The following is a 50223-nucleotide window of genomic DNA, read 5'->3' on the forward strand; positions in this document are numbered from 1 at the left end:
TCGTCCTGAGCCAGGATCAAACTCTCCGCTAAAGAAGTTAAACTTCTATCCGAGAGCCTGTTGGCTCAAAAGTTCATTCTTGTAAAAGAATTGTTGTTTCGTTGACTGACATCAACGATGTTGCATCTGGCTTGTTAGTTCAATTCTAACATGTTTTGCATTGTGTAGTTTTCAGGGTACATCCTGCGCCGTTTCTAGCTTTGTGGAGGTTCTCACCCCCGCGCAGCTCTCATCGGCGCGACTGTCATAATATAACACAGGGGGGTGGTGCTCGTCAACCCCCTTTTTTCATTTTCCGCATCTTTTTGATAAAATCCCATCCCCATCATGCGTCATACGTAAAGTTGAGCTCCGTCCGCGCTGCGAGCAGCGGCGCTGCGGCATCCTTCTCCGAGAGAACGACGGGGGCAAGCGGCCATTCGACGCCGATCTCGGGGTCGTCCCAGCGGATATTGCCGTCGCAGTCGGGTGCATAGAGATTGTCTGCCTTATACAACACCTCAACATCGTCGGTCAGTGTAATGAAGCCGTGGGCAAACCCGCGCGGAATGAAGAGCTGACGATAGTTCTCCGCCGAGAGTTCAACGCCGACCCATTTCGCATATGTCGGCGAGCCGCGACGAATGTCGACAGCAACGTCGAAGATCGCACCGCGCGCGACGCGCAGCAGTTTCGCCTGTGCCATGGGGTTCAGCTGATAGTGCAGTCCGCGCAGGGTTCCCTTCTGCGCAGAAAACGAGTGATTGTCCTGCACGAAGTCGACGAAGATCCCCGCATCCTCCATCTTTTTCTGCGACCAGCTCTCCATGAACCAGCCGCGCGCATCGCCGAAGACCTTCGGCTCGAGGATACGCACGCCCTCGAGAGCCGTTTCAATTACATTCATATACTCTCCTGTACATCCTTAATCAGTCGTTTCAAATAGATACCATACTCGTTCTTTGCAAGAGGTTCCGCAAGGCGCAGCACCTGCTCAGCGTCGATGTAGCCCATGCGGTAGGCAATCTCTTCAATGCAGGAGATTTTAAGCCCCTGCCGCGCCTGTATGGTCTGGACAAAGGATGCCGCCGAGAGGAGCGACTCATGCGTCCCCGTGTCAAGCCACGCATAGCCGCGCCGCAGGCGCTCGACATGAAGCGTCCCCGCCGCGAGATACGCCTTGTTCACGTCTGTGATCTCAAGCTCGCCGCGCGCCGATGGTCGAATCCCGCGCGCAATCTCGACGATGTCGCTGTCGTAGAAGTAAAGCCCCGTAACGGCATAATTCGACTGCGGCTCTTTCGGCTTCTCCTCGAGCGAGAGAGCTTGCCCATCCTCGTCGAAAGACACAACGCCATATCGCTCGGGATCGGAGACGTAGTAGGCGAATACGGTCGCCCCGTCCTCGCGGCGTACAACACGCTGCAGCACCTGCGCGAAATCGGAGCCATAGAAGATATTGTCGCCGAGAACGAGCGCACAGCCCTCGCCCGCAACAAAATCCGCGCCAATGATAAACGCCTGCGCGAGACCGTCGGGACTCGGCTGCACGGCATACGAGATGGACAGCCCGAGCTGGCTGCCGTCGCCGAGCAGCGCCTGATAGAGTGTGCTGTCATTCGGTGTCGTGATGATGAGAATCTCCCGTATCCCCGCGAGCATCAACGCACTGAGCGGATAGTAGATCATCGGCTTGTCATAGATCGGCATGAGCTGCTTCGATACAACCTTCGTCAGCGGGTAAAGGCGTGTGCCCGAGCCGCCCGCGAGGATAATTCCCTTTTTAATCATCCCGTCACCTCTCTGAACTTTCTTTATAATCCATTGTAAGAGATTTTCGACTGTAAATCAAGAAAAACCTGCCGCATAAAAGCTGCGACAGGTTTGTGCCCCTCAGTTTTTACTGAAGCATTTCCATAATATGAGCGACGAGGATGCCGAACGGCGTGCCAATAACGTAGCCCATCAGCGCCATGAGGATGCCGACGGGGATGAGCGAGCCGGAGTACGTGCCCGCAAGTACGGGTGCGGATGCCGTGCCGCCGATGTTCGCAAGCGAGGCAACGCACGCTGTGAACATATCGAGATGGAAGAGGCGCGCGAGGAAGAACATGAGCGTAAAGTGCACGCCGAGGATGATGAAGCCCGTCAGGATCCAGTACGGCGCATCGCCAAGTTCGAGCAGGGATGCGCGCGAGGCGAGCAGGGCAATGACGGAGTAGAGCAGGACGTTCGACATCTCCGCCGAGCCTGCAACACGCCCAAGCGGCGAGACTGCGCCGATGAGTCCGAGGATGGTGATAAAGAGGATCGTCCACGTTGCCTTGTCGAAGAACGGGACAGCGGCATTGAGCATTTTCCCGACATTTGCACCGACCGCCGAGACAATGAGCGCCGTGCCAAGGAGGAGGATCAGGCTCTGGAAGGTGATCGCGCCCGTGTTCAGCTTTGCATCCTCTTCAAGGCTGCGCGACACGGTATCAAGTTTCGTTGTATCCGCCTTGTTCCAGCGGTTGAAACGCGGCGCGAGCGTGATGAGCCAGAGCAGGAACATGACCCAGATCGAGTAGTCGATGGAGTCGACAACGAGTGCGTAGCCCATATCCGCCTCGGAGACGCCGAGCGCTGCCTGCACAGCGACCATGTTGCCCGAGCCGCCGAGCCACGAACCGCAGAGCGCGCCGAGCGCCATCCACGAATCAGAGCCGATCAGTCCCTTCATCACGAGGAAGGCGACGACGAAGCCGATCATGATGGTGAGGGACGCAGAGAAGAATCCGAGCAGCATCCGGGGGCCGAGCTTCAGCACCTTGCGAATGTCGCAGCGCAGCAGCATGGTGAAGACCATTGCGTACGTCAGCGAATTCTTGAGCGCGCCGTACGTCGGCTTTGTCGCCGCCATATCCCATGTTCCGACGGTGCAGAGCAGCATGGAGATGAGGTAGACGAGCACGACGGCGGGCAGGTAACGGAACAGCGCCCCCCCCGTCCCCTTTTCGAGGGACACGAGCACCCCCGCGAGCATGATGAGCACGGCGACATAGGTAAATCCATCCGTAATCATAAAACCACTCCTTACCATAAAGCATGATAATTCCTTGAAGAATCGCAATGTTGATTATATAATAAAGTCATGATATGGCACAATGGACTTCTTTCCTAGAATGCGCTCATTTGCGAAAGAATTCTGTATACAGAAGAAGGAGGATTCCTATGAAAATCACAAAGATCGAACTCGGCATGCTCTCCGTCCCCCTGCGCGTCCCGTTCAAGACGGCGCGCCGACGTGTGGACAGCGTGGAGGATGTCATCGTCCTCATCCGCACGGATACGGGTGCAACGGGCTACGGCGAGGCGCCGCCGACGGGCGTCGTCACGGGCGACACGACAGGTGGCATCATCGACGCAATCCGCACGCATCTCACGCCGCTCCTCGTCGGGCGCGACGTGAACGAGTTCGAGGATCTCATCCGCGGCGTGCAGTCTGCGCTGATTCACAACACTTCAGCAAAGGCTGCCGTCGACATGGCACTCTACGATCTCTACGGCCAGCTGTGGAACATCCCTGTTCACAAGCTGCTTGGCGGCGCACGCGACAACATTGTCACGGATATCACAATCAGCGTAAATGCCCCCGACGAGATGGCGCGTGATGCGCGCGATGCGATTGCGCGCGGCTACGACACACTCAAGATCAAGGTCGGCATCGATCCCTCACTCGATGTGGCGCGCCTGAGCGCCGTGCGCGAAGCGGTTGGCAGAGACGTGCGCATCCGGATCGATGCAAATCAGGCGTGGAAGCCGCGCGAGGCGGTGCGCATCCTTGCACAGATGGCAGAGAAGGGACTCGATATCGAGCTTGTCGAGCAGCCCGTCGCTGCAGCAGACATCGACGGACTTGCCTATGTCACGCGTGAGAGCGACATCCCCGTGCTCGCGGACGAGTCCGTATTCAGCCCTCCCGATGCCCTGCGCATCATGCAGCTGCACGCCGCCGACATGGTGAACATCAAGCTGATGAAATGCGGCGGTCTCTATCCCGCGCAGCAGATCATCGCAGCGGCGGAGGTCTACGGCGTGGAGTGCATGCTCGGATGCATGCTCGAGGCGAAGATCTCCGTCAATGCAGCTGTCGCGCTCGCCTGTGCGAAGCAGATTGTGACACGCATCGACCTCGACGGTCCCGTGCTTTGCAGCGAAGACCCGATTGAGGGCGGTGCCATATTCGACGAAAGGGACATTACGGCTTCCTCCGCGCCGGGTCTTGGGATTCGCGGCGTGGCGGGGTTGCGTATGCTGTAAGGAGGTTTCATGAGTACATCTGTGAGTTTCGCCGTCGGCGAGCCGTTCCCTCTGCCCGTCCTCGCACAGGCGGACGGCGGCATGTTCCAAGTGGACAAGAACGGCATGATGTTCCTACTTCAGCTCTCGCGCACGGACGCCATTGCTGTCGAGGCGTTCCGCACGGGCGAGATTGAGCTTGCCGTGACGGAGGGGGACGGTGTTCTCTTCCTCCTCTACCGCATTGACGGCATCTTCAAGGACGGCTGGGGCGACGCGCCGCTCTCCCTCTCTCTCGTAAAGGAGGATCTGCTGCCAGATGAGGAGAGTCTGCGCGCCCCGACGATCCACCTCTATCTGATCGACGCAAATCTGAAAATCCTGCTCGCACAGAGGACGGCATCCATGCCCGAGGAATTCGCCGAGATCATCCGCGCATATGTACGTGCGGAGAAAGAATCGCCGATCTCCGCCCTCGCCTTTCAAAAGAAAGTTGCAACAATCTGGGCAGAGAAATCCGCCGCCGACCTGCGGAGGGCAGCAAAGGCTGCGCACACGCTGCCGATGACGCTTGGGACGATACATTAAAAGAAGGCTGCTGCACGCTCATGTTGTGCAGCAACCTTCTTTTTACTATTTCCTCCGCAGTTCCTTGACGATACGCGCAACGAGTGCCGTACGCGCAAACGGCGTGATGATGTAGTAGCCGTCGATATACGGCTCAATGTCCTTTGCAGTCTCGAGCGAAAGCTGCACAGCAAGCTCCTCCGCCGCCTCCCGATCTAGTCCGTGATAGGCGTCGATGATGCGCTGCTCGACGTGAATGCCGGAGATCTCGCTCTCCATGAAGCGCGCGTTGCGCTCACTGACGACGGGCATGATGCCGCCGAGGATGAGTGCCCCGGGCAGGGTGTCGCGCGCCGTGCGGAGGTTTTCCTTCGCCCGGCTGCTCAAGACAGGCTGGGTAAAGAAGCCCGTCATGCCCGCCTCCATCTTCTTTTTCGCAAGGCCAAGCTGCGACGGAAAATGGATCGAGTTCACGTTGAGTGCGCCGAATACATGAAACGGCACAACGTCACCGCGCTCGCCGAGGCTCTTGATAAAGGCGGAGAGCTTGCGCGAGTTGAACTGATAGACGCTCTTTACCTCGTCGCGCTCCGCCGTCGGGATGGGGTCGCCCGTAATCGCGATGAGATTGTGCACGCCCTCGGCGCTGAGTCCGAGGAGGATGGACTTGATCGCATTGAGGTTGCGGTCACGGCAGGTCATGTGCGGAATCGGCTCGAGCCCAAGGCTGCGCTGCACGCGCCCCGCGAGCATTGCCGCATCCATGCGCGCGCGCGCGATGGGATTGTCCGCAATGGTGATTGCATGAACGCCCGCCTCCATCAGCTCCCGTGCACCCGCCATGAATTTGTCCGCATTGCCGACCTCAGGCGGGTCGAGTTCGACGGCGATGGGTGTTCCTCCCGTTTTCAACGCCTCGAAGAACGCGCTGTGCGACGCTTCAAGCGACGTGTGTTCCGCCTGCCCCATGTGCTCTGTCGATACGCGTCCGCTGTCTGCAAGTGCAAGACACAGTGCACGGATATGCTCCGGCGTCGTACCGCAGCAGCCGCCAACGATGGAGACCCCCTCACGCACCAGTGCCGCAAGCCCGTCACCAAAATAGTCCGGCGCGCTCTCATAGAAGGTGCGTCCGTCGATGACGATCGGATGTCCCGCGTTCGGCATAAGGGAGAGTGGAAGGGTGCACGTTCCGAGAAGATGGACGAGCTCCTTCATCGACTGAACGCCGCTCACGCAGTTAAAGCCGACGGCGTCGATATAGCCGCTCTCCGTGACCGTGCGGATCAGTTCCTCGACGAAGAAGCCGTCGCGCGTATAGCCGCCAGGAAATGCCGAGAAGGAGGTCAGGACGAATGCCTCGGGGCATACCTGCTTGATATGTGCCGCCGTCTCGACCAATCCCTCAGTTGAAGAGTTCGTCTCAAATAGAAAGTGCCGCGCCCCCCCCGCGAGGAAGGTATCGACGAGGAAACGATATTCGTCGAGGATGTCAGCGGGCGGCAGTCCCGTGACGGGGCCGATGTCCGCAAATACATAGGCGTCGAACGGCTCTGCCGCGCGTGCGGCGATCTCCCAACCCGAACGGAGGATGCGCTCGACGAGTGCCGTATCGCCCTGATAGACGCTGCAGTTCGCCGCAAATGTATTCGTCTTGATTGCCTGCGCTCCTGCACGCAGGTACTCCGTATGGATTTCCTCAACGACACGCGGGGTCTCGATGTTCGCGAGCTCCACGCCCTTGCCGCGTGTATGCGTCTTTTGAGCATAATAGGTGCCCATGCCGCCGTCAAAGACGAGCGGCTCTTTTTTCAGATGTTCCCGTATTGCCATGCGCTCCTGGCTCATGTCTGTTCAGCCTCCCTGCGTTATCCGAGTACGCGGCGTGCAATCTCAACAATGCTGCGCGCATCGCCCGCATAGTGATCCGCACCGATCTCCTTTGCATAGTCCTCCGTCAACACTGCGCCGCCGACGACCGTCTCGCACGGATGTCCCGCCTCGTGCAGGGCTTCGATGGTCTTTTTCATTGCCGTGACCGTCGTCGTCATCAATGCCGAAAGGCCGATGAGCCCGACCTTCTTTTCGATGGCGACCTCCACAACACGCGTGACAGGAACGTCACGCCCAAGGTCAATGATCTGATAGCCGTAATTCTCGAGGACGACCTTGACAATATTCTTGCCGATATCGTGAATGTCGCCCTCAACAGTCGCGAGGATGATCTTCCCCTTCGACACCCCCTCGCCCGCTTCGGCGAGGCGCACCTTGATGAGCTCAAGCCCCGCCGTCGCAGCATTTGCCGCATTGATGAGCTGTGGGAGGAAGATGATTTCCTTTTCGTAGCGGTCACCCACGATATCAAGCGCAGGGATGACCTTCTCCTGTATGATGTCCATTGGTGCCATCTCCGTGAGGAGTTTCCGCGTGATGCGCTCCGCATCGTCACTGAGCCCGCGTATGATGGCATCCATCAGCGGATCGACTGCGTCTGCGCTCTCCGCAGCGGCAGTCTGTACCATCCCTGCCGCCTCATCCCCCGTAATGCCGAGTTCCTTGCGGCGGCGCATCTCCGCCTGCTCGGGCGCAAAACGCTCGATGTAGGCGGCGCAGTCCACATCCTCCCCCGACACGGCGCGAAAGGACACGACGGCATCCATGACACCTTTCGTATTCGGATTGATGATCGGGAAATCCAAACCAACGTGCATCGCCTGTATGAGGAAATTCTCCGTCATATGTCCACGCGCGGGCAGACCAAACGAAATATTGCTCACACCGAGCGCGCAGTGAAGACCGAGCCGTTCGTGCACCTCGCGCACGGCACGCAGGGTCTCCATCGCCTGCGTCTGCTGCGCCGAGACCGTGAGCGTCAGACAGTCGATGATGATATCCTCTCGGTCAAGACCGTACTTTTCTGCCTCCGCGACAATGCGCTCGGCAATTGCAACGCGCTGTGCCGCCGTCTCGGGGAGTCCGCTCTCGTCCATCGCCAGTCCGAGGACTGCCGCCCCATAGTGCTTCGCGAGTGGGAAGATGGCATCCATGCGCTCACGCTCGCCGCTCACCGAGTTGATGATGACGCGCCCATTCGTGACACGCAGAGCAGCCTCAATCACCCGAGGATTCGCGGAGTCGATCTGCAACGGCAGGTCGACAACGCTTTGCACCGCTTTGACGACATACGGGATGACCTTCTCTTCATCCACGCCCTGCGCACCGACATTGATGTCAAGCACCTGCGCGCCCGCCTCCTGCTGGGAGATCGCAAGTTTTTTGATGTAGCCGTAGTCCTCCTCAAGGAGTGCCTGTTGCAGACGCTTCTTACCCGTCGGATTGATGCGCTCACCGATGACATTGAGCTTGCCGTACTCCGCGACGCGTCCCGGTGATGCAACACCCTTGCGTTTTTTTCGTGCGGGACGCTCCGACGCCCCCTCAGCGACCGCCGCTGTGAGTGCACGAATAAACTCGGGGGTTGTGCCGCAGCAGCCTCCCATGATGAGCGCACCGCGCTGTGCAAACGCCGCCATCTCACGACCGAAGTCCTCCGCCGTCATCTCATACGCACCCGTACGAGGGTCAGGAAGTCCCGCGTTCGGCTTGACGATAATCGGCAGATCCGTCCACTCCATCAGCTCGTCCACAATCGGCAGAAGCTCCACGGGACCGAGCGAACAGTTCACACCGAGCGCATCGACACCGAGCGCATCAAGCGTGACCGCAACGGATGGGACAGCAGCACCGAGAAAGGTGCGTCCATTCTGCTCGAACGTCATCGTCACCCAGATCGGCAGCTTCGTATGTTCCTTCGCCGCGAGCACCGCCGCCTTGACCTCATAGAGGTCAGTCAGCGTCTCGAAGATGACGAGATCCGCCCCCGCCTCCTCGCCCGCGACCACCATCTCACGAAAGAGCTCATACGCTGCCTCAAACGAGAGCGTTCCAAGCGGTTCGACCAACTCTCCAATGGGGCCGATGTCGAGTGCGACCCGTACGCCCGATACGCCCGAGTTCTCTGCCGCACGACGCGCTGTACGGACATTCTCTCCAATGACCTCGGCGACAGTCTTTCCCGTACCGACGAGCTTGTGCCCATTCGCACCGAAGGTATTACTGTAGATGACACGACTGCCCGCCGCGATGTAGTTCCGATGAATCTCCTCGATCACATCGGGGTGCACCAAGCCGAACAGCTCGGGGCGCTCCCCGGGGGCAAGCCCGCGCGCCTGCAGCTGCGTGCCCATGCCCCCATCCAATATAATGATGTCTTTCATGCCCATTCTCCTATATTTTCCGGTTCCAAAAACAAATTTAAGTTTTTGCCCCTTCCCTGCATCTGCGCCCCGCCTTGCGGAAGGGGCAGGTGCGGAACATGAGACAGTGCTCGCAGTCCGGCGGTCGGTGCGGCTGCGGCGTACGCGCAATCCCCATAATCGCCGTCACTGACTTGCGCGGCACCATGATCGTCGTTGGCGTCAGCGAGACACCGATGCGCCGCGTCATATCGAGCAGTGCAAAGAATTTCGGCTGCTCCGCAATTGGCAGATCACCGTAGCCGGGGCTGAAACGATCCGTCAAATAACGCCCCTCGGCCTCCACAGCGCGGCGCATATCACTCTCGAAGTTGTTGCAGATATTCTCAATCGCCGTACTCGCACACGCATCCATGATGACGGAGTCCGCCGCATTCACGACCTCATAGCGCATCATCAGACGCTCGACACCGGGGCCGAGGGTCGCACCAAAAAGCACAACCTCCTCACACGGCTCAAGCATCCGAGGGATGTCATTTCCTGCAAACGTCACGCCGAGCACAGCCCCATCTTCAAGAGGAGCGTGACGATACGTCAGGCGCGGCGTCGCCGCTGCCAGCACCTCATCCGTACAGCGACGAATCTGCGCCGCAATCTCTTCCGTCAGCTCCTGCCCACGAAAGCCGAGATACTTTAGGATCTCATTCATATTCGGCGTTGTAAAACGCGGTTCAAACATAGCCTCTCCTATATAGTATAGTACACAAGATTAAGAGATTATAGCACATTCCTCCTCTCCTCACAAATATACTTTTGTCATGTCATGATATGTGTGCTATAATACTGCCCTGTCTTTTTTCTTTTCAGGGGGGAAATCGAATGATAAAAGAAGCGATCAAAAAGGTCGTAGGCAAGGAGGATCTTACCTACGACGAAGCATATGCAGTCATGAACGAGATCATGTCGGGCGAGACCTCTGCGGTCGAGAACGCCGCCTACCTCGCCGCGCTCTCCACAAAGAGCAGCGGCATGGAGACGATTGACGAAATCTCGGGTTCGGCGGCGGCGATGCGTGAACATGCGGAGCGCGTTGAACACGATATGGAAGTCATCGATATCGTCGGCACGGGCGGCGACCACTCGGGCAGCATCAATGTGTCCACCACCGCATCATTCCTCGCTGCTGCGGCCGGACTCAAGGTCTGCAAGCACGGCAACCGCGCTGCCTCCTCGTGGAGTGGCACGGCAGACTGCCTTGAAGCACTCGGTGTGAACATCGACCAATCGCCCGCAAAGGTACGCGAAGAACTGGACACGGTCGGCATGGCATTTCTCTTTGCCCAGCGCTATCATCAGTCGATGAAACATGTCGGCGCAATCCGCCGTGAGCTCGGCATCCGCACAGTATTCAACATCTTGGGACCGCTTACGAATCCATCGCGCCCTGCCTATATGCTGCTCGGCGTCTACGGCGAGCATCTCATGCGCCCGCTTGCAAGGGTACTGCCGGGGCTCGGCGTAAAGCGCGCCCTCATCGTCCACGGTACGGACGGCATGGACGAGATCTCTGTCGGCGCACCGACTCTCGTACACGAAATATCGGATGGCTGGGAGCGCTCCTATGAGATCCGCCCTGAGGACTTCGGCATCACTCCTGCCTCAAAGGACGCGATCCGCGGCGGAAAGCCCGACGAGAACGCCGCCGTCACACGCGGCATCCTCAGCGGCGAGATCACAGACGCCCGCGCGGATGTCTGCCTGATGAACGCAGGTGTTGCCATCTACATCGGCGGCACAGCATCCTCGATTGCAGACGGCATTGCGGCAGCACGCCGAACGATTGCGGACGGCTCGGCACTCCGAAAGCTCGAAGATTTCATCCGCATCTCTCAATAAATGGAAGGAGTTTGCATCTATGCAGGCACTCGAACAACTCAGCAATTTTGTCTCCCGTTATATGGCATTCTTCGTCATTCTGATCGCGGGCATCTCGCTCTTTCAGCCGTGGACGTTCATCTGGACAGTGCCGTGGATCACAATCCTGCTCGGCATCGTCATGTTCGGCATGGGCATGACCCTGCGCTTTGCGGATTTCAAGCTCGTCCTGCAGCGTCCGCGCGACGTTCTCATCGGAACGGTCGCACAGTTTGGCATCATGCCGCTGCTCGCATGGGCACTGGCACATCTCTTCTCTCTCCCACCGGAGCTTGCAGCGGGCGTCATCCTCGTCGGCACCTGCCCCGGTGGAACCTCCTCCAACGTCATGACCTATCTCGCACGCGGTGATGTGGCGCTCTCCGTCTCGATGACGATGGCATCCACCATCCTCGCGCCGATCATGACGCCGCTCCTCACGCTCTGGCTGGCAGGTCAGTGGATTGACATCCCGGCAGAGAAGATGATGATCTCCATCGCACAGGTCGTCATTGCGCCGATCTTCCTCGGCATCCTCATCAACCATTTCTTCGAGCGCCCCGTGCAGAAGGCGGTCAAGATCCTGCCGCTCATCTCCGTCATCGCCATCGTCCTCATCGTCGGCGGCGTTGTCTCCGCAAATGCGGGACGTATCATCGAGACGGGCGCACTCATCATGGTTGTCGTCATGTGCCACAACCTCCTCGGCTATGCGCTCGGCTTCCTCGTCGCGAAGATGTTGCGTATGGACATGGCAAAGGTCAAGGCGGTTTCCATCGAGGTCGGTATGCAGAACTCGGGACTTGCGACCTCACTTGCGCTCCTGCACTTTGGTGCAGCAGCCGCAATCCCCGGCGCACTCTTCAGTGTTTGGCATAATATCTCAGGATCGCTCGCCGCGAACTACCTTGCAAGTCGCATGAAAAAAAACCTCTAATTTTAAAACTCCTCCAAAAACCTTTTAGGACTTTTGGAGGAGTTTTTTATTTGCGTTGAATTATGCTCCAAAGAAACATCCTCGCTTCCACTATATGGGACGTGACCGGTTGGCGCGCCTCACTGCGCATACTCAAAAGAGGTGAAGGAATGAAATTAAAGTCAAAAATGCTCCTGTGGATTGGAAGCCCGCTCATTGTCATTTTTATCGCGATGGCTGCATTCTCCTACTGGGAAGCGAGTACGATGATCGAGGAGGCCACGAAGCGCGAGATGCGCGCACTCTCGGAGTATCACGCCGAGGAAGTCAACCGCATGGTAGCAGGCCCTATGGGCATTCTCGAGGGCGTTGGACGCGTATGGGCAACGAATATCCCGACCGACGAGAGATTCCTCGAGGTCGCACAGGATTTCACACCACGTCCGGATGTAGACTCGATCTACATGGGCTTCCCAAAGGATACAAACCGTCCCTTCCTCTACAGTGAGGAGGGTGTAGTGCCGCTCGATCAGTTCGATGCGACGAGCCGTCCATGGTATCAGCGTGCCGAATCAAAGGAAGACGTACAAGTCAACGATGTGGACAACCTCAAATGGGCAATGATTGTGGGGCTGCCGCTCTCCCTCGTTGTCCTCAGTGCACTGCTCTACAAGATCGCACAGTCCACTGCAGCGCCGCTGGAGAATATAGCAGGTGCGGCGCAGGAGGTTGCAAAGGGCAATCTCGCCATTCAGCCGCCTCAGCGCGACCGTGACGATGAGATCGGACAGCTGCACAACTCCCTGCTCACAATGGTCAAAAACCTGCGCGAGCTGATTCAAAAGACTGCGCAGACCTCAGAGCATCTTGCTGCCGCATCCGAGCAGCTGACTGCCTCGGCAGATCAGTCGGCGCAGGGTGCACAGAGCGCGGCAGAGGCGATCGTCAAGATCACGGGCAGCACGATCGAGCAGAACGAGGTCGTCGATGAGTCCTTCAAGACGGTTGACGGCATCACACACGCCATCGCAGAAGGAGCACGTCGGCGAAGGCGTCAAGCAGGTCAATCAGGCGAGCGAACAGTTCGACCGCATTGCAGGCGTTGTCAGCGAGCTCACGGAGAAGGTCGATGCCATCCTGAAGAGCACGGAGGGAATCAAGGCAGGCAGCACGCGCATGATGAACTCGGTCGAGGCCGTCCAGAAGGTCTCGAACGCCGTCCACAGCGAGGCAGAAAACGTCTCTGCTGTCTCCGAGCAGCAGGCGGCATCCATGCAGGAGATCGCCGCATCCAGTCAGACACTCGTGCAGCTTGCGCAGGATCTGCAGAGAATTGTCGGAGGCTTCAAGCTCTAAAAAACAGAATATATAACTTTGGGGAGACCGTCGTTTGGTCTCCCCTTTTCTGTCGAAACTCGTATAATTGCATACGAAAGGGGCAGCCCCGTTTGGGGGCTGCCCCTTCTCTGTGGCGATTTCCCGCAGGAAATCGTTTAGTGATTGAACATATTGCGCAGTGCCTGCTTGTTGACCTCACGGTTCAACTGCGCAAGATGCTGCGTGAGCTTGATGCTCTTCGGGCAGACTCGCTCGCAGTTCTGGCTGTTGCCGCAGCTCGTGATGCCGCCCTTCTCCATCAGCGCATTGAGGCGCTTCGGTGCATCGAACTTTCCGAGCGGATGGAGGTTGAAGAGAAGTGTCTGTGCCGTCGGTGCAGGTCCGATGAAGTCTGACTGCGGACCGACGTTCGGGCATGCCTCGAGGCAGCAGCCGCAGGTCATGCAGTGCGACAGCTCGTAGCAGGTCTCTGCCGTGTACGGGTTCTGAATCGGGGCATCCTTGTTGTCCCATGTGCCGTCGACCTCGACCCAGCCATGGATGCGCTTGAGGCTCTCGAACATGACCGAGCGGTCGATGAGAAGGTCACGGATGACGGGGAACGTGCGCGCCGGCTGTACGCGAATCGGCTGCGTGAGGTTGTCGATCAGGGCGCAGCACGCCTGCTGTGCACGGCCGTTGATGACCATCATGCACGCGCCGCAGACCTTCTCGAGGCAGTTGCACTCCCAGACCGGAGGCGGAACGCGCTTGCCATCCACCGTCACGGGGTTCTTCTGAATCTCCATGAGGGACGCAACGACGTTGAGACCGGGACGATAGTCGACTTCGAACTCCTGCGTATAGGGGTTCTCGTTCGGTCCATCCTGACGCTCGATGATAAAACGAACTTTTTTCTGTTCTGCCATGACTTCTATCCTCCCTTACTCCTTCTTGGCAACGGCGTAGTTACGCGCACGCGCCTTGATGAGTGAATGCTCGAATTCCATGTAGCTGACAACTGGCTCCTCGGTCTTCGGATCGTAGTCCACGATGGAGGTCTTCATGAAGCGCTCATCGTCACGGCCGTAGAACATGAGCTCACCGTCCGCGTCCGTCATGCGCTCGCCCTTGTCGTCGAGCAGGATCTTCGCATGTGCGCCGCGGCTCTCATCGCGGCAGCGCGCCGCCTTCGTAACAGCCATCGCATAGAGGATCATGTTGCGCAGCTGACGCACGAACATGGCTTCCTGATTTGCCCATGTGCCGTGGTCGGTGACGCCGATGTCATCCCAGCGCTTCAGGATGCCCTTGAGCTTTTCAAGGCAGATATCGAGACCCTTGTTGTCGCGCTCGATGGAGACGTAGTCGTACATGATCTCGCCCATCTCCTGATGGAGCTTGTGCGCGTTCTCAGAGCCCGTCATATTGCGGATCTTGTCGAACTCCGCAACACATTCCTTACGCGCTGCCTCGAGCTCTTCCTCGGTGAGTGCCGCGCCAAGCTCGCCGCTGCGCGCCCAGCGGAGCGACTCAGGCCCTGCGACATAGCCGGAGTAACTTGCCGAGAGGAGAGAGTTCGCGCCAAGGCGATTCGCGCCGTGGTATTGATGATCGCACTCGCCCGCCGCCATGAGGCCGGGGATGTTCGTGTGGTGGTTACGGTCGACCCAGATGCCGCCCATCGAGTAGTGCACGGACGGGAAGATCTCCATCGGCACCTTGCGCGGATCCTGACCGACGAACTCGGAGTACATTTCGAGGATGCCGCCAAGCTTGTGCTCGAGATAGTCCGCCGGGATGTGCGAGAGGTCGAGGTAGACGCGGCGTTCGTTGTTGACGCCGAGCCCCATGTGGACGCAGACCTTGAAGATCGCACGCGAGGCAACGTCACGCGGAACGAGGTTGCCGTATGCGGGGTACATCTCCTCGAGGAAGTACCAAGGCTTACCGTCCTTGTACGTCCAGACGCGTCCGCCCTCGCCGCGGCATGCTTCGGACATAAGACGGTTCTTATCCGAACCCGGGATTGCCGTCGGATGAATCTGGATGAACTCAGGGTTGCCGATGTGCGCGCCCTGCTGATATGCAGAGGAGACAGCCGATCCGTTGCAGATCGTGGACGCCGTGCAGCGACCAAAGACCTGTCCAGGGCCGCCCGTAGCGAGGATGACGACATCCGCGGGGAACGCCTTGATCTCGTTCGAGTTCATATTCTGTGCGACAAGTCCACGTACAATGCCGTCCTTGTTCTTGATTGCGCGGATGTATTCCCAGAACTCGTACTTCGTGACCTTGCCCTTGACCTCCCAGCGGCGCACCTGCTCATCAAGCGCGTAGAGAAGCTGCTGGCCGGTCGTAGAGCCTGCAAAGACCGTGCGCTTATTCTTCTGGCCACCGAAGTTACGGAGGTCGAGTACACCCTCCGGCGTGCGGTTGAACGGAACGCCCATGCGGTCAAACATCTTGACCAGACGCGGTGCCGCCTCAACCATGCCCTTGACCGCGAGCTGATCGGCGAGGAAGTCGCCGCCGTAGACCGTATCGTCAAAGTGCTCATAGACACTGTCATGTTCGCCCTTTGTATCCATGCAGGCGTTCATGCCGCCCTGTGCGCAGAGCGAGTGAGAGCGCTTCACCGGGCAGTAGGAAAAGAGGTCGACCTTGCCGCCGCCCTCGCAGATCTTCAGCGCAGCGAGAAGCCCCGCCAGACCGCCGCCGATGATCGCAATGTTATTTTCTGGTACTTTAGCCATTCTTACTCTCCTTTGCTGCGCTTCTTACATGAAATAGCTGCCCATGAAGGCGAGCGTAACAAGACTCATCAGCGTGCAGAGACCCATCGACAGCGCGTTGATCACGGACTGTGCGCGCGGGCCCTTTGCGATGCCCCACGTCATGCAGAACGTCGAGATGCCGTTGCAGAAATGGAAGATCGCTGCAAGCATACCGAGTGTATAGAGCACCGTATGGAGGATTGCATAATCGCCGGACACAAAGTAGGTGTAGAGCAGGTCATAGTTGATATGTGTTCCCATGACGCCCTTCTCCCAGACACGCATATAGCCGACGTGCCAGATGAGAAACGGGATGAGCAGCCATGCCGTATAGCGCTGAACGGCAAACTGCCAGTTGCGGACGTAGCCATAATTGCTGGGGTTGTTCTTCGCCTGCGCCGCAATATAGATGCCATAGATCGCATGGAAGAGAATCGGCACGGCGATAGCAAAGATCTCAAGTCCGTAGAATACGGGACGCGGAATGAGATCCATCATGGCCAGCGCATCATTGAACGCCTTCGCACCGTTGAGTACGGTCGAGTTCGTAAAGACGTGCTCGAAGAGGAACACGCCGATAATGACGAGTCCGACCAATGAATGCAGCCGCCGCATGTAAAAGGTTGTGTGGAACATTTCATACCTCCTGAAATATGTAGACCTTTGGAGTCGCTGCCCGACCCCGCGGCCGGAGCAGCGCCCCCGAATGATTTGTCATGCGCCAAACCATCGGCATGAACACTCTGATGAGGATGTGTGATTAGAGTTTGCGATAGGGCTTCTGCCCCATCTCGTAGAAGTTGTTGCCCTCGGAGTCAATCACGACGATGCAGGGGAAATCCTCCACCGTCAGCTTTGCAACCGCCTCGGGACCAAGCTCGGGGTAGCCCACCACTTCATACTTCTTCACGGATTTCGCAATGAGTGCCGCAGCGCCGCCGACAGCAGCGAAGTAGGTGACGCCGTTCTTCTTCATTGACTCCACGACCGCAGTCGAGCGCGAGCCCTTGCCCACCATGCCCTTGATGCCCTGCTCAAGCATCGTCGGCGTGTAGGCATCCATGCGGCCGGAGGTCGTCGGACCCGCCGAGCCGATCGGATCGCCCGGCTTCGCCGGCGTCGGTCCGAGGTAGTAGACAATCTGATCGTGCCAGTCGACCGGCAGCGGTTCTCCCTTTGCAAGTGCCTCTGTCATCGCCTTATGTGCCGCGTCGCGTGCGCTGATGATCGTGCCCGTAATGAGAACGCTGTCGCCCGCCTTGAGCTTGCGCGACATTTCCTCCGTGAACGGGGTCGTAATACGGATGCTTTCCGCCATGAGTATTCCTCCCTAGATAATACACAGAAAAATTTGTTACAGGACGCGGTGCGCATGCCGAAGTGCATGGCAGCAAATCGTCACCGCAACGGGGAGGCCCGCAATGTGCGTTGCGCCCCACTCTACGTTCACGGCAAGCGCAGTTGTCGTACCGCCCAGCTGGGGGCCGATGCCCGTCTTGTTGATCATCTCGAGGAGCTCACCCTCGAGCTTGGCATACTCCGGCATCGGATGGCGCTGATCGATCGAGCGCGTGAGCGCCTTCTTCGAGAGGAGTGCCGCCTGATCCATCGTTCCTCCGATGCCGACACCGACCACCTCGGGCGGGCACGGATTCGGGCCTGCATGCTGAATGATCTCCATGACCGCCTTCTTCACGCCCTCGACCCCGTCCGCAGGAACGAGCATCTTGACGCCGGACTTATTTTCCGAACCAAAGCCCTTCGGCGCAATCGTGATGCTCAGCTTATCGCCGGCAACGACCTTCGTATAGATGACGCCCGGCGTGTTGTTCTGCGTGTTCTTGCGGTTGAAGAGCGGCTCTGCAACGACCGACTTACGCAGATAGCCCTCCGTATACCCCTTCGCGATGCCCTCGTTGATCGCATCCTCGAGGAGACCGTCCGTGATGTGCAGATCCTGCCCGATCTCCACAAACACGATGGTCATGCCCGTATCCTGGCAGTAGGGACGATCTTCCTCGCGTGCGATCTCAGCATTGCGAATGATCTGATCCAATACGACTCTTCCTACGGGTGACTCCTCCGTCTCTCGCCCCTTTTTGAGTCCCTCGTAGACATCATTCGGGAGATAGTACGCCGCTTCTTTGCACATCTCGGCGACGTTCTCCGTGATTGCTTTTGCGCTTAGCTCTCGCAAAATAATCCCTCCTATAAATATAACTTATACACAGGTTGATTAGACTATATCATATTTTTTTCTTGCTTTCAAGTCTTTCAAATTTGGCGTAAAGCCTTGAAAAAAGTGAATCTCATTCAATTTCGGGAAGACGAAAACAAATTAGAATAATATCGTTTTTTTATTATCTATCTTATTGTTTTATATTTCAATCGAATCTTTTCGCTGTAATCAATAAATTTTTTATAGCGTTTTTGTTATTATGTATATAAAATCCATATCATAAGATATGGATTTTATATGATAAATTTTTTTGAAAATTTTTTATATAGAAAGACCCTTGAATTTGCGGGGTTTCGTACATTTTTTCACAATTAAATGCGAATGAGATTCACCTGTGGATCTTCTCCCGCATTCAGCTCCACAAGCATGAACGATCCGCGTTGCTCATCACGCGGTCGTGCAATGCTGCCGGGGTTGAGCACGGTCACGTCCCCATGCTCCACAAGTGCAATATGCGTATGTCCATAGACTGCAATATCCGCGCCCGCCGTACGCGCCGCCTCGGCGAGCATCTCTGTGTCAAAGCGTACGTTAAAGAGATGTCCGTGCGTTAGGAAGATGCGGTGTCCCGCCACCTCGACCACCGTTTCATCATAGACACCATCCACGAAAAGATCACAGTTGCCAAGCACACGCACAACGCGTCTGCCCGAAAGGAGCTCCAAATCATCCGCATCGGGTGCAAAATCCCCCGCGTGCAGCCACAGTTCCGCCTCCGCCGCGCCAGGTACGGCAAGCATATCATTGAACACACGGACATCTCCGTGACTGTCACTGACGATTCCGATTCTCACACGACACCTCTTTCCATCAGCAATTGTTTCATCATGTCGAGTGCCGCACCGCGATGACTGATCTCATGTTTCTCCTCGCGCGAGAGCTCTGCCATCGAACGTCCGTCTGCACGGTAGAAATGCGGATCATAGCCAAAACCACCCGTCCCGCGCGCCTCAGGGCGGATGAATCCCGTACACGTCCCCTCTGCACCGAGCTCCCGCCCATCCTCAAACACAAGCACAAGCGCACAGTGATAGGCAGCGGCGGCATTCTCCGTGCCGCTCGCCCGAATGTCCGCAATCAGCTTTGCATTGTTCGCCGCGTCGTCGCCATGCACGCCCGCATAGCGCGCAGAGAAAACACCCGGTGCACCGTCCAGCACCTCCACCGAGAGTCCCGAGTCATCGGCAAGCGCAGCAAGCCCCGTCCGCTCCCGGTAGTAATGAGCCTTAATCCGTGCGTTTTCCAGAAAAGTCGCTCCATCCTCAACCGGTTCTTCGATCTCCCCCACATTCGGCAAAACTTCACGGATGCGCGAGAGCGGCACGAGACGCACAGGCAAACCTTCGAATGCCTTCTCCATCTCACGCACCTTGCCCTCATTTGATGTGGCAATCAGTATGATCTTTTCTCCCATATTATCCCTCCCGCCCCGGCAGCCATGAGAGCGTCGCGCCGAGTGCTTCTTTCTGATACTCAATCAACGTGCGTATGCCGCGTTCGCCGAGATCAAGGAGGACATTCATCTCTGCACGGGTGAATGCGCGCCCCTCTCCCGTTCCCTGCACTTCGACAAACGAACCCGCGCCCGTCATGACAAGGTTCATGTCGACCATCGCGGTCGAATCCTCCTCATAGCAGATGTCGAGCAGCGGCGTGTTCTCCGCATTGATACCGACGCTGACCGCCGCTACATAGTCGCGCACAGGAAAGATCCCCCGCTTCGTGTAGAAGGTCGCACACGCCTCCACGAGCGCGACGAACGCCCCCGTAATCGATGCGGTGCGCGTCCCCCCATCGGCCTGCAATACATCGCAGTCAATGTGAATCGTGCGCTCCCCGAGTGCCTTCGTGTCAACAACGGCGCGCAGAGCACGTCCGATGAGTCGCTGAATCTCCTGCGTGCGTCCTGTCTGATGCCCGCGCATCGCCTCACGTGCCGTGCGCTCCGTCCCCGCGCCGGGCAGCATGGAATACTCTGCTGTCACCCATCCCGTCCCTGAGCCTTTCAGAAAAAACGGCACACGCTCCTCCACGGTCGCGGCGCACACAACGCGGGTGTGTCCCGTCTCGATGAGCGCAGAGCCTGCGGGGTAACGCTGATAGCCGCGCTCAATCCGCACAGGGCGCAGCTGATCGGCACGCCTCAGATCTCTTCTTGGCATGAATGTTTTTCTCCTTTGTGGAATTCCATAATGCAAAGCCTCCCCCGTCGAAACGGGGGAGGGGGACCATGCGCAGCATGGTGGAAGGGGCGCCATGAACTTACGTCCGATTACTTTCCTGATACTGCCGGTAGTTCTTGATGATACAGATCGGCGTTTTCTGCGAGGCGTTGCCGAACGGATTGTCGAGCAGCAGCTGTGCCGCAAGCGCGCCATTCACACCGTCCGATACACCAACCACGCGAGAGCGCTTGAGGTCGTTCACATCTGCGATCATCCCGCCGAACGCCCCCACACGGTCACGAATGCGTGTGGCGACCTGCTCCGGCTCGGCAGGGCCGTAGACAATCACCTTGTCAAAAGGCGGCATTGTGCCCGTCACGTCGTCGATGAGTGCCGCCTCCTTACCGCCCCACTGATAGAACAGTCCCTTTTTGCCGACGAGTTTCCCGAGGAATCCTGCGAAAAGTGCCGCTGTAACGCGCCACTTCCCCTCCACCTCCATGAGTGACTGCATCCCATGCGGCGTTGCAAGACTGCCATAGTCCGGGATAAAGCGGCACAGAAATTTTGCCATGCCGGAAATATGAAGCTCCTCGGGGCGGACAAAACGCCCCTGCGTCACCGCAACTACACTCTCCGCACAGCAGACGAGATCATCCGCCGTTACCTGCGCACCGGCGTAGTATTCGATGGCATCCACGATGTCGTCCGCATCCGTCAGGATGCGTGTCGGAACGGGGAGAATATTCAGCTCAGCCATTCTTCCTGCCCCCTTCCTGCACGAGTGCAACCCCCGCAAGTGCGGCGATCTCCGCCCCCGTAATTTTCAAAATCAGCTTGGAATAATGTGCCGGGATGCGCCCTGTCTCCTGATAGATGAAATCCATGCGGAAATCCGGCATATGGGCAATCGCCTCTTCGAGCGTATTCCCCTTGCGTCCCTCGATGGAAAGTTTGAGCACCAGATTGATCTGCTCGCCCTTTTGAATGACCATCGCCTCGAAATAGTCGTCCTCGCGCGGCGCACCCGCCAGCTCGACCTTACCGCGCACCAATGCGCCGTCGTACTGCTCATAGGGCAGCTGCACGCGCAGGATCGCATCCATGATGACACCGCATTGTGGCCCCTCATTCTTCACGGACATCGTCGCACCGATCACGAGTCTCTCAGGCGTATGTTCGACCACGGAAAACGGTGTCATCTCCTCCTTTTTCGGCACGATCTTCTCCGTTCCAAAATAGGCAAAAAACGCCTTTTTCCCGAGTTCAAAAAAAACCAGCAGGGCGAACAGCCAATATAACCGTTCTATCAATTCAAAATCCAATGTCCCGTCCCTCTTTCTCCGCGATCATCGCCGCCTCGAGCGGCTCATAGAACTCCTTCGGCAGACGCGTAATGCGCCCCGTCTCGCGCACGGTGAACACGTTTTCCGAAAAGCCCGTCACGAGCACTGTGCCCGCCGCATTCAGGATGCGGTAGGAGAATGCCATCTTTGCCTTGGTCAGTGCCGTTGCCGTCGTCTCGATGACGAGATCATCGTCAAAATGCCCCGGCGCGTGAAACTGTGCACCGACCTTTGTAATCGGAAAGACATAGCCCGCCTCCATCAGCGCGCCGAGCGTGATTCCAATGCGGCGCAGATAATCGACGCGCCCGATCTCGAACCAACGGATGTAATTCGCGTGATGCACGACCTCCATTGCATCCGTATCGTAGAAATTCACCCGATGTGCAGTACAAATCGGCATGAATGCTCCCTTCCTTCAATCTTCAAACAATCTCCTCCATGCGGGCGGCTCGCGCGAGATAGCTCTCAATGCGCGCCAATGGCTCCGCCCCTGCGACCGGTCTGCCAGATTCAAAGAAACGGCATGATGCCATCTGCGTTCCTGCGGGCATCGTGCACAGCCCCGTTCTGCGTGCCAGCTCCTCGACCGTTCCCTCGTTGCCGTCCACAAAGCCGACGACCTTGGGCAGGAGGCGGCGCAACGTGTCCTTGAAGTAGTTAAAATGCGTGCAACCGAGTACGACCGCGGAATAGTGGACGAGATCGTACGGGGCAAGCGCATTCCATAGATATTCCTCGACGCGTGGGGAGACAAACTCCCTGCGCTCAGCAAATTCAACAAGGCGGGGCAGCGCGAGCAGATCGACAAGGTGATGCGTGTCATGCGCCGAGACGAGACGGCGCAGCTTTTCTCCATTGATTGTGATCGGCGTCGCCGTCACGAGCACGCGGCGCTCGCCGTCCTGTGCCAGCGCCTTTTTCACGGCAGGCTCCATGCCGATGATTGGCACCTCGTAGAGCCGACGCATCTCATCCACCGCAACTGAAGTCGCCGTATTGCAGGCGACAACGACGGCATCTGCTCTCTGCTTTTCGATGAGGAAACGGAATGCCTCACGCACATAGCCGCGCACGGCAGGCACGGACTTCGTGCCATACGGCACATGGTCGCGGTCAGCAAAGAACAGGAATTCCTCCGACGGGAGTACCCGCCGCGCGTGACTGAGTACGGTCAGTCCGCCAATTCCTGAGTCAAACAGAGCAATGCGCATAAGCCAATCTCCTCTTCTGCGCCGAATCATTCCCACCTATTATAGCAACTTCTTCCATCTTTGACAAATTCCTTCGATAACTGTTATAATCACTTCATTGAAATTTTATAATATTTTATTATTTTTAGGGAAGTATTTGCAGATGAAACGTCGTCTCAGAAAACAGGAATACATCTTCGTTGCGTCCATGCTCTTCGGACTTGTCTTTGGTGCGGGCAATCTCATCTTCCCTGCCTCGATGGGACAACAGGCGGGCGCAGCGATGCTGCCCGCGCTCATTGGCTTCTGCATCACGGGCGTCGGGTTGCCCCTCCTCGGCATTGCGGCAATCAGCATCACGGCAAGTGAGAGCCTCTTTGACATCGGCAGGAAGGTCGGCGTCCGCTTCGCCTATGCCTTCACCTGCGCGCTCTATCTCTGCATCGGCCCCCTATTTGCAATCCCGCGCACCGCAACGGTATCGTTTCAGGTCGGCGCCGCGCCGTTTGTTTCCCACGATGTGCAGACGCTCGGGCTATTTGTCTTTACCCTTATCTTCTTCGCTGTCGTCCTCTACTTTTCCCTGCGCCCCTCTGGCATCCTCATCTGGGTGGGCAAGGTACTGAACCCACTCTTTCTCCTCTTCCTCGGCATTCTGATTGTAACGGCGGTCATTTCGCCAATGGGCACGGTCTGGGATGCGGAGCCGACCAGCACGTACAGTGAACACGCCTTCTTCACAGGCCTCCTCGAGGGTTACAACACGATGGATGTACTCGCCGCACTTGCGTTCGGGAATATTCTCGTCAATGCGATCAAGCGGCTCAGCCTGTCGGAGCCAAAGGATCTCTCGTACGCCACGATTGTCTCGGGCACATTCAGCACGGCGCTCATGGCACTCATCTACCTTGCACTCACGTATGTCGGCGCACAGAGCCGCACCGTCTACGGGCTGGACGCAAACGGCGGCGACGTGCTCGCTCATATCGCCGCGCATTACTTCGGTGCATTCGGTGGCATCCTGCTCGGCATCACAGTCACCTGCGCCTGCCTCAAGACTGCGATTGGACTTGTCACGGCATGCAGTACGACGTTCGCCGAGCTCTTCCCACGCGCCCTCTCCTATCCGAAGTACAGTGTGCTCTTTGCACTCTTCTCCTTTGCGATCTCAAACGTCGGACTGAGCAAGATCATCACATACTCCCTGCCCGTGCTCTATTTCCTCTATCCCATCGCCATCGTCCTGATTGCGCTCTGCATGATCGAGGGACTCGTCGGCTGTCATCGCCCGCTCTACGTCTGCACGATGATCGGCACATGCGCGGCGGCATCGTTCGACTTCCTGCGCGCACTGCCAAGTGGACTGCAAGAGGCACTGCCTATGATGGATTTTCTCCGTACACTCGGTGACGCTCTCCCCCTCGCGCATATTGGCACGGGCTGGGTCGTTCCATCATGCATTGGACTCCTGGTCGGCACGGCTGTGCTCCTACTGCAAAAAAATCATACCACGCACACACACGGCTCGTTATAATCAGCAAGCAAGCCATCATGTGTAATAAAAAGCATATTTTCACATTTTGCCTGACAGATGAGCAGCCGATCAAACGGATCCTTGTGCGGCTTTACATAGTCGGGACGCACGAGTGTACGCAATGTGAAAATATGCTTTTCGTGTATAGCAAGCTGCCTGAGCCTTGCTTCCTCACAGTATTTACGAACGACTTCGGCATTCACCGTCATTTGCAGGGGATGCAGAAGATGTTTCAGCTCAACCTCCCAAAGTGATATCATGCTGTAGTATATGTCATTTTCATCCTGTTCGATGATCTCCCGTGCCTTCTGCGGCAATTTTGGATCGTCCGTCAGTGCCCACAAGAGCATATGCGTATCCAGTAAAATCTTCATCTGCCATCCTCGAACATATCCATAACATCTTCATCCCAGCGCTGAAAATCCGCTGGAACCGCAAATGCGCCCTTTGCCGCACCAATCCGCTTCTTGTTCGGCATTTTGCGAATCAGCGTCATCTGAACAACAGGGGTACCACTGCGTGCAATGCACACCATATCCTCCTCGCCGCTTTCCAACGCTTTGACAAGCTTCGACAGATAGGTTTTGGCTTCGAGCATATTGACCTGACGCATGGAGATCACCTCTTTCTGACTAATTTAGCTAACTCTATAATACTACACCGAAGAAAATTTTTCAATCCCGTATATCTTTGCGCACGTGTTTCAGCCCCATACAGAATGACTTGACAGCATTCCACCGTTTTTGATAGAATAAGCACGCTGACACGGAGAGGTGTCCGAGTGGTTTAAGGAGCCGGTCTTGAAAACCGGTGATGCGGCAACGCACCGTGGGTTCGAATCCCACCCTCTCCGCCATAATTTGGATTCAAAAAAGGATTGCTGTATCAAGTCTTTTGACTCGTGCAGCAATCCCTTTTTCTTTGTTCAGTGCTTACTTACTTGCGCCGAACCACTTCTGGTAGATCTTGTCGTATTCGCCGTTGTCATGCAGCTTCTTGAGCGCCTCGTTGACCTTCTTCTGAAGCTCGGCATTGTCCTTCGCCATCGCGATGCCATAGTCCTCAGCCGAAAGCTTGTCCTCGAGCGACTTCACGCCGACGGCCTGCGTCTGCTTGATGTAGTAGTCGTTGACGGGACGGTCGTTGACAACGGCGTCAACACCGCGTGCCTTCAGCTCCATGAAGCAGTCTGCAGGCGTGTTCAGCTCGGTGACGGTGACGCCCTCCATCTCCTTTACCATGTTTGCGCTGGTCGTACCGATCTGGACGGCAACCTTGTGCCCCTTGAGATCCTGGAAGGACTTGATTGCCTCCTCGTCGCTGCGCACAACCATCGTGAGCCCCGACTGATAGTACGGGTCGGAGAAATTCACCTTCTGCTTGCGCTCATCATTGATCGTCATGCCGCTGATGATGACATCAATGTTCTTCGCCTGAAGCGCAGGGATCAGACCATCAAAGCCGATGTTCTGGATCTCTGCCTCGCTGCCCATCTCCTTTGCGACCGCACGGATGAGATCCATGTCGAAGCCCTGATACTCCTTCTGTCCCTCATCCTGGAACTCAAACGGAGCAAAGTCAATCGCCGAGCCGACACGGAGCACCTTGGACTCCTGTTTTGCCTGATCGCCGCCGCCGCAGCCAACAAGTGCAAGGCTCACAAGAGCGCCGGTCAGGACGAGTGCCAATTTCTTCAGTTTCATAGGAAAGCCTCCTCAAATGAGATAAAATCAAAGGAGGGACGCTGCACCAAATGCAGCAATCCCTCCCTAGAAGGAGGCGGAGCCTCCTCAAAAATCCTTAGAAACGTGCTGCGCGCTTCGAGTTGAAGCAGTCGCGGCAGTAAACCGGACGATCCGTCTTCGGCTCGAACGGAACTTCCGTATCCTTGCCGCACTCGGCGCAGACCACATGGAACATCTGACGCTCGCCGCTGCTGTGCTCATCACGACCGCGACGACGCTTGTCACGGCAGTCACGGCAGCGTGCCGGCTCGTTCTCAAAGCCCTTCTCTGCGTAGAACTCCTGCTCACCGGCGGTGAATACGAAGTTGCTGCCGCATTCCTTGCATACGAGTGTCTTGTCTTCAAATGCCATTCTTCCACAATCTCCCTTGAAAAAAATAGTTAGTCTCTCCATTCGCCGAACTGGGAAAGCGTTCACTGAGATTATGGTACGAGCAAGGATTGTTTACATAAACAATCCTTCACTCGTTCATTGAACGACTATCAGGTCTTGAGGAACGGATTTCAACGCTCTGTATTATACAGATGTTTTTCATAAAGTGCAAGCATTTTTTCTATGCTCCACAATATTGGTCAAAACAGACTCTCCTGAACGTCCAGCCAGCTCACCTGCACCGCATCGTGCACACGGTCGCCCATCTCTGCGTGCCCAATGAGAAAGGGAGATGCAGGATCGTGGCGGCGGCGGTTCCTCTGTACGCGCGTAAAATGCGTATTGGCGTAGCAGTAGCGGCAGAGGTGCGGACAGCTGTCATATGCGCCGATGTCCGCACCGAGGTAGCAGTCGCACTCCTTGCGCTGGCGCACATAGTGCGGGAAGTTCAGCCGTCGCCCAAGCGCCTGCTCGTAGATGCGAGGTGTCATGCAGCCGCCCACGTCTGCGCCGAACTGCGCCAGTTCTGCCCTGCCTCCGCCGCAGGGATAGACAATCATGCCGTACGCGCGTGCCGTCTCGACGATGTATGCGCCGAGTTCCATGCACTCCGCATGCGTCACCTCACGTGACTCGGGGAAGTTGCGCCGCGTCTTCGCGTAGCGCATGAGGAAGCTGATGACGACCATCTCCGTCGCCCCGCTCAATTCTTCTGCCATTGCAGCAAACATTCTTTTGTGAAAATCAATCGTATGGCACTCGTCAATCAGGATCGGATCGTACCGCCAGCCAACGGCACATACACCGACAATGTCGGAGAGCTGACGGAAGGCACGTGCAACATCCTGCCATGCGGGCACATGCGGCTCGATCTCCCTGCCGTAGGGTGTGATCGTGACGTACCAGAACTGACCGTAAGGTGCGAGGAGATCCATATGCGGCAGCATCGGCGCGGGATTCTTCGTACAGAAGGCGATGAGATCGACGACGGCGGGGTCGAGGCGGTAGCGCGTCACCTGCGCAGGGTCGTAAGGATTGCGCACGCAGACCTCGCCCGCGCGCAGGCGATTCACAAACCACGGCGCATAGAACGCGGGAATATCCGTGCGCATGCCCGTATGCAGTATCATCGTCACACCCCCTTTCTCACAGAATAGCACAAACGCACGCAAAAATAAATCCCCGACCGCCGCAACGGTCGGGGATTTATCGTCATATTCGCTCAGAGATAGCGAATCACAACGTAGATGTTAGAGACGATGATGGTGAAGATCATGACGGGGAACGCGACCTTCATAAAGCCGAGGAAGGAGATCGGGCGACCGCGCTGCGCCGACATGGAGGCAACGACGACGTTCGCGCTCGCGCCGATGAGCGTACCGTTTCCGCCGAGGCACGCACCGAGCGCGAGCGACCACCAGAGCGGATCGAGGTTCGTGAGCCCCATCTGTCCCATGTCCTGAATGAGCGGGATGAGCGTTGCAACAAACGGGATGTTGTCAATGAATGCCGATGCAATCGCGCTCATCCAAAGGATGAGGATTGCAGTCGCCTCGACATCGCCGCCCGTCGCATGAATGGCCTCGGCGGCGAGCATACGGATGACGCCTGTCTCGACGAGGGCGCCGACGAGGATGAAGAGTCCGCCAAAGAAGAAGATTGCCGGCCACTCGATCTTCGAGAGCACCTTGACAATCTTCTCCTCGTCCTCCGTCGCCGTGATCAGCAGGAGAAGCCCTGCGCCCGAGAGCGCAACGGTTGCGGACTCAAGCCCGAGGCTGCCGTGCAGGACAAAGAAGGTAATCGTGAGGAAGATGACCGCGAGGCACTTCTTCAGCAGCGCATGATCTGTGATCTGCGCATCAGCAGGCAGACGCATGATCTTATCCTGCAGCTCCGGCTGCGTGTGCAGTCCCTTGTGATAGATGCCGATAAGTATGAATTGCACCAAGATAAAGATAATTATCGAGATGAGGGTCAGATTTTCCACAAACGCCATGAAGTCGAGTCCGACGGCGCTACCGATCATGATGTTCGGCGGGTCACCGATGAGGGTCGCCGTACCGCCGATATTCGAAGCCAGTATCTGCGAGATGAGGTACGGCATGACATCGACCTTGAGCTGCGAGGTGATGCTGAAGGTAATGGGCACGGTCAGCAGAACCGTTGTGACGTTGTCGAGGAGAGCCGAGCAGACCATTGTGATCGTCGAGAGGACGACGAGGAGCGCAATCGGCCGAGCCTTTACCTTCTGCGCCGCCCAGATGGCGAGGAAGTTAAACAGCCCTGTCTCGCTCGTGATGTTCACAATAATCATCATGCCCATGAGCAGCCCGAGCGTGTTGAAGTCAATATGGTGGACTGCGGTCTCCTGATCGATGATGCCAAAGAGTATCATGAGCATTGCGCCGAACAGTCCGACGATGGTGCGATGCACCTTTTCGGAGATGATGAGCGCGTATGCGACGACGAAGATGACAATCGCCACAATCGTTGCATTTTCCATCATTACACATCCTTCTTCTCATTACGAGAAATCCATCACGTCGCCGTGATGATTACCTGCCGGCCCTTGTGCTGAATCTTGAGTCTGTACTGCTGCACGCCTTCCTGCGCGAGCGAGAGCTTCAGCTCCAAGAGCGCAAGGCCGAGTTCGTCAACCTGCGCAGAGGTCAGCCCCGCGCGGGCAAGATCAGCAGGAGGTTCCTGCGCCGCTTCCACGCGGGCGCGTTCCTCTGCCTGCCGCTCCTTTCTCAGCAAGACCTCGGAGAGCGTTTCCTCCTCCTCAAAGCCCTGCATCATGTCTTTGTCGGATCTGTTCTTCGGTATCTTTGCCACGGCAAACCTCCTTATGCTGCCGCTTGTGCGGCGTATACGCACGCCCTCGAAAAAGGACTTACTTCACCTTGCTCCATGAGTCCTTCAGACCGACGATGCGATTGAACACTATATGATCCGGCGTGGTGTCCGGGTCAACGACGAAATAGCCGACGCGCAGGAACTGGTAGTGCGCCCCCGCCGCCGTGAGATGGAGGCTTGGCTCCACCTTTGCGTCCGTCAGAATCTCAAGCGAACGCGGATTGAGCGCATCGATGAAATTCTCCGGCTCCTCCTCGCCCTCGGGGATATCGCGCAGGAGACTCTCGTAGAGCCTGACCTCCACCGTGAGTGCATGCTCCGCCGCAACCCACTGGATCGTACCCTTCACCTTGCGGTTCGCCGCAGCACCGCCGCTCCGCGTCTCGGGGTCATATGTACAGCGCAGCTCTGTGATCTCTCCCGCAGCATTCTTTATAACTTCCTCACATTTGATGATGTAGGCATGTTTGAGACGCACCTCGCCGCCCGGCTTCAGACGGAAGAACTTCTTCGGTGCATCCTCCATGAAGTCCTCGCGGTCGATATAGAGCTCACGGGCGAACGGCACATAACGCTGTCCGCCGTGGGTCGGGCTGTTTTCGGCGAGCAGATACTCCGTCCCGCCCTCGGGATAGTTGGTGATGACCAGCTTCAGTGGGCGTAGCACCGCCATGACGCGCGGCGCGTTGCGGTTCAGCTCGTCACGGACGCTGTGCTCAAGCATGGCACTGTCCACCGTGCTGTTGCTCTTGGCGACGCCGATCTCCTCGCAGAACGCGCGCACAGCCGCAGGCGGATAGCCTCGGCGGCGCATGCCCGAGATGGTCGGCATACGCGGATCGTCCCAGCCGCGCACATGCCCCTCCTCGACGAGCTGGCGCAGCTTGCGCTTGCTCGTGATCGCGCCCGAGAGGTTGAGACGTGCAAACTCGATCTGACGCGGACGCTCACCCGCAGGAAAGCCGAGTGCCTCGAGCAGCCAGTCATAGAACGGACGGTGCTCCTCGAACTCAAGCGTGCAGAGCGAGTGCGTAATGCCCTCGATTGCATCCGAGATCGGATGAGCAAAATCATACATCGGGTAGATGCACCACGCATCCCCCGTCCGATGATGCGGCACATGGGCGATACGGTAAATCACCGTGTCGCGCATCACGAGATTCGGCGATGCCATGTCGATTTTTGCCCGCAGGACACGCGCACCGTCGGAGAACTCACCTGCGCGCATACGCGTGAAGAGATCGAGATTTTCCTCCACGGAGCGGTTGCGGTACGGACTCTCCACACCTGCCTCAGTCAGCGTTCCGCGATGGGCGCGGATCTCATCCGCCGAGAGGTCGTCCACATAGGCAAGCCCCTTCTTTATCAATGTTACTGCATATTCATACATCTGCTCGAAGTAATCCGATGCGTAGAAACAGCGGTCGTCCCACGAGAAGCCGAGCCAGCGGATATCCTCCTGAATGGAGTCCACATACTCGACATCCTCCTTCGTCGGATTTGTGTCGTCAAAGCGCAGATTGCAGAGGCCACGGTAGTCCTCGGCAACGCCGAAGTTGAGACAGATGGACTTCGCGTGCCCGACGTGCAGGTAGCCATTCGGCTCGGGCGGGAAGCGCGTGTGAATCCCCTCCGCGTGCCGTCCCGCACGCAGATCCTCGTCGATGATATTTCGGATAAAATTCGATGTCTTTACGTCCGCCATGTCCCTATCCCTCGATCCGTATAATTCCAATCAATCGTTCTGTGCACAGAGCCGTTCGATATAGGCGCGCAAACGCGCGACACCCTCGGCAATTCCATCCTGCGCCGGAAGGCTCTCAATAAAGGCGTCCACATAGCCGCGTTCCACAATGCGGCGCAGCGTCCACATAAAATTGATGTCGTAGATCCACATGAGCCGCACAATCTTGCGGTCACCGTGCGTACGCAGACGATAGTAGTCCGCCTGTCGTCCCGCTGCGAAGTCCGCCACAAATTCGGGGCTGACCTCCTGCGCCGCATCCGACGGCACGAAGTTCGGCGCCTTCTCCGCCCCATCGGGCGAGAGAAACGGCAGCAGCACGCGGTAGATGTCGAGCTTGTCCGCGTCGCGAATCAGCTTCGCGAAAAACAGCTTTCGGTCATCGTCCGTCGGCGCAATTTCCTTCTTGTTGTGGTGCTTGATGGCAAAGCGCACAACATCGGCATCCGCAGGCGTGAGCCGCTCCAAAAAATCTACGTCCTCCGCGAGCACCTTCAGCCCGAGCTCTGCGTGATCCTCCGATGCGGCATCGTTGAACGTCTGATAGACGGCGTACTGCCGGAAACGTCCCACATCGTGAAAGAGTCCGATGATCTCGGCGAGTGCAGTGTCGTGCTCGCTGCATCCAAGATGCTTCGCAAGTGCACGCGCATTCGTCGTGACATAGCCCGTGTGAATCTCTTTGAGACGAATCCCGCGCATGACATCGGGATCGTCCGTGCGGAAGGAACGCATATAGTCGTTCATCCATGCATGCATTTCATGCAGGAGTGCTTTCATCTGCGTTCCTCCTTTCACATACTATCATCTTCGCGCGCCTGATTCGCCCTGCCTCAGCAAGTCCGCAGCGGAATTCGGCGCATCATCCCTGCGATGCAGGCACATAGCTGTCGTCAAAATCTGTTGCAATGAGGGTCGCCTGTACCTTGCCCTCCATCCCATCCTGCACGACGAGTCCCACGATGACGTTGACCTCGGAATGCGCCGTTTTATGGATGTAGTGCACCGCCTCATCGACGTCACGCAGACTCATCGCGGGATCGCCTGTGAGGTTCAACACGACACCGCGCGCGCCCGTTACATCGCGGTCGAGCAAGGGACTCTCGATTGCCTTGCGTACCGCCTTCTGCGGCGTTTCGTCTGTGCCGATGGCAAGCAGGGCATCGCTCGATGTACTCTGGCGGAAGATCGTCGTCACATCGGAGAAGTCGACGTTGATAACACCCGTCGTGAGAATCAGCTCTGCCACGCATCCTACCGTCTGCCGCAGCACCTCATCCGCGAGGGAGAATGCGTCAACAAAGGACAGATTACGGTCGGGTGCGATCTTGAGCAAGTTATCGTTGCGCATTGTAATAAAGGCATCCGTATATCCCTGCATTTGCGCAATGCCCGCCTGCGCTGTCTGCATCTTGCGCGCCATCTCAAAGTGGAACGGCATCGTCACCACGCCAATGGAGAGAATACCCATATCACGCGCAATCTCTGCAACAACAGGTGCAGCGCCCGTGCCGAAACCTCCGCCCATCGTCGCCGTGATGATGACGAGATCCGAGCCCTCCAGCATGGCGCGGATCGCCTTTTCCTCCATGCGCGCCGCCTGCTCTGCAATCTCGACCCTGCCGCCCGTGCCGCGCCCGTTCGTCAGCTTCTCACCGACGGGCAGCACCGTGATCCCCTGTTTGTGCAGGGTATTCAGCTGGCGCATATCGGAGTTGATTCCGACAAGTGTGATATCGAGATCGTATTTCTCGCGCACACAGCGCACGATATTGTTGCCGCCGCCCCCAACGCCGACCACCTTGATCGTGATTTTCGGTTTGATAATTTCAGCTGCTGGCATGGAAAACTCCTTATCGAAGTACCAACACATAAATCTTCTGAAAAGCTACTGTCCCGACCGAAATTTTGTACGTTCCGGCATCTGCGTCATCAGGGCACCGCCGAGGAGGAGCACGCAGCCCAGCATCTGAACGCCGCTCATCGTCTCGCCGAGGACGATCCACCCCGCCACGGCGGCAAACACTGCCTCTGTCGACATAAGGATCGCAGCCTGCGTCGGCTCTACATACGCCTGTCCAAGGATCTGGCAGGTGTATGCGACGCCGCAGGAGAGAATGCCCGCGTAGAGAATCGGTACAGACGCATGCCATACATCCGCCCACGCAAAGCTCTCATAGATCGCGGCGAGAACAGCACTGCCAAGCGTGCAGACAATCATCTCCATAAAGCACAGCTCGATGGCATCCACCGTCCGCGCAAAGCGGTCGATGAGCAGAATCTGCGCCATCCAAAAGAAGGAGCAGATCAATACGAGCAGATCGCCCGTATTGATCGTCATCTCTCCATGTGCAGAGAGGAAGTAGACACCCGCAAAGGCAAGGAATGCACCGCACCATTGGAGCACGCGAACGCGCTGTCCAAGCAGGACGGCAGCGAGCGGAACGAGCACGATATAGAGCGTCGTGATGAACGCCGTCTTTCCCGCTGTCGTATAGAGGAGCGCGACCTGCTGCAGGGTCACACCAACGAACATCGCAAGCCCGACGGGAAGCCCCGCACGAAAGCCCGAGCGGAATGTTCCCGCGCGCCGCTGATCGGCGCGCTTGCCGCGATAGGCATACCAGAGCGCCCACATGAAGAGCGTGCCAAGTGCAAAGCGGCATGCCGCATAGGTATATGGGCCAAGACCCTCCATACCGAGAATCTGGGCGACAAAGGTCGTCCCCCAGAAGAACGATGCCGCAAGCAGCATCAGATTCCCGCGCAGGTGCATCAATCAGAGCACCTTCGACAGGAAGCTGCGCGTACGCTCCTCCTTCGGATGTTCAAACACCTCGCGCGGCACGCCTGACTCGATGATGCGTCCCTCATCGACAAAGAGCAGACGGTCGCCCACCTCACGGGCAAAGCCCATCTCGTGTGTGACAATGACCATCGTCATGCCATCATTTGCGAGTGCTCGCATGACATCCAGCACCTCACCGACCATCTCCGGATCGAGTGCCGAGGTCGGCTCATCGAAAAGCATGACCTTCGGCCGCATGGCAAGGGCGCGCGCAATCGCAACGCGCTGCTGCTGTCCGCCTGAGAGGTTGTCGGGATAGGCGTCCGCCTTCTCCGCAAGCCCTACGCGCGCGAGGAGCTCCCGCGCCGTCTTTTCCGCCTCACCCTTTTCGACGTGCTTGACCTTCATCGGTGCGAGCATGATATTCTCGAGCACCGTCATATGAGGAAAGAGGTTAAAGCGCTGGAACACCATGCCGACCTCTTCGCGCACCTTGTTGATATTTGCCTCACTTGAGAGGGTAATGCCGTCGACGACGACCTCGCCCGCCGTCGGCTCCTCAAGATGATTCATGCAGCGCAGGAGTGTGCTCTTGCCCGAGCCAGAGGGACCGATAATAACGACAACTTCTTTTTCCGCAATGGAGAGGTCGATGCCCTTCAGCACCTCATCGGCACCGAACGCCTTGCGCAGACCTTTAATTTCAATCATGAACGCGATACCTCCGCTCCAGATATGCGACAAAGCGCGAGATCGTCAGCGTCATCACGAGATAGATGACGGCGACGCTCATCCAGATTTCAAACGAGCCGTACGTCTTTGCGATGATGAGCTGCCCGCGGCGCGTCAGCTCCTCGAAGCCGATGACCGACACGAGGGACGAGTCCTTGAGCATGGCAATGAACTCATTGCCAAGCGGCGGAATGACGCGCTTGAACGCCTGCGGTACAATGATGTAGCGCATGGTCTGCAGCCACGTCATGCCGAGCGAACGCCCCGCCTCCATCTGTCCATCGTCAACCGACTGGATGCCCGCGCGAAAGATCTCCGCCACGTACGCGCCGGAGTTGATACCGCAGGCCGAGATTGCCGCGATGAACGGATCGATGCGCTGTCCCGTGATGACAGGCAGCGCGAAGTAGAACAGAAAGATCTGCACGAGCAGCGGCGTCCCGCGGAAGAACTCTACATAGACCTCCGCAAGCATGCGCAGCACGCGCAGATTCGAGATGCGCGCCACCCCCACGATCAGACCGATCACAAAGCCGATTGCCGTCGACAGCACCGTGATCTGTATCGTGACCCCCGCGCCGATGAGCAGCAACGGGAATGAGTTGACGACGAGATTCATATCAAAAGTCATAAGTCCATCCATTCTCCCCGTAAGAATTTATGATTATCTTGCATAAATAGCCGTTCTTCATATTATATTTCAATCACAGAGCGCTGTCAATAAATTCAGGCTCTTTGTCATCCGCTATATTATTTTAGTTCACATTCCCAAACCTCATGATACATCTCTCTGCTGGTATCCCACTCATTATAGAGTTCGCTCTCCACCAAATGAAAGCCAAACTTGGCATAGAGATGACGTGCCGGTTTCAAAATATCAAGCGTACCCAAGAAGAGATGAGCATATCCCTTTTCTCTGCAAAAATGGATTGCCTCTGTCAGCAGCTTGTTCCCGAGCCCCTGCCCCTGCACATCCATATCCACACCGAACCAGCGCAGCTGCGCCCTGTCCACACCCTTTTTGATGACGGCAATATCGCCGACAATCTTCCCATCCAATTCGGCAATCCACATTTGATTCCCTTCTAAATCATCATAGATTTCCGCCATACCGCGCAGCATCTCCTGCTCGTATAAACCGTTGAACTGATATTGCCGCTCATACAGCTTGTATTGAAAATAGCAAATTTTGCTCGGATCTCCCGCCTGATACGTACGCAATGAAATCTCCTGCTTCATCATCCCAACTCCCATTCCAATTCAAAAATGAATGAAATTGCCCCCATAAGCAGGTTTTTATAACCGACTTATGGGGGGCAATATACAAATCAATCAAAGCGATTACAGCTTCTTCGACAGCTCTTCGATGTTATCGGACATCGCCTTTGCCTCCTCGACCGAGGCGCTGATCTCCTTCATATTCGCCGCCTGATTCTCGATCAGACCGTTGATCGACTTGATGCGCTCTGCAATGTGCGTCGAGGCCTTCTCCATCGAACCGAGTGCCTCGAGGATCTTGCTCGCAGCATCGCGGCTGCTGTCGGCGAGCTTGCCGACCTCCTCCGCGACGACAGAGAATCCACGCCCCGCCTCGCCCGCACGCGCCGCCTCGATGGAGGCGTTCAGTGCGAGGAGATTCGTCTGCTTCGAGATCGTCATGACAAGCTCGGACATCTTGAGCGTGTTCTCCGTCTGGCTGCGTGTATCCTCCGCCGCCTGCGTGATCTCCTCCTGCACATTTGCGATCTCAACCGTACGCTCCGTCGTCTGGCTCACACTCGTCGTGATTGCGTCGATCGACTCGTACAGGCTGCTCAGCATCGTCTCAAGTTCGCCATAGAATTTTTCCTTGCGTTGCGTATTCACCTCGAGCTCTTCCTTATTCTTCTTATCCGCATCAATGTCGACGAATACACCGATGATCTCCTCAGGATGTCCGCTCTTGTCACGCACGACATTGCCGGACGCATGGAACCAACGGTAGCTGCCGTCGTGCACCTTCAGGCGATAGTCCGCATCGTACGGCGTGTGCCCGCTGAGATCCTTGATGCATGCCGTAAAGGAGCTGAACGTCCCCTCCACATCATCCGGATGGAGGCGCGAGCTCCACGACTCGATCGTATTTGGGAAGTCAGACTCTCCACGGAAACCAACCATGCGGCGGAACTCATCCGACCAGATCGCATACGCGATGCTGAAGTCCGGATTGATCTTCATATACCACATGCCGGATTTGACGGCCTCATTGACCGTACGCAGACGGAAGCGCTGATACTCGAGCTCCTCGTTCACGCAGTCGATCAGAGCATTCAGCTCAGCTGCATACGGCTCGCTGCCACGCAGTTTCGCAAAGAGCTCATTCTTCTCATGTCCTGCAACGATCTCCTGAATCGTGCTGGACACATCCTGTGCGCCTTCTGCACCGCCCATATTCTTGTCAAGCATTGCATTCCCTCCAAGTAAACTAACTCCCAATATTGGCTTTATTGTACCATATCAGGACACATATGCAAGCGCGACTTGAGAATTTATTGCATTTTATATTGAACGAGAAAGGACAGCCACATCAATTTACATGCAGCTGCCCTCATTTTGTAAGTTTCGACGGATAATTAGAAGCTCTGCTCAACGCCGATCATGAAGTTGCGGCCGGGCGCCGTCCACCACTGTCCGGCTCCTCCATAATTTACATTAGAGTACTCGGCATAGAACTGGTTGAATATATTGTTTGCCTTGAGATAGACCTTCGTTGCGTCAGCAATCTGATAGTTCATCGCAAGGTCGACAACCCAGTAATTATCAGTTGGGAAGAAGGGTCCCTGTGCAGCCGTCGTTGGACGTCCGGGACGCCCGATGATGCCGCGTACAAGGAGCGAGGAATCGAAGTCACGGTTGCGGTAATCCACACCGATATTCCACTGATCCTCCGGCAAATATCCGTTATTGTTCTTCGTCCCTGTTCCCACAGCATCAACATGGGTCTTGGTATAACCAACCCGTGCCCGTACATGGGAGTCAATGCGCTTCGTAAGCTGGAGTGACCAGCCATGTGCATCCTGATCATCAACATTTACATATTTACCAGCAACATAGTCAATACGATCCTTTGAGTGGCGCTTGAAATAGCTTGCCGTGAGGCTGAGGCCTCTGCCAAAATCACGTGCGATGCCGATCTCCTTCGTATTGCCGGACTCCGGTTTAAGATTGGGATTGCCGTGATTCCCCCATGTGCTCTTTCCATACAGCTGATATGGTGTCGGCGTGATGAAATATCCGGTATATGACATGTAGGCATGCGTCATCGGATCAATGTCATAACCGAGGCTGACACTCGGGCTGTTGTGACTGCCGAATGCAGAGTTGCTGTCATGACGAATACCTGCCGTGAGTTTCAGCGTCGGAAGAATACTCCACTGATCCTGCAAGTAGAAGGAACGGTTGATGATCGTACGATCATCAACGCTTCCTTTAATTTCGGTATTGTCCTTCGTAAAGTCAAATCCTGCTGTCACAAGATGATCGCCAAGCTTCTTATCAAATTGGTCACTAAATTTCCATGTCCAAACGCTGAAATTATATGGATCACCTGTCGGGGGAGACCATGCCCCAAACGTGAGCAAATCATAATCGTATTTGCTGCGGGAAACACTCATCTGGTTCTTCATCGTATCGTCAATCTGGACATTCCAAACCAGGCTGCCGTCAAAGTGATCATAGTTCCCCTTATTCGCAGGATATGCCATCTCATGACGAGCCTGATACTGATCCGAATCCTTGTAGGAACGGAAATTAAGGGCAAGATAGGACGCCTTGCTCAATGCCTTGCCGAGATGAAGATTGACCGAGTCCGCATCAAGTTCAGATGGGATCTTATTTCCATGCGCATCCTTGAAGTCACTGCTCTTGTCCTTCTGATACTTAATACGCCAATCCCATCCGGCCGCAGCGCCTTCATTAGCGATGCTGTACAGCTGACGTCCATAGCTGCCGTAGCCGACGCCGAGTGTCGTCTTCACCCTCTGGGCTTTCTTCGTGATGATATTGATGACACCGCCCTTTGCGTCCGAGCCGTAGAGCGTCGACGCCGAGCCGTGCAGCACCTCGATACGGTCGATTCCGCTGAGATCTTTCAGCGCCGATGCAAGGGACGCTCCCGAACTGCCCGCATAGTTCTGGCGGACACCATCCACGAGAATGACGACATCGCTTGACCCATTGATATAAATATTGTTGCTGTTATTATATCCCGCCGGTCCATATTGGTTGACCGTAACGCCCGGCACATCGCGCAGCGCCTGCGTCAGATCAGCATAGTGCCGGCGCTCAATATCCTTTCCGGTAATCACCGTGATGTTGGCATTCGCCTTCAGTTCCTTGTTGGGTGTTCGCGTTGCCGTGACGACGGTCTCTCCGAGCGAATGCTCACCTGCACTGAGATCCTGATCTGCGGCGTACGTTTGCCCCCCCCCCACGGACAATGTGCCAAGGGTGAGCGCCGCTGTTACAGCCAAACGGATACTCTTTTTCATCTTGAACTCCTCCTAAAGTTTCATCCTACTACGAATCCATTCTTATGTCACTGTCGGCATGGACTCCAACAGGCAAAAGCATTTACAAATCCCCTAAGGCAAAACGCTGCATACGCAGTTTCTGATCCAAGTCCACGCGCGAGTGCTGCAAAAACTCGTGGACGAGATAGTCCGGCTGAACTGTGTCCAAAATCCACCGTGCCGCCTCTGTCCGAAATGGCTCATGCCGATCCACGTGCAGGACATAATCCATCCCCTCTCTCCAGCTAAGGGAGCGATGCGTGCCTTGATGGCGGCGCATCATCTCACGTGTATACACGCCGGAGAGTGATTGGTGCAGATGAACGCCATAGATGCGCCTGCCCACCTCGCCAAGTTCACGATAGACCTTCAGCACATAGGCAGCCCCCTCCGCCTCGCTCTTCAGATTGAGGTTTGTGTTCATCAGATGCCCCGTATCCAGCATAAAGCCCGTATCGGCATAGTTCACCTGCTCGAGCAGCAACGCAGCAAGATGCGGCTGACGGAAGGTCAGTCCCGGCCACCAGAGATTTTCAAAGAGGAGTCTGCATCCCTGCGGGATTTCGATGGCAATCTCGTTGACAAGTTCAATCGTCGCACGAATGACATCCTCATCCGACGCAGAAAACGCCCGCGTATACATCTCGGACGTGCGATTGTGGGCAACGTGGAAGACGACATAATGCGGCGTACATTCTGCCGCCTGCCGTAGATTTTCCTTCCACGCCTCCACCCAATCGGCAACATGCAGAGAGCCATAGTAGGAGCATACATTCTCCTCGCTACCGAACTCCTCCAAGAGCGCCGCGCGATCCCCGCGCCAAAAATCCAGCCACGACGGCCAAAACATGAGATGGACGCCCTTGATGTATGCCGCCGGAAACATTGTACGATCCCACGGCGCACAGAGCATAAACTCAATGCCGTCCAGCCTGTGTGTGCACAGAACCTCTGCGAGTGTATCCGAACTGTTTTGCAGCAAATTCTCCACATCGCAGTCCGCATTGGAGAGATTCGTCAGTGTAAGCATAAATGCCCCTAGAACTTGCAGCTGTAACTGAGGAGATAGTTGATCGGCGCAACGTAATACGCCGATCCGCTGTGCATCGTGGTGTCGTTGCGGTCGAGCACGTTATCGATGCGAAGGCTGATCTCACTGTGATCATCGGGTGCATAGCTTGTGTTCCATGTCGTGAGCAGATACGGCTTGCAGCGATACGATGGTTCATCAGACGGTGACTGAACACGGTCAGCGAGATAGGAAGCCGTGAGCGCGGAGGTCCACTTGCCGCGCTGATAGCTCACACCGCCCGTCAGCTGAAGTCGCCCGAAGGTGCGATCCCATCCAATCGCCTTCTTGTTGTTTTTCGTCTCCGGATTCTGCCATGTCACGCCCCAGTTATAGGAAAATCCGTGCGATCCGCGAATCTCATTGGAGAGTTCCAATCCAATGTTGCGGAAGTCCTCATTCGTATACTGATATTCCGCACGTCCGCCCCCGCGATTTACTTTTGCTGTGATATTGTCCGCAACGCGCATATGGAAGAGCGCTGCCTTCCATGAATGTCCGTTATGATTCTGCTTCCACCCAATTTCATAATTGACGCCCTTCTGCGGGCGCAGATCGGGTGCTGCCATCTGGCGATCGTTGTTGGGGTACATCTGGGAAAACGTCGGCATGACAAAGGATTGACTGATGTTCAAATAAAGGCTGTTTTCGGCGTTGAGCTTGTGCAGCCACTGTCCCGAGGCACTGAGATTATGATAGTTCTGACTGCGTGCGGCACCCGTCGTCCATGTTTCACGCAGCCCGAAAACACCTGTGTTTTTCTCATTAAAGCGCTGCTCCCATTGACCGAATACCCCCCAGTTATTGCGTGTATAACGTGCATGATCAGCACTCACCGGCGTGGCGAGTTCCGCGTAGACCTCATGTACGAGATCAAATCCAAGGATCGCAGTTGCCTTCGGATTCACCTGCCACGTCCGCTGCAGGTCGATGCCGTACGTCGTGTTCTTCTCGCGCGAATGATACCGACCGTTCGGTGTCTTTTCCCCTGTTTTGCTGTTAAAGTAACTCGGTCCCATAAATTCAAGCGTTCCGGTATTAAAGAAGAGGCTCCCCTTCCAGTCCGTGTCGCGATAGTTGAGCTGCGTAATATACTGTTTCGTTTCATACTTACGCTGATTGTACAGCGCTCCGATACGGATGTGCTGCATACGCGTTAGTGCGTGCGTATTATCCACAGCAGTGACCGTCCGCTTGTATTTCCCCTCCGTCTCATAGTACCCCATCTGGAAATCAAGACGCGGATTCACATGATAGGTCACGCCCATATTCTGCTTGAGGATATCGTAAACATCTGTACGCGTCTGTCCATGAAATCTAGTCTGTGTGTACTCCGTGTAACTCACACCGTCCCTGTGTCCGAACTTATCGTAGTTGTAGTAGAAGCCGAATTTATCATCGCCGATCGTTACGCCGTAGCTGCGCTGTCCATAGTTGCCGAAGCCCGCGTGCACCTCATTGGCATGCTTTTTCTTCGTGATGATATTGACAACTCCGCTCATCGCCTCACTGCCATAGAGCACAGAGACACCGCCCTTGACAACCTCAACGCGCTCAATCTCACTCGCTGGGATTTGGTCGAGGTTATACTTGCCGCGCCACGCAATCGGATTGCCGTTCATAAGGACGAGTGCGCCGCTCTTGAGGCCTCGCACATTGACTTCGTTCGTCATTGCTCCCATCGCTGCACCATTGGGGCCAAAGGACTTATAGACGAAGCCATCGACCTTCGAGAGCACATCTGCGGCGTTCGATGCGCCGCTCTGTTTAATGTCCTCTGCCGTGACCACTGTCGTCGCGGCGGGCACATCGATATCGCGCTTCTTCGTACGTGTCGCCGTCACAACGACCTCACCGAGGGAGTAGGTCGGCATCAGTTCATCTGCTTCTCCCCCCGTATGCGCCGTCTCCGCCGCATAAACCTGCCCCGTCATTGCTGAGAGCGCGACTGCTGCTGCAAGAAATTTCTTGTTCCACATCTTCATTGTCATACCTCCATATCAATTCAACTGAAAGCGGAACGTCTTTGTCCAGACACCCCGCCGACCATTGTCTCCCGGATTAAACTGAAACCGCCAGCCGGCAGCGACTGCCGCTCGGTCCATCGCGCGATACCCCGATGAGGACGCGACATCGACTGCCTCCACGGAGCCGTCTGCTGCGACAAGAATCTTGATCGTTACCGATCCCTCGACATCGTCGTCGATGAGTTCCTGCGGATACTCCGGCCGTGCCTCGGCACGCAGGCTCGCCTCCACGCGTTCCTGCGGCGGAGCGGCACCGAGCCCGGGGTCGTCCCCACCATCTCCGCCGTCACCAACGCCTATGCCTGCACTGGAGGCACTGCCCGCACCAGCAGAGGAAGCGCTGCCGCCGCCATTGCTTTCCGCTGCTGCCTGACCGGTGGATGCACCCGTCACTCTGCTCTGCACGGCACGCGATGCGTTTTGCACAGGACGCTGTTCCTGCCGTTCCTCCTGCACGACAGATTTATCCTGCAAGACGATGTCATCGGGGAAGCTCACAGCAGGTGCGGCAGGCGCAAGATCATCACCCGCCGAACCGCCCGCATCCCCGCCCCCATCATAGAGGAAGACGTCGATCGGCGGACGATGCACGGCGGTTGGCTCTGAGGCAGAGAATAGCCCCATTGCCGCCGCAATCAGGAAGAGCACGAAATGCAGCCCGAGGGAAAGTCCGAACGCCTTCCTCTGCCCGTAGTTTTCGATCATATTCTCTTCCATTTACATCGCCGCCTTCATATGTCTGCGCAAGAGATACAGGAAGTAGGGCGTGCCGATGAATGCGGTCATAATTCCGACGCGGATCTCCATGCCGGGGAGCAGAATGCGCCCGAGAGAATCACAGAGCACGAGGAAGACCGCCCCCGCCAAGAGGCTCGCAGGAAGCAACCTCCGATGATCGGGGCCGATGACGAGCCGCATCATATGTGGTACGACGAGCCCTACAAAGCCAATGTTGCCGCTGATGCAGACCCCCGCTGCCGTTGTGAGTGAAGCAAGTACAAGGAAGAGCAGCCGGAACGCCGTCACAGGCATCCCTGCCGCGCGTGCCTCCACCTCACCAAACGCGAGCAGATTGAGATGCCGCGCGAGGAGCACCATGATGGAGGCACCGATGCCGATCGGTCCGATGCCGAGCAGCACGTGATCCCAGCGGCGGTAGTCAAGACCGCCGATCGTCCAGAAGAGATACTGCTGCATCTTCTGCTCGTTCATCACCGTGAGGATCGCCGCCGTACACGCGGCGAGAAACATGCCCACAACAACGCCCGAGAGCAGGAGTGTCATGACGGGAATGCGCCCGTGCCGCATCGACAGGGATACAGTAAGACTCACTGCAAGCATGGAGCCCGCAAAGGCAAAGGCGGGCAGAGAGAGCACGCTGCCCGCCGTCACCCCGATGCCGATCGCGAGCACGGCTCCGACCGAGGCACCGCTCGACACGCCGATGATGCCGGGATCGGCAAGCGGGTTGCTGAAGATGCCCTGCAGGACAGCGCCCGAGACACCAAGCCCCGCGCCGACCATCATGCCGACGAGCGTGCGCGGCAGGCGGATATGCCAGAGCACCGCCTCCTGCTCGGGTGTTACAACGACATCCGTGAGGATCGGCAGACCTGCCGCATGCGCAAAGGAGGCAATGACCGCCTCCATCGGGATGTCGTACTGCCCCGAGCTCATGGAGAGTACGACAGCAAAGAGGAGTGTGCCGACAAGCGTGCAGAGAAAGAGCCGTGTTCCGTAGATTCGTTTCACTACAACGCCCCCCTCCCCTCATCTGCCGTACCGAGGATCACGGAGAGCAGCTGAGCTTTCTCCGCCCCGCCTTCCTCTGCCTCCGTATAGACCTCCGCGTGATGAGTCACGGGATTCTCCACCACACATACGGGCGCGCCATACGCGCGCGTCAGGAGTTCATCCGTCAGCACCGCCTGCGGCATGCCGTCCGCGAGAAGCGTCCCGCGCCCGATCAGGAGGAGGCGCGAGCAGAAGCGCGCGGCGAGACTCAGCTCGTGTGCAACGAGCAGGACGGTCTTGCCCGCCGCACAGAGTTCACGGCAGAACCGAAAGATCTCCTCCTGATAGATGATGTCCAACCCCGTCGCCGGCTCATCGAGAAAGAGCACTGGCGTCTGCTGGGCAAGCACCTTTGCGAGCAGAACGCGCTGCCGCTGTCCCCCCGACATGGCGTGCAGAGGCTTTTCCGCAAGCTCCAGGACGCCTGTATATGCCATGCATGCCTCGGCAATCGCAAGATCGTCTGCCTTTTCCTGCCGCCACCACGAGAGATAGGGATAGCGCCCCGCGAGCACGATGTCGCGCGCCGTGTAGTCGAACGTCATCTCCACATGCTGCTGCAAATATGCCGCACGGCGTGCAAATGCCTTTGCTTCGAGTACTTCGATATCCTCGCCCATGAGTGCGGCAAAACCGGAGAGCTTTGGGAGGATGCCGCGCAATGTCTTGAGCAGGGTGCTCTTGCCCGCGCCGTTCGGCCCGATCAGCCCGACCATCTCGCCTGCGCGCACGGTGAACGACACATCTGCGAGGATGACGTTCCCGTTGTAGCCCGCATAGAGTGCTTCCGCGCGGATCATTTCGCTCAAATGGAACCTCCCCTCTTCATCACTCGACTGCCGAAAGATGCTCATCCTCGGACTGCTTGAATGCGTCTCCGTAGACACGGTAGGCAATCTCCTGAACACCGAAGACAAAGTCCTGTGAGCAGTTGTAGATATATCCCTCGAACGGCTCGGCGAACGCCTTCGTGCGGATTGCCTTCATCGTCTGCAGGGACGGATCGTCCAGATACTCCCTGCGGAATGCCGCAACATCATAGTTCCCGTGATCGTTGTACGTCGGCAGAAAGAGGATGTCGGGGTCAATCTGCACGAGCTGTTCCTTCGTCATCACCTGAAAATCGCGGATGCCGAGCTCCGCACGTCCATTGATGACACCTGCATAGCGGCATGCCTCGTCGAAACTGCTGCCAAGCCCGCCGTAGCCGCCCATGAGGGAGATGAGGACGACCGTCTTGCGCTCCGTCTGCGGAATCTGTGCAACCTTGTCCTGAATCTCCGCGAGCTTTGCATCCATCATGGAGAGCAGCTTCTGCCCGCGCTCCGGTTCCCCTGCCGCCGCTGCGAGGAGCGTGACTGTCTCGCGAATCTCGGTGAGATTCCGGGCGCCCTTGCAGACGACAACCTTCAGCCCCGCCTCGCGCAGGGACGGCACCATCGTGAGGTCGCCCCAGTCCGGAACGACGACGAGGTCGGGCTGTAGCGCCATGATCTCCTCCACCGTTGGATTCCCGATGCGCTGCGGGATTGCCTTGGCGAGCTCCGTGACATTCGAGCTCACGGGGTCATCAAGCAGAGTGTTGACAGCCGCCATGCGCTCCGGCTCGACGAGGCCGAGCATCGTCTCATCCGTACTCATCGAGAGCGTGATGATACGTTTCGGCGGCGCAGGGAAGTCGATCTCGGTGCCCTCGATGTCCGTAACCGTATACGCCGCAGGCTGCTCCTGTGCGGCATTTGGTGCTCCGCACGCCATGAGCACAGTACAGAGCACGCAGAGGAAAAGCAGCGCAATTCTTTTCTGGATCACGAGCGTTCTTCCTTTCTATGTTATTACCTGTGAATTATATCACAAAAATATTACATGAGGACACCTCTATGAAAGTATAATCTTTCGGCGCAAAATATTTCCATTCCACAGGCGTTCCTCGATGTGACGCGCCCCGCGCAGTCCCATAAAGGGATTATCTGTCAGCTGCAGGAAGTCCTGCACAGGATAGGCAACCGGAAAATATTCCGCTGTGCGCGGGTCAATGTGTGCAGATTCATTGCTGCTGCCGAGCAGGAGGCCGCCGTCCATCCCCGCGAGGAGTTCCTGTATGCGCAGGGCATCGGTCTCACCGAGCACTTCGTCAGCAATCTTCTCTGCCCCCGCCTCTACATGCTCCGCCGCAACGACGAGATGGAACACGTCTGCCCACTCTGTACGCAGTGCCTGCGCGAGCCCCCAAGCTGTAGATGCAGGCGCGCGGATGACCGCCGTCTCATAGCGGAGCTCGCCCCAAAGCATCTTGCACTCATTGATGCGCAGGAAGTCCTCGCGTGTCACACGGTCGATCTCTGCCCCCGCTGCATCACCGTGCTGAGGCGGCAGTGCACGCGCAATCTCCCGCATCCAGCGCTGCGTGCCCGCGCGTCCATAGGGCGGAAGCGGCGCGATATAGGGCATTCCGTACAGTTCTTCAAGCAGCTGCGCGCTGCCGCGCCCCAGTTCTCCGTGCACAACGATGTTCAGCGCCGCCTGTGTGAGATGCGGAAGGTCTTCCGCACTCATGTCAATGCCAAGAACTGCATTCACCACATAGCCCGCCGTCTCAAGCAGACGCACGAGCTCGCGCGCATCGTTCCCGCCGTTGTAGTAGGCATCCGTCATCCCAATCAGATTGACCGCATGTGCCTGTACTTCACACCGCTCCGCGCTCAGCGTCTGTAATGCCGCGCGTGCCGCCTTGTCCCAGCCGTCTGCAAAGCTTCCGGCAAGTCCGCTGCTGTCAAGCGCAACAACGGGACAGGCGAGCCCTGCCCCACGCGCAATCGCCTCAATGTCGTCGCCGATCAGCCCCGCCGCGCAGCTGCTGACAATCGCGAGCAGCGGGGGCGGCTGCTCCACATACGGGGAAAGAGCCTCCTGCAGATACTCCTCCGCTCCGAATACGATCGCATCGTTATCGAGCTGCGTGCAGATCATACGATGAGAGATTGTGCTCTGACTGTGCTCAATATGCCGCATGGCAAAGTAATAGCACCAGAGAGGGCCGTTGACCACAATGACAGCATCTCTGATCCCCGCAAAGAACGCCGACGCGCCCGCGAGCGCGCAGGTGTCGGTATACATGCAGACATCGTCGAAGGATTTTTCCCGCTCACCCATAGATCAGCCCTCCCCTGCTCTCATGGCGGTGCAGTATCTGCCGCATATCATCCAGCAGCCGCCGCTCCATCGACCAGCCAACCGAGGGCAGGAGTGCGAGAAAGAGCTGCCGCAGCTTTGCATCGACGAGCTCATGCGTTGTGAGGACAAAGTCTGCCGCATGCAGCAGCTCATCCGCACCATCAGTCCCCTCATAAAAGACAGGAGCATCCGTCAGGCGGCGCACTTCCTCCTCCATCACGGCGCGCCGCTCAGGGAGGAAGCAGTCGAGCAGAACGACGCCATTCAAAAGGACACCAGCCTTGCCGAGGAGGCGCAGAATGATCTCCGGCTGGAACCAACTGAGATCGCGCCCGATCGCCAGCGCACAGCTGCGCCCTGCGAGATCGGTACGCGCCTTCTCCACAGCAGCGGCAAAGGACTCCTCCTCTTCCGCAATCGCTCGCTCCGCCTCTGCCTCCCGATGGCAGAGCGCACCGACACGGCGCAGCCAGAGCTTCGTCTCCTCTGCGCCGACGGCGTAGACATCGGCGAGATACGCCGTTCCGAAGCGCGCCTTCATATGCGCAGCAAGTTCAATGAGCTGCGCCTGTTTCTCGTCATCCATGCGCCGCCCCAGGAGAATGATAAGCGCCGCCTCCGGCACCGCCTGCATCTCATCGAGACTGAGATAGGACGGGAACTGCGCCGTGACGCGCAGGTCGAGCAGCGAAAGCAACCGCCGCAGCTCGCGCGCATGCTCCCCGTGTATGCCGCCGCAGTCGCCGAGCAGGACGACCGTGCCCTCTCTCTGCTCCGTCGGCTGCATGAAGCGGTCAACAAGCGCACGCGCGGTATCGAGATAGCCCGCATAGTACTCACCGTCGAGGAAGCCGTGCGCCGACACCGCCGTGACGGGCAGACCGAGCTCCGCCTCCATCTCCTCGGCAATCGCCTTCGTGTCATCGCCGATCACGCCGCTGACGCAGGAGTTTGCGATAAAGACCGCCTGCGGACAGTATTTGTCCACGGCAAAGCGAATGCACTCGCGCAGCCGCTCCTCCCCGCCGAAGATCGCCTCGCTCTCCCCGAGCCCGCTCGTCAGGAGCGGCACAGGCGAGAGGCGCACGGATGTCCCCGCCGCAGTCAGGCGGTGAAAGCTGCTCACATCCATGCCGTGCGCAATGTGCGCACAGGGGCGCGGACTGTGGAAGATGACGACAGCGCCGCGCACAAAGGACAGCGCACGCCAAACGCCCGGCATGCCACAGCTGCAGTTTGTGCGGCGTATGCCGACGCGCTTAACCTCAATTCCCATAGCGCTCCACCAGCTCCTCGAGCTCCTCGAACTCCATCGGCGTCGGCACGGTCAGCATCTCGTTCGTATCGATTGCCCGTGCGAGTGCAACGTAGTGCTGCGCCTGCTCCGACTCCGGCGCGTAGGCGATGAGCGTCTGCCGATGAATCTCCGCCTCGTGCACGCTACGCGAACGCGGAATGTAGGCGATGAGCTGCGTGCCAATGCGATCAGCAAAGGCGGCGAGGAGTTCCTGCTCGCGCAGTACGTCCCGCCCGTTGCCGATGATCCCGCCGAGCTTCACCGCACCGCGCGCGGCAAAGCGCTGCACGCCCTTTGCGATATTGTTCGCCGCATAGAGCGACATGAGCTCACCCGATGAGACAATGTAGATCTCTTCGGCATAGCCCTCGCGTATGGGCACGGCAAAACCGCCGCAGACCACGTCGCCGAGCACGTCGTAGAGCACGACGTCGAGATCGTCAAAGGCGTGCAGTGCCTTCAGCCGCTCGAGCGCGACGATGATGCCGCGCCCCGCGCAGCCGACGCCGGGGTCGGGGCCGCCCGCCTCGATACAGCGCACGCCGTTCCAGCCCTCGTGCACGAGGTCTTCGAGCGTCAGCGCTGCCCCCTTTTTCTCGCGCTCAAGGTCAAGGATCGTGGAGGGCGCAATGCGCCCGAGCAGGAGTCGCGTCGAGTCGTTCTTCGGATCGCAGCCGATCTGACAGACGCGCCGCCCCATGCGCGAGAATGCGGCGGACACATTCGCCGCCGTGGTGGACTTGCCGATGCCGCCCTTGCCGTAGAACGCAATTTTCTTCATCATATCACCTTATTCCACAGCGGTGAGGAACTCGTGCCGCGACTGCCGAAAGTCGTCGCCGTAGAGAATCCACGCCGTCTCCTGAATACCATACACAATGTTCTGCGAGAGATTGTAGACGTAGCGCGCCCACGGGTGTCCGATCTGCCGCTCCCGCACGGCGGTCATCTGCGCGAGTGAGGGGTCGTCGAGATACTGCCGTCCGTAGTTCTCCTCGTTTGTCGCCCCGTCCTCGTAGCTAGGGAAAAAGAGGTAGTCCGGATTCGCCGCGACGAGCTGCTCCTTCGTCATCTCCTGCCCCATGCGGTTGCCCGCCGCAGCCTTGGCATTGATCGAATCCGTGTAGCGGCAGAGCTCGTCGAATGTGCAGCCCGCGCCGCCGTAGTTCACCATGATTGAGACGAGCGCAATGCTCTTGTGCTTCTTCTCCTCCGGAACTTCTGCTATCTTTGCCCGAATCTCCGCGAGCTTTTCCTCCATCATGCCGATGAGCTTCTCCCCGCGCTCGGGCTCTCCGACCGCCGCCGCAAAGAGGCGGATGTTGCCGTGAATGTCCTCCATCGTCGCGGCGGACTTACAGACGAGAACGGGCACGTTCAGCTCGCGGATCGCGTCAATGTTCTCGCGCGGCATCCACGGCGTCACGACGACGAGATCGGGACGCAGCGCCGCGATCTGCTCGACGGACGGACTGCGAACGATGACCGTCGGAATCCTTTCGCGCACCCACGGGATATTCGTATGCTCCGTATCGGCGAGCGACTCATTGATCGCCGCCATGCGCTCCGGCTCGACGAGGCCGAGCA

General features: G+C 57.3%; 51 protein-coding genes, 1 tRNA gene and 1 pseudogene. 8 read left to right on the top strand and 45 right to left on the bottom strand.

The annotated features are described in order from the left end of the window. Nucleotides 1-325: 325 nt before the first annotated feature. The 3 genes from rfbC to HMPREF9163_RS00055 all read right to left on the bottom strand — a co-directional run bounded on the left by rfbC (nucleotide 326) and on the right by HMPREF9163_RS00055 (nucleotide 3043). Nucleotides 326-886: a dTDP-4-dehydrorhamnose 3,5-epimerase gene (gene rfbC / locus HMPREF9163_RS00045; protein ID WP_009439558.1), complete on the bottom strand. Its 561-nt coding sequence runs from the start codon at nucleotides 884-886 to the stop codon at nucleotides 326-328. Then, nucleotides 883-1770, bottom strand: a complete 888-nt coding sequence (gene rfbA, locus HMPREF9163_RS00050) for a glucose-1-phosphate thymidylyltransferase RfbA (RefSeq protein ID WP_009439559.1) — start codon at nucleotides 1768-1770, stop codon at nucleotides 883-885. The genes rfbC and rfbA overlap by 4 nt, the downstream gene beginning before the upstream one ends. A gap of 109 nt (nucleotides 1771-1879) precedes the next feature. Next, nucleotides 1880-3043 carry a DUF819 domain-containing protein gene (locus HMPREF9163_RS00055; protein ID WP_037345412.1) on the bottom strand — a complete coding sequence of 388 codons (1164 nt, stop codon included), beginning with the start codon at nucleotides 3041-3043 and terminating at the stop codon, nucleotides 1880-1882. A 149-nt stretch (nucleotides 3044-3192) separates the two neighbouring features. On the opposite strand from HMPREF9163_RS00055, the gene HMPREF9163_RS00060 reads away from it, so the two are divergent. Together HMPREF9163_RS00060 and HMPREF9163_RS00065 are read left to right on the top strand one after the other, a co-directional pair. Continuing rightward, nucleotides 3193-4281, top strand: a complete 1089-nt coding sequence (locus tag HMPREF9163_RS00060) for a dipeptide epimerase (RefSeq protein ID WP_009439562.1) — start codon at nucleotides 3193-3195, stop codon at nucleotides 4279-4281. A gap of 9 nt (nucleotides 4282-4290) precedes the next feature. After that, nucleotides 4291-4848 carry a hypothetical protein gene (locus HMPREF9163_RS00065; RefSeq protein WP_009439563.1) on the top strand — a complete coding sequence of 186 codons (558 nt, stop codon included), beginning with the start codon at nucleotides 4291-4293 and terminating at the stop codon, nucleotides 4846-4848. Between the two features lie 45 nt (nucleotides 4849-4893). On the opposite strand, the gene HMPREF9163_RS00070 is transcribed toward HMPREF9163_RS00065, so the two are convergent. The 3 genes from HMPREF9163_RS00070 to HMPREF9163_RS00080 are packed head-to-tail and all read right to left on the bottom strand — an operon-like array spanning nucleotide 4894 to nucleotide 9822. Next, nucleotides 4894-6675: a bifunctional homocysteine S-methyltransferase/methylenetetrahydrofolate reductase gene (locus tag HMPREF9163_RS00070; protein WP_009439564.1), complete on the bottom strand. Its 1782-nt coding sequence runs from the start codon at nucleotides 6673-6675 to the stop codon at nucleotides 4894-4896. Nucleotides 6676-6695: 20 nt separating this feature from the next. Next, complete coding sequence (locus tag HMPREF9163_RS00075; RefSeq protein ID WP_037345415.1) at nucleotides 6696-9104, bottom strand: homocysteine S-methyltransferase family protein; 2409 nt, start codon at nucleotides 9102-9104, stop codon at nucleotides 6696-6698. A 37-nt stretch (nucleotides 9105-9141) separates the two neighbouring features. Beyond that, nucleotides 9142-9822 carry a vitamin B12 dependent-methionine synthase activation domain-containing protein gene (locus HMPREF9163_RS00080; protein ID WP_037345417.1) on the bottom strand — a complete coding sequence of 227 codons (681 nt, stop codon included), beginning with the start codon at nucleotides 9820-9822 and terminating at the stop codon, nucleotides 9142-9144. A gap of 140 nt (nucleotides 9823-9962) precedes the next feature. Here HMPREF9163_RS00080 and trpD point away from each other — a divergent pair, with 140 nt between their 5' ends. The 3 genes and pseudogenes from trpD to HMPREF9163_RS12690 form a co-directional block, all read left to right on the top strand. Then, nucleotides 9963-10979, top strand: coding sequence for an anthranilate phosphoribosyltransferase (gene trpD, locus HMPREF9163_RS00085; RefSeq protein ID WP_009439567.1), 1017 nt, complete (start codon nucleotides 9963-9965; stop codon nucleotides 10977-10979). Between the two features lie 19 nt (nucleotides 10980-10998). Then, nucleotides 10999-11934 (top strand): bile acid:sodium symporter family protein, encoded by a 936-nt coding sequence (locus HMPREF9163_RS00090; protein WP_009439568.1) that lies wholly within the window; start codon nucleotides 10999-11001, stop codon nucleotides 11932-11934. A 599-nt stretch (nucleotides 11935-12533) separates the two neighbouring features. Further along, nucleotides 12534-12686: pseudogene (locus HMPREF9163_RS12690) on the top strand (hypothetical protein); the annotation flags it as partial. Between the two features lie 84 nt (nucleotides 12687-12770). Here HMPREF9163_RS12690 and HMPREF9163_RS12695 read toward each other — a convergent pair. Further along, entirely contained in the window at nucleotides 12771-12935 is a 165-nt protein-coding gene (locus HMPREF9163_RS12695) for a hypothetical protein (protein WP_369796091.1), read from the bottom strand. Between HMPREF9163_RS12695 and HMPREF9163_RS12700 the strand changes: the two genes are divergently transcribed. Next, nucleotides 12919-13269, top strand: a complete 351-nt coding sequence (locus HMPREF9163_RS12700; RefSeq protein ID WP_009439570.1) for a methyl-accepting chemotaxis protein — start codon at nucleotides 12919-12921, stop codon at nucleotides 13267-13269. The two genes, HMPREF9163_RS12695 and HMPREF9163_RS12700, sit on opposite strands and share 17 nt — an antisense overlap. A gap of 137 nt (nucleotides 13270-13406) precedes the next feature. On the opposite strand, the gene sdhB is transcribed toward HMPREF9163_RS12700, so the two are convergent. The 12 genes from sdhB to murI form a co-directional block, all read right to left on the bottom strand. Next, the gene (gene sdhB / locus HMPREF9163_RS00100; protein WP_006306036.1) at nucleotides 13407-14159 is read right to left on the bottom strand and encodes a succinate dehydrogenase iron-sulfur subunit; all 753 of its coding nucleotides are present in this window, start codon (nucleotides 14157-14159) and stop codon (nucleotides 13407-13409) included. 15 nt (nucleotides 14160-14174) lie between these two features. Continuing rightward, nucleotides 14175-15986: a succinate dehydrogenase flavoprotein subunit gene (gene sdhA / locus HMPREF9163_RS00105; RefSeq protein ID WP_009439571.1), complete on the bottom strand. Its 1812-nt coding sequence runs from the start codon at nucleotides 15984-15986 to the stop codon at nucleotides 14175-14177. A gap of 24 nt (nucleotides 15987-16010) precedes the next feature. Continuing rightward, nucleotides 16011-16643 carry a succinate dehydrogenase cytochrome B subunit, b558 family gene (locus tag HMPREF9163_RS00110; protein WP_009439572.1) on the bottom strand — a complete coding sequence of 211 codons (633 nt, stop codon included), beginning with the start codon at nucleotides 16641-16643 and terminating at the stop codon, nucleotides 16011-16013. 124 nt (nucleotides 16644-16767) lie between these two features. Beyond that, complete coding sequence (locus HMPREF9163_RS00115; protein ID WP_009439573.1) at nucleotides 16768-17325, bottom strand: Fe-S-containing hydro-lyase; 558 nt, start codon at nucleotides 17323-17325, stop codon at nucleotides 16768-16770. A 36-nt stretch (nucleotides 17326-17361) separates the two neighbouring features. Continuing rightward, complete coding sequence (locus tag HMPREF9163_RS00120; protein ID WP_009439574.1) at nucleotides 17362-18204, bottom strand: fumarate hydratase; 843 nt, start codon at nucleotides 18202-18204, stop codon at nucleotides 17362-17364. A 353-nt stretch (nucleotides 18205-18557) separates the two neighbouring features. Then, a complete protein-coding gene (locus tag HMPREF9163_RS00125; protein ID WP_009439575.1) occupies nucleotides 18558-19040 on the bottom strand; it encodes a metallophosphoesterase in 483 nt (160 codons plus the stop codon). After that, nucleotides 19037-19660: an RdgB/HAM1 family non-canonical purine NTP pyrophosphatase gene (rdgB, locus tag HMPREF9163_RS00130; RefSeq protein ID WP_009439576.1), complete on the bottom strand. Its 624-nt coding sequence runs from the start codon at nucleotides 19658-19660 to the stop codon at nucleotides 19037-19039. Before rdgB ends, HMPREF9163_RS00125 begins: the two co-directional genes overlap by 4 nt. A gap of 1 nt (nucleotide 19661) precedes the next feature. Further along, on the bottom strand, nucleotides 19662-20408 hold the full coding sequence (rph, locus tag HMPREF9163_RS00135; protein ID WP_009439578.1) for a ribonuclease PH: 747 nt from the start codon (nucleotides 20406-20408) through the stop codon (nucleotides 19662-19664). Nucleotides 20409-20508: 100 nt separating this feature from the next. Beyond that, nucleotides 20509-21171, bottom strand: coding sequence for a hypothetical protein (locus HMPREF9163_RS00140; protein ID WP_009439579.1), 663 nt, complete (start codon nucleotides 21169-21171; stop codon nucleotides 20509-20511). Continuing rightward, nucleotides 21164-21736, bottom strand: a complete 573-nt coding sequence (locus HMPREF9163_RS00145) for a hypothetical protein (protein ID WP_009439580.1) — start codon at nucleotides 21734-21736, stop codon at nucleotides 21164-21166. The genes HMPREF9163_RS00140 and HMPREF9163_RS00145 overlap by 8 nt, the downstream gene beginning before the upstream one ends. Beyond that, nucleotides 21726-22160: a thioesterase family protein gene (locus HMPREF9163_RS00150; protein ID WP_009439581.1), complete on the bottom strand. Its 435-nt coding sequence runs from the start codon at nucleotides 22158-22160 to the stop codon at nucleotides 21726-21728. The genes HMPREF9163_RS00145 and HMPREF9163_RS00150 overlap by 11 nt, the downstream gene beginning before the upstream one ends. 22 nt (nucleotides 22161-22182) lie before the next feature. Continuing rightward, complete coding sequence (murI, locus tag HMPREF9163_RS00155; RefSeq protein ID WP_009439582.1) at nucleotides 22183-22971, bottom strand: glutamate racemase; 789 nt, start codon at nucleotides 22969-22971, stop codon at nucleotides 22183-22185. Nucleotides 22972-23113: 142 nt separating this feature from the next. Between murI and brnQ the strand changes: the two genes are divergently transcribed. Beyond that, nucleotides 23114-24484: a branched-chain amino acid transport system II carrier protein gene (gene brnQ / locus HMPREF9163_RS00160; protein ID WP_009439583.1), complete on the top strand. Its 1371-nt coding sequence runs from the start codon at nucleotides 23114-23116 to the stop codon at nucleotides 24482-24484. On the opposite strand, the gene HMPREF9163_RS00165 is transcribed toward brnQ, so the two are convergent. Together HMPREF9163_RS00165 and HMPREF9163_RS00170 are read right to left on the bottom strand one after the other, a co-directional pair. Then, a complete protein-coding gene (locus HMPREF9163_RS00165; RefSeq protein WP_037345423.1) occupies nucleotides 24454-24858 on the bottom strand; it encodes a type II toxin-antitoxin system VapC family toxin in 405 nt (134 codons plus the stop codon). The two genes, brnQ and HMPREF9163_RS00165, sit on opposite strands and share 31 nt — an antisense overlap. Then, complete coding sequence (locus HMPREF9163_RS00170) at nucleotides 24855-25097, bottom strand: type II toxin-antitoxin system Phd/YefM family antitoxin (protein ID WP_009439585.1); 243 nt, start codon at nucleotides 25095-25097, stop codon at nucleotides 24855-24857. The genes HMPREF9163_RS00165 and HMPREF9163_RS00170 overlap by 4 nt, the downstream gene beginning before the upstream one ends. Before the next feature lie 154 nt (nucleotides 25098-25251). On the opposite strand from HMPREF9163_RS00170, the gene HMPREF9163_RS00175 reads away from it, so the two are divergent. Continuing rightward, nucleotides 25252-25340, top strand: a tRNA-Ser gene (locus HMPREF9163_RS00175). 76 nt (nucleotides 25341-25416) lie between these two features. On the opposite strand, the gene HMPREF9163_RS00180 is transcribed toward HMPREF9163_RS00175, so the two are convergent. From HMPREF9163_RS00180 to HMPREF9163_RS00295, 24 genes are all read right to left on the bottom strand, one after another. Beyond that, on the bottom strand, nucleotides 25417-26187 hold the full coding sequence (locus HMPREF9163_RS00180; RefSeq protein ID WP_009439587.1) for a basic amino acid ABC transporter substrate-binding protein: 771 nt from the start codon (nucleotides 26185-26187) through the stop codon (nucleotides 25417-25419). Between the two features lie 97 nt (nucleotides 26188-26284). Then, nucleotides 26285-26581 carry a zinc-ribbon domain containing protein gene (locus HMPREF9163_RS00185; protein ID WP_037345425.1) on the bottom strand — a complete coding sequence of 99 codons (297 nt, stop codon included), beginning with the start codon at nucleotides 26579-26581 and terminating at the stop codon, nucleotides 26285-26287. Between the two features lie 221 nt (nucleotides 26582-26802). Then, complete coding sequence (locus HMPREF9163_RS00190; protein ID WP_009439589.1) at nucleotides 26803-27732, bottom strand: DUF1848 domain-containing protein; 930 nt, start codon at nucleotides 27730-27732, stop codon at nucleotides 26803-26805. 92 nt (nucleotides 27733-27824) lie between these two features. Then, entirely contained in the window at nucleotides 27825-29111 is a 1287-nt protein-coding gene (locus HMPREF9163_RS00195; protein WP_009439590.1) for an SLC13 family permease, read from the bottom strand. A 32-nt stretch (nucleotides 29112-29143) separates the two neighbouring features. After that, nucleotides 29144-29440 carry a hypothetical protein gene (locus HMPREF9163_RS00200; protein ID WP_009439591.1) on the bottom strand — a complete coding sequence of 99 codons (297 nt, stop codon included), beginning with the start codon at nucleotides 29438-29440 and terminating at the stop codon, nucleotides 29144-29146. A 58-nt stretch (nucleotides 29441-29498) separates the two neighbouring features. Continuing rightward, on the bottom strand, nucleotides 29499-31166 hold the full coding sequence (locus HMPREF9163_RS00205) for a glutamine--tRNA ligase/YqeY domain fusion protein (protein ID WP_009439592.1): 1668 nt from the start codon (nucleotides 31164-31166) through the stop codon (nucleotides 29499-29501). A 30-nt stretch (nucleotides 31167-31196) separates the two neighbouring features. Continuing rightward, nucleotides 31197-31985, bottom strand: a complete 789-nt coding sequence (locus HMPREF9163_RS00210) for an HD domain-containing protein (RefSeq protein ID WP_009439593.1) — start codon at nucleotides 31983-31985, stop codon at nucleotides 31197-31199. Between the two features lie 82 nt (nucleotides 31986-32067). Further along, the gene (locus HMPREF9163_RS00215) at nucleotides 32068-33048 is read right to left on the bottom strand and encodes a cell division protein FtsZ (protein WP_037345427.1); all 981 of its coding nucleotides are present in this window, start codon (nucleotides 33046-33048) and stop codon (nucleotides 32068-32070) included. 45 nt (nucleotides 33049-33093) lie between these two features. Next, the gene (locus HMPREF9163_RS00220; protein ID WP_009439595.1) at nucleotides 33094-33981 is read right to left on the bottom strand and encodes a DMT family transporter; all 888 of its coding nucleotides are present in this window, start codon (nucleotides 33979-33981) and stop codon (nucleotides 33094-33096) included. 3 nt (nucleotides 33982-33984) lie between these two features. Then, nucleotides 33985-34704, bottom strand: a complete 720-nt coding sequence (locus tag HMPREF9163_RS00225) for an amino acid ABC transporter ATP-binding protein (protein WP_009439596.1) — start codon at nucleotides 34702-34704, stop codon at nucleotides 33985-33987. Then, nucleotides 34697-35356, bottom strand: coding sequence for an amino acid ABC transporter permease (locus HMPREF9163_RS00230; protein WP_009655492.1), 660 nt, complete (start codon nucleotides 35354-35356; stop codon nucleotides 34697-34699). Before HMPREF9163_RS00230 ends, HMPREF9163_RS00225 begins: the two co-directional genes overlap by 8 nt. Nucleotides 35357-35475: 119 nt before the next feature. Continuing rightward, nucleotides 35476-35964, bottom strand: coding sequence for a GNAT family N-acetyltransferase (locus HMPREF9163_RS00235; protein WP_198142756.1), 489 nt, complete (start codon nucleotides 35962-35964; stop codon nucleotides 35476-35478). Nucleotides 35965-36066: 102 nt separating this feature from the next. Next, nucleotides 36067-37170, bottom strand: coding sequence for a methyl-accepting chemotaxis protein (locus HMPREF9163_RS12675; protein ID WP_009439599.1), 1104 nt, complete (start codon nucleotides 37168-37170; stop codon nucleotides 36067-36069). 167 nt (nucleotides 37171-37337) lie between these two features. Then, on the bottom strand, nucleotides 37338-39254 hold the full coding sequence (locus HMPREF9163_RS00245) for a TonB-dependent siderophore receptor (protein ID WP_009439600.1): 1917 nt from the start codon (nucleotides 39252-39254) through the stop codon (nucleotides 37338-37340). A gap of 82 nt (nucleotides 39255-39336) precedes the next feature. Further along, entirely contained in the window at nucleotides 39337-40305 is a 969-nt protein-coding gene (locus tag HMPREF9163_RS00250; protein WP_009439601.1) for a TIM barrel protein, read from the bottom strand. 8 nt (nucleotides 40306-40313) lie between these two features. Then, nucleotides 40314-42335 carry a TonB-dependent siderophore receptor gene (locus HMPREF9163_RS00255; RefSeq protein ID WP_009439602.1) on the bottom strand — a complete coding sequence of 674 codons (2022 nt, stop codon included), beginning with the start codon at nucleotides 42333-42335 and terminating at the stop codon, nucleotides 40314-40316. Nucleotides 42336-42344: 9 nt separating this feature from the next. Further along, on the bottom strand, nucleotides 42345-43088 hold the full coding sequence (locus HMPREF9163_RS00260; RefSeq protein ID WP_009439603.1) for an energy transducer TonB: 744 nt from the start codon (nucleotides 43086-43088) through the stop codon (nucleotides 42345-42347). Beyond that, on the bottom strand, nucleotides 43089-44123 hold the full coding sequence (locus tag HMPREF9163_RS00265) for an iron ABC transporter permease (protein ID WP_009439604.1): 1035 nt from the start codon (nucleotides 44121-44123) through the stop codon (nucleotides 43089-43091). After that, a complete protein-coding gene (locus HMPREF9163_RS00270; RefSeq protein ID WP_037345471.1) occupies nucleotides 44123-44965 on the bottom strand; it encodes an ABC transporter ATP-binding protein in 843 nt (280 codons plus the stop codon). The genes HMPREF9163_RS00265 and HMPREF9163_RS00270 overlap by 1 nt, the downstream gene beginning before the upstream one ends. A gap of 28 nt (nucleotides 44966-44993) precedes the next feature. Continuing rightward, the gene (locus HMPREF9163_RS00275) at nucleotides 44994-45923 is read right to left on the bottom strand and encodes an ABC transporter substrate-binding protein (RefSeq protein ID WP_232296648.1); all 930 of its coding nucleotides are present in this window, start codon (nucleotides 45921-45923) and stop codon (nucleotides 44994-44996) included. A gap of 120 nt (nucleotides 45924-46043) precedes the next feature. Continuing rightward, the gene (locus HMPREF9163_RS00280; protein WP_009439607.1) at nucleotides 46044-47318 is read right to left on the bottom strand and encodes a nitrogenase component 1; all 1275 of its coding nucleotides are present in this window, start codon (nucleotides 47316-47318) and stop codon (nucleotides 46044-46046) included. Continuing rightward, nucleotides 47311-48615 (bottom strand): nitrogenase component 1, encoded by a 1305-nt coding sequence (locus HMPREF9163_RS00285; protein WP_009439608.1) that lies wholly within the window; start codon nucleotides 48613-48615, stop codon nucleotides 47311-47313. Before HMPREF9163_RS00285 ends, HMPREF9163_RS00280 begins: the two co-directional genes overlap by 8 nt. Then, nucleotides 48605-49417 carry an AAA family ATPase gene (locus tag HMPREF9163_RS00290; RefSeq protein WP_037345476.1) on the bottom strand — a complete coding sequence of 271 codons (813 nt, stop codon included), beginning with the start codon at nucleotides 49415-49417 and terminating at the stop codon, nucleotides 48605-48607. Before HMPREF9163_RS00290 ends, HMPREF9163_RS00285 begins: the two co-directional genes overlap by 11 nt. Before the next feature lie 9 nt (nucleotides 49418-49426). Further along, nucleotides 49427-50223 (bottom strand): ABC transporter substrate-binding protein (locus tag HMPREF9163_RS00295; protein WP_009439610.1); only part of this gene is annotated, 797 nt, incomplete at its 5' end.

Origin of the sequence: Selenomonas sp. oral taxon 138 str. F0429, from assembly GCF_000318175.2 — a bacterium.
Lineage (GTDB): Bacteria > Bacillota > Negativicutes > Selenomonadales > Selenomonadaceae > Centipeda > Centipeda timonae.

Bases quoted from the DNA above. Each gene is read 5' to 3' on its own strand.
- brnQ (WP_009439583.1), top strand. From the start codon at position 23,114: ATGAAACGTCGTCTCAGAAAACAGGAATACATCTTCGTTGCGTCCATG.
- HMPREF9163_RS00190 (WP_009439589.1), bottom strand. From the start codon at position 27,732: ATGATACTGCATACGGGCATGCGCACGGATATTCCCGCGTTCTATGCG.
- rdgB (WP_009439576.1), bottom strand. From the start codon at position 19,660: ATGGGAGAAAAGATCATACTGATTGCCACATCAAATGAGGGCAAGGTG.
- sdhA (WP_009439571.1), bottom strand. From the start codon at position 15,986: ATGGCTAAAGTACCAGAAAATAACATTGCGATCATCGGCGGCGGTCTG.
- HMPREF9163_RS00055 (WP_037345412.1), bottom strand. From the start codon at position 3,043: ATGATTACGGATGGATTTACCTATGTCGCCGTGCTCATCATGCTCGCG.
- HMPREF9163_RS00255 (WP_009439602.1), bottom strand. From the start codon at position 42,335: ATGACAATGAAGATGTGGAACAAGAAATTTCTTGCAGCAGCAGTCGCG.
- trpD (WP_009439567.1), top strand. From the start codon at position 9,963: ATGATAAAAGAAGCGATCAAAAAGGTCGTAGGCAAGGAGGATCTTACC.
- murI (WP_009439582.1), bottom strand. From the start codon at position 22,971: ATGCGCATTGCTCTGTTTGACTCAGGAATTGGCGGACTGACCGTACTC.
- rfbC (WP_009439558.1), bottom strand. From the start codon at position 886: ATGAATGTAATTGAAACGGCTCTCGAGGGCGTGCGTATCCTCGAGCCG.
- HMPREF9163_RS00075 (WP_037345415.1), bottom strand. From the start codon at position 9,104: ATGAAAGACATCATTATATTGGATGGGGGCATGGGCACGCAGCTGCAG.
- HMPREF9163_RS00275 (WP_232296648.1), bottom strand. From the start codon at position 45,923: ATGGCGTGCGGAGCACCAAATGCCGCACAGGAGCAGCCTGCGGCGTAT.
- rfbA (WP_009439559.1), bottom strand. From the start codon at position 1,770: ATGATTAAAAAGGGAATTATCCTCGCGGGCGGCTCGGGCACACGCCTT.
- HMPREF9163_RS12675 (WP_009439599.1), bottom strand. From the start codon at position 37,170: ATGCTTGACAAGAATATGGGCGGTGCAGAAGGCGCACAGGATGTGTCC.
- HMPREF9163_RS00065 (WP_009439563.1), top strand. From the start codon at position 4,291: ATGAGTACATCTGTGAGTTTCGCCGTCGGCGAGCCGTTCCCTCTGCCC.
- HMPREF9163_RS00070 (WP_009439564.1), bottom strand. From the start codon at position 6,675: ATGAGCCAGGAGCGCATGGCAATACGGGAACATCTGAAAAAAGAGCCG.
- HMPREF9163_RS00290 (WP_037345476.1), bottom strand. From the start codon at position 49,417: ATGAAGAAAATTGCGTTCTACGGCAAGGGCGGCATCGGCAAGTCCACC.
- HMPREF9163_RS00165 (WP_037345423.1), bottom strand. From the start codon at position 24,858: ATGAAGATTTTACTGGATACGCATATGCTCTTGTGGGCACTGACGGAC.
- HMPREF9163_RS00115 (WP_009439573.1), bottom strand. From the start codon at position 17,325: ATGGCGGAAAGCATCCGTATTACGACCCCGTTCACGGAGGAAATGTCG.
- HMPREF9163_RS00225 (WP_009439596.1), bottom strand. From the start codon at position 34,704: ATGATTGAAATTAAAGGTCTGCGCAAGGCGTTCGGTGCCGATGAGGTG.
- HMPREF9163_RS00280 (WP_009439607.1), bottom strand. From the start codon at position 47,318: ATGGGTGAGCGGGAAAAATCCTTCGACGATGTCTGCATGTATACCGAC.
- HMPREF9163_RS00285 (WP_009439608.1), bottom strand. From the start codon at position 48,615: ATGGGAATTGAGGTTAAGCGCGTCGGCATACGCCGCACAAACTGCAGC.
- HMPREF9163_RS00215 (WP_037345427.1), bottom strand. From the start codon at position 33,048: ATGCCAGCAGCTGAAATTATCAAACCGAAAATCACGATCAAGGTGGTC.
- HMPREF9163_RS00195 (WP_009439590.1), bottom strand. From the start codon at position 29,111: ATGATGGAAAATGCAACGATTGTGGCGATTGTCATCTTCGTCGTCGCA.
- HMPREF9163_RS00210 (WP_009439593.1), bottom strand. From the start codon at position 31,985: ATGAAAGCACTCCTGCATGAAATGCATGCATGGATGAACGACTATATG.
- HMPREF9163_RS00140 (WP_009439579.1), bottom strand. From the start codon at position 21,171: ATGGCTGAGCTGAATATTCTCCCCGTTCCGACACGCATCCTGACGGAT.
- HMPREF9163_RS00250 (WP_009439601.1), bottom strand. From the start codon at position 40,305: ATGCTTACACTGACGAATCTCTCCAATGCGGACTGCGATGTGGAGAAT.
- HMPREF9163_RS00180 (WP_009439587.1), bottom strand. From the start codon at position 26,187: ATGAAACTGAAGAAATTGGCACTCGTCCTGACCGGCGCTCTTGTGAGC.
- HMPREF9163_RS00205 (WP_009439592.1), bottom strand. From the start codon at position 31,166: ATGGCGGACGTAAAGACATCGAATTTTATCCGAAATATCATCGACGAG.
- HMPREF9163_RS00150 (WP_009439581.1), bottom strand. From the start codon at position 22,160: ATGCCGATTTGTACTGCACATCGGGTGAATTTCTACGATACGGATGCA.
- rph (WP_009439578.1), bottom strand. From the start codon at position 20,408: ATGCCAAGAAGAGATCTGAGGCGTGCCGATCAGCTGCGCCCTGTGCGG.
- HMPREF9163_RS00185 (WP_037345425.1), bottom strand. From the start codon at position 26,581: ATGGCATTTGAAGACAAGACACTCGTATGCAAGGAATGCGGCAGCAAC.
- HMPREF9163_RS00110 (WP_009439572.1), bottom strand. From the start codon at position 16,643: ATGTTCCACACAACCTTTTACATGCGGCGGCTGCATTCATTGGTCGGA.
- HMPREF9163_RS00080 (WP_037345417.1), bottom strand. From the start codon at position 9,822: ATGTTTGAACCGCGTTTTACAACGCCGAATATGAATGAGATCCTAAAG.
- HMPREF9163_RS00170 (WP_009439585.1), bottom strand. From the start codon at position 25,097: ATGCGTCAGGTCAATATGCTCGAAGCCAAAACCTATCTGTCGAAGCTT.
- HMPREF9163_RS00245 (WP_009439600.1), bottom strand. From the start codon at position 39,254: ATGAAAAAGAGTATCCGTTTGGCTGTAACAGCGGCGCTCACCCTTGGC.
- HMPREF9163_RS00235 (WP_198142756.1), bottom strand. From the start codon at position 35,964: ATGAAGCAGGAGATTTCATTGCGTACGTATCAGGCGGGAGATCCGAGC.
- HMPREF9163_RS00270 (WP_037345471.1), bottom strand. From the start codon at position 44,965: ATGATCCGCGCGGAAGCACTCTATGCGGGCTACAACGGGAACGTCATC.
- HMPREF9163_RS00060 (WP_009439562.1), top strand. From the start codon at position 3,193: ATGAAAATCACAAAGATCGAACTCGGCATGCTCTCCGTCCCCCTGCGC.
- HMPREF9163_RS00090 (WP_009439568.1), top strand. From the start codon at position 10,999: ATGCAGGCACTCGAACAACTCAGCAATTTTGTCTCCCGTTATATGGCA.
- HMPREF9163_RS00220 (WP_009439595.1), bottom strand. From the start codon at position 33,981: ATGCACCTGCGCGGGAATCTGATGCTGCTTGCGGCATCGTTCTTCTGG.
- HMPREF9163_RS00230 (WP_009655492.1), bottom strand. From the start codon at position 35,356: ATGACTTTTGATATGAATCTCGTCGTCAACTCATTCCCGTTGCTGCTC.
- sdhB (WP_006306036.1), bottom strand. From the start codon at position 14,159: ATGGCAGAACAGAAAAAAGTTCGTTTTATCATCGAGCGTCAGGATGGA.
- HMPREF9163_RS00260 (WP_009439603.1), bottom strand. From the start codon at position 43,088: ATGGAAGAGAATATGATCGAAAACTACGGGCAGAGGAAGGCGTTCGGA.